At 59.4% G+C, this 53,315-nt stretch carries 62 protein-coding genes and 2 tRNA genes (2 of these 64 only partly in view); 31 read left to right on the top strand and 33 right to left on the bottom strand.

The window, feature by feature from the left end; translation table 11 throughout:
* The 4 genes from ACOZK9_RS15880 to ACOZK9_RS15865 all read left to right on the top strand — a co-directional run.
* A protein-coding gene (locus tag ACOZK9_RS15880) for a LysR family transcriptional regulator (RefSeq protein ID WP_421556171.1) crosses the window boundary here: on the top strand, nt 1–595 show its 3' portion. Its footprint begins 323 nt before the window's first position; only the last 595 of its 918 coding nucleotides appear in the window; the start codon falls outside the window, past its left edge; the stop codon is at nt 593–595.
* 12 nt (nt 596–607) lie between these two features.
* Entirely contained in the window at nt 608–1,018 is a 411-nt protein-coding gene (gene fos, locus ACOZK9_RS15875) for a fosfomycin resistance glutathione transferase (RefSeq protein ID WP_058413318.1), read from the top strand.
* 54 nt (nt 1,019–1,072) lie between these two features.
* Nucleotides 1,073–1,714, top strand: coding sequence for a LysE family translocator (locus ACOZK9_RS15870; RefSeq protein WP_058413317.1), 642 nt, complete (start codon nt 1,073–1,075; stop codon nt 1,712–1,714).
* A gap of 121 nt (nt 1,715–1,835) precedes the next feature.
* Nucleotides 1,836–2,363: a DUF4142 domain-containing protein gene (locus tag ACOZK9_RS15865; RefSeq protein ID WP_099240104.1), complete on the top strand. Its 528-nt coding sequence runs from the start codon at nt 1,836–1,838 to the stop codon at nt 2,361–2,363.
* A gap of 56 nt (nt 2,364–2,419) precedes the next feature.
* Here ACOZK9_RS15865 and ACOZK9_RS15860 read toward each other — a convergent pair whose 3' ends face one another.
* The 11 genes from ACOZK9_RS15860 to ACOZK9_RS15810 form a co-directional block, all read right to left on the bottom strand.
* Nucleotides 2,420–2,845, bottom strand: coding sequence for a low affinity iron permease family protein (locus tag ACOZK9_RS15860; RefSeq protein WP_058413315.1), 426 nt, complete (start codon nt 2,843–2,845; stop codon nt 2,420–2,422).
* Nucleotides 2,846–2,957: 112 nt separating this feature from the next.
* Nucleotides 2,958–3,458, bottom strand: a complete 501-nt coding sequence (locus ACOZK9_RS15855; protein WP_122249459.1) for a methylated-DNA--[protein]-cysteine S-methyltransferase — start codon at nt 3,456–3,458, stop codon at nt 2,958–2,960.
* Between the two features lie 88 nt (nt 3,459–3,546).
* Nucleotides 3,547–3,957 carry a type II toxin-antitoxin system HicB family antitoxin gene (locus tag ACOZK9_RS15850; RefSeq protein ID WP_058413313.1) on the bottom strand — a complete coding sequence of 137 codons (411 nt, stop codon included), beginning with the start codon at nt 3,955–3,957 and terminating at the stop codon, nt 3,547–3,549.
* A 21-nt stretch (nt 3,958–3,978) separates the two neighbouring features.
* Nucleotides 3,979–4,161, bottom strand: a complete 183-nt coding sequence (locus ACOZK9_RS15845) for a type II toxin-antitoxin system HicA family toxin (protein ID WP_058413312.1) — start codon at nt 4,159–4,161, stop codon at nt 3,979–3,981.
* A 214-nt stretch (nt 4,162–4,375) separates the two neighbouring features.
* A complete protein-coding gene (locus ACOZK9_RS15840; protein WP_058413311.1) occupies nt 4,376–4,681 on the bottom strand; it encodes a DUF6482 family protein in 306 nt (101 codons plus the stop codon).
* A gap of 23 nt (nt 4,682–4,704) precedes the next feature.
* Entirely contained in the window at nt 4,705–5,229 is a 525-nt protein-coding gene (locus ACOZK9_RS15835) for a DUF3833 domain-containing protein (protein ID WP_421556170.1), read from the bottom strand.
* Nucleotides 5,230–5,424: 195 nt separating this feature from the next.
* Nucleotides 5,425–5,498: transfer RNA gene (locus ACOZK9_RS15830), tRNA-Gly, on the bottom strand.
* Between the two features lie 95 nt (nt 5,499–5,593).
* Nucleotides 5,594–6,478: an alpha/beta fold hydrolase gene (locus ACOZK9_RS15825; RefSeq protein WP_122249457.1), complete on the bottom strand. Its 885-nt coding sequence runs from the start codon at nt 6,476–6,478 to the stop codon at nt 5,594–5,596.
* A 312-nt stretch (nt 6,479–6,790) separates the two neighbouring features.
* Complete coding sequence (locus tag ACOZK9_RS15820) at nt 6,791–7,474, bottom strand: 16S rRNA pseudouridine(516) synthase (protein WP_058413308.1); 684 nt, start codon at nt 7,472–7,474, stop codon at nt 6,791–6,793.
* Nucleotides 7,474–7,686 (bottom strand): cysteine-rich CWC family protein, encoded by a 213-nt coding sequence (locus tag ACOZK9_RS15815; protein WP_058413307.1) that lies wholly within the window; start codon nt 7,684–7,686, stop codon nt 7,474–7,476. The genes ACOZK9_RS15820 and ACOZK9_RS15815 overlap by 1 nt, the downstream gene beginning before the upstream one ends.
* A 151-nt stretch (nt 7,687–7,837) precedes the next feature.
* Nucleotides 7,838–9,460: a methyl-accepting chemotaxis protein gene (locus ACOZK9_RS15810; protein WP_058413306.1), complete on the bottom strand. Its 1,623-nt coding sequence runs from the start codon at nt 9,458–9,460 to the stop codon at nt 7,838–7,840.
* Nucleotides 9,461–9,778: 318 nt separating this feature from the next.
* Here ACOZK9_RS15810 and ACOZK9_RS15805 point away from each other — a divergent pair, with 318 nt between their 5' ends.
* Together ACOZK9_RS15805 and ACOZK9_RS15800 are read left to right on the top strand one after the other, a co-directional pair.
* Nucleotides 9,779–10,135, top strand: a complete 357-nt coding sequence (locus ACOZK9_RS15805; protein ID WP_058413305.1) for a hypothetical protein — start codon at nt 9,779–9,781, stop codon at nt 10,133–10,135.
* Nucleotides 10,136–10,299: 164 nt separating this feature from the next.
* The gene (locus ACOZK9_RS15800; protein ID WP_421556169.1) at nt 10,300–10,731 is read left to right on the top strand and encodes a DUF3757 domain-containing protein; all 432 of its coding nucleotides are present in this window, start codon (nt 10,300–10,302) and stop codon (nt 10,729–10,731) included.
* 6 nt (nt 10,732–10,737) lie between these two features.
* Here the strand turns inward: ACOZK9_RS15800 and ACOZK9_RS15795 are convergent, their stop codons facing one another.
* Nucleotides 10,738–11,850: an enoyl-CoA hydratase/isomerase family protein gene (locus ACOZK9_RS15795; RefSeq protein ID WP_421556168.1), complete on the bottom strand. Its 1,113-nt coding sequence runs from the start codon at nt 11,848–11,850 to the stop codon at nt 10,738–10,740.
* Nucleotides 11,851–11,985: 135 nt separating this feature from the next.
* Here ACOZK9_RS15795 and ung point away from each other — a divergent pair, with 135 nt between their 5' ends.
* The gene (gene ung / locus ACOZK9_RS15790) at nt 11,986–12,678 is read left to right on the top strand and encodes a uracil-DNA glycosylase (protein WP_058413302.1); all 693 of its coding nucleotides are present in this window, start codon (nt 11,986–11,988) and stop codon (nt 12,676–12,678) included.
* Nucleotides 12,679–12,733: 55 nt separating this feature from the next.
* Here the strand turns inward: ung and ACOZK9_RS15785 are convergent, their stop codons facing one another.
* The 5 genes from ACOZK9_RS15785 to ACOZK9_RS15765 all read right to left on the bottom strand — a co-directional run bounded on the left by ACOZK9_RS15785 (nt 12,734) and on the right by ACOZK9_RS15765 (nt 18,146).
* A complete protein-coding gene (locus ACOZK9_RS15785) occupies nt 12,734–13,771 on the bottom strand; it encodes an AbrB family transcriptional regulator (protein ID WP_421556167.1) in 1,038 nt (345 codons plus the stop codon).
* Complete coding sequence (locus tag ACOZK9_RS15780) at nt 13,764–15,278, bottom strand: tripartite tricarboxylate transporter permease (RefSeq protein WP_058413301.1); 1,515 nt, start codon at nt 15,276–15,278, stop codon at nt 13,764–13,766. The genes ACOZK9_RS15785 and ACOZK9_RS15780 overlap by 8 nt, the downstream gene beginning before the upstream one ends.
* A gap of 1 nt (nt 15,279) precedes the next feature.
* Nucleotides 15,280–15,738, bottom strand: a complete 459-nt coding sequence (locus ACOZK9_RS15775; RefSeq protein ID WP_421556166.1) for a tripartite tricarboxylate transporter TctB family protein — start codon at nt 15,736–15,738, stop codon at nt 15,280–15,282.
* Nucleotides 15,739–15,798: 60 nt separating this feature from the next.
* Nucleotides 15,799–16,782, bottom strand: a complete 984-nt coding sequence (locus ACOZK9_RS15770; RefSeq protein ID WP_058413299.1) for a Bug family tripartite tricarboxylate transporter substrate binding protein — start codon at nt 16,780–16,782, stop codon at nt 15,799–15,801.
* Between the two features lie 71 nt (nt 16,783–16,853).
* On the bottom strand, nt 16,854–18,146 hold the full coding sequence (locus tag ACOZK9_RS15765; RefSeq protein ID WP_421556165.1) for an OprD family porin: 1,293 nt from the start codon (nt 18,144–18,146) through the stop codon (nt 16,854–16,856).
* Nucleotides 18,147–18,395: 249 nt separating this feature from the next.
* On the opposite strand from ACOZK9_RS15765, the gene ACOZK9_RS15760 reads away from it, so the two are divergent.
* Together ACOZK9_RS15760 and ACOZK9_RS15755 are read left to right on the top strand one after the other, a co-directional pair.
* Nucleotides 18,396–19,067, top strand: coding sequence for a response regulator (locus ACOZK9_RS15760; RefSeq protein WP_058413297.1), 672 nt, complete (start codon nt 18,396–18,398; stop codon nt 19,065–19,067).
* Nucleotides 19,060–20,445, top strand: coding sequence for a sensor histidine kinase (locus ACOZK9_RS15755; protein WP_058413296.1), 1,386 nt, complete (start codon nt 19,060–19,062; stop codon nt 20,443–20,445). Before ACOZK9_RS15760 ends, ACOZK9_RS15755 begins: the two co-directional genes overlap by 8 nt.
* Here the strand turns inward: ACOZK9_RS15755 and ACOZK9_RS15750 are convergent, their stop codons facing one another.
* Together ACOZK9_RS15750 and ygfZ are read right to left on the bottom strand one after the other, a co-directional pair.
* On the bottom strand, nt 20,446–21,267 hold the full coding sequence (locus tag ACOZK9_RS15750) for an HDOD domain-containing protein (RefSeq protein WP_058413295.1): 822 nt from the start codon (nt 21,265–21,267) through the stop codon (nt 20,446–20,448). It abuts the gene before it with no gap.
* Nucleotides 21,268–21,304: 37 nt separating this feature from the next.
* Nucleotides 21,305–22,246 (bottom strand): CAF17-like 4Fe-4S cluster assembly/insertion protein YgfZ, encoded by a 942-nt coding sequence (gene ygfZ, locus ACOZK9_RS15745; RefSeq protein WP_421556164.1) that lies wholly within the window; start codon nt 22,244–22,246, stop codon nt 21,305–21,307.
* A 140-nt stretch (nt 22,247–22,386) separates the two neighbouring features.
* Here ygfZ and ACOZK9_RS15740 point away from each other — a divergent pair, with 140 nt between their 5' ends.
* Together ACOZK9_RS15740 and ACOZK9_RS15735 are read left to right on the top strand one after the other, a co-directional pair.
* Nucleotides 22,387–22,641: an FAD assembly factor SdhE gene (locus tag ACOZK9_RS15740; protein ID WP_122249450.1), complete on the top strand. Its 255-nt coding sequence runs from the start codon at nt 22,387–22,389 to the stop codon at nt 22,639–22,641.
* The gene (locus ACOZK9_RS15735; RefSeq protein ID WP_058413292.1) at nt 22,625–23,071 is read left to right on the top strand and encodes a protein YgfX; all 447 of its coding nucleotides are present in this window, start codon (nt 22,625–22,627) and stop codon (nt 23,069–23,071) included. Before ACOZK9_RS15740 ends, ACOZK9_RS15735 begins: the two co-directional genes overlap by 17 nt.
* On the opposite strand, the gene nadB is transcribed toward ACOZK9_RS15735, so the two are convergent.
* Nucleotides 23,040–24,656, bottom strand: a complete 1,617-nt coding sequence (gene nadB, locus ACOZK9_RS15730) for an L-aspartate oxidase (RefSeq protein WP_122249448.1) — start codon at nt 24,654–24,656, stop codon at nt 23,040–23,042. The two genes, ACOZK9_RS15735 and nadB, sit on opposite strands and share 32 nt — an antisense overlap.
* A 462-nt stretch (nt 24,657–25,118) precedes the next feature.
* Here nadB and rpoE point away from each other — a divergent pair, with 462 nt between their 5' ends.
* The 4 genes from rpoE to ACOZK9_RS15710 all read left to right on the top strand — a co-directional run bounded on the left by rpoE (nt 25,119) and on the right by ACOZK9_RS15710 (nt 28,973).
* Nucleotides 25,119–25,700, top strand: coding sequence for an RNA polymerase sigma factor RpoE/AlgU (gene rpoE, locus ACOZK9_RS15725; protein WP_003172477.1), 582 nt, complete (start codon nt 25,119–25,121; stop codon nt 25,698–25,700).
* Nucleotides 25,701–25,732: 32 nt separating this feature from the next.
* Nucleotides 25,733–26,320, top strand: a complete 588-nt coding sequence (locus tag ACOZK9_RS15720; RefSeq protein ID WP_058413290.1) for a sigma-E factor negative regulatory protein — start codon at nt 25,733–25,735, stop codon at nt 26,318–26,320.
* Nucleotides 26,321–26,336: 16 nt separating this feature from the next.
* Nucleotides 26,337–27,296, top strand: a complete 960-nt coding sequence (locus ACOZK9_RS15715; protein WP_122249447.1) for a MucB/RseB C-terminal domain-containing protein — start codon at nt 26,337–26,339, stop codon at nt 27,294–27,296.
* Between the two features lie 234 nt (nt 27,297–27,530).
* Nucleotides 27,531–28,973, top strand: coding sequence for a DegQ family serine endoprotease (locus ACOZK9_RS15710; RefSeq protein ID WP_058413288.1), 1,443 nt, complete (start codon nt 27,531–27,533; stop codon nt 28,971–28,973).
* A gap of 80 nt (nt 28,974–29,053) precedes the next feature.
* Here the strand turns inward: ACOZK9_RS15710 and ACOZK9_RS15705 are convergent, their stop codons facing one another.
* Complete coding sequence (locus ACOZK9_RS15705) at nt 29,054–30,487, bottom strand: M48 family metalloprotease (protein ID WP_122249445.1); 1,434 nt, start codon at nt 30,485–30,487, stop codon at nt 29,054–29,056.
* Nucleotides 30,488–30,582: 95 nt separating this feature from the next.
* Here ACOZK9_RS15705 and ACOZK9_RS15700 point away from each other — a divergent pair, with 95 nt between their 5' ends.
* Both ACOZK9_RS15700 and ACOZK9_RS15695 read left to right on the top strand, forming a co-directional pair.
* On the top strand, nt 30,583–30,822 hold the full coding sequence (locus ACOZK9_RS15700; protein ID WP_058413286.1) for a sulfurtransferase TusA family protein: 240 nt from the start codon (nt 30,583–30,585) through the stop codon (nt 30,820–30,822).
* A 30-nt stretch (nt 30,823–30,852) separates the two neighbouring features.
* Nucleotides 30,853–31,923 carry an AI-2E family transporter gene (locus ACOZK9_RS15695; RefSeq protein ID WP_058413285.1) on the top strand — a complete coding sequence of 357 codons (1,071 nt, stop codon included), beginning with the start codon at nt 30,853–30,855 and terminating at the stop codon, nt 31,921–31,923.
* 66 nt (nt 31,924–31,989) lie between these two features.
* Here the strand turns inward: ACOZK9_RS15695 and ACOZK9_RS15690 are convergent, their stop codons facing one another.
* On the bottom strand, nt 31,990–32,463 hold the full coding sequence (locus ACOZK9_RS15690; RefSeq protein WP_058413284.1) for a peroxiredoxin: 474 nt from the start codon (nt 32,461–32,463) through the stop codon (nt 31,990–31,992).
* A gap of 10 nt (nt 32,464–32,473) precedes the next feature.
* A complete protein-coding gene (locus ACOZK9_RS15685) occupies nt 32,474–33,034 on the bottom strand; it encodes a glycine cleavage system transcriptional repressor (protein ID WP_003172487.1) in 561 nt (186 codons plus the stop codon).
* 272 nt (nt 33,035–33,306) lie between these two features.
* On the opposite strand from ACOZK9_RS15685, the gene dapA reads away from it, so the two are divergent.
* The 7 genes from dapA (at nt 33,307) to ACOZK9_RS15650 (ending at nt 38,549) form a co-directional block, all read left to right on the top strand.
* Nucleotides 33,307–34,185: a 4-hydroxy-tetrahydrodipicolinate synthase gene (dapA, locus tag ACOZK9_RS15680; RefSeq protein ID WP_099240152.1), complete on the top strand. Its 879-nt coding sequence runs from the start codon at nt 33,307–33,309 to the stop codon at nt 34,183–34,185.
* Between the two features lie 17 nt (nt 34,186–34,202).
* On the top strand, nt 34,203–35,318 hold the full coding sequence (gene bamC, locus ACOZK9_RS15675; protein ID WP_058413282.1) for an outer membrane protein assembly factor BamC: 1,116 nt from the start codon (nt 34,203–34,205) through the stop codon (nt 35,316–35,318).
* A 4-nt stretch (nt 35,319–35,322) separates the two neighbouring features.
* On the top strand, nt 35,323–36,081 hold the full coding sequence (locus ACOZK9_RS15670) for an MBL fold metallo-hydrolase (protein WP_058413281.1): 759 nt from the start codon (nt 35,323–35,325) through the stop codon (nt 36,079–36,081).
* Nucleotides 36,082–36,108: 27 nt separating this feature from the next.
* Nucleotides 36,109–36,822 (top strand): phosphoribosylaminoimidazolesuccinocarboxamide synthase, encoded by a 714-nt coding sequence (gene purC, locus ACOZK9_RS15665; protein WP_058413280.1) that lies wholly within the window; start codon nt 36,109–36,111, stop codon nt 36,820–36,822.
* Between the two features lie 83 nt (nt 36,823–36,905).
* Nucleotides 36,906–36,995, top strand: a tRNA-Ser gene (locus ACOZK9_RS15660).
* 316 nt (nt 36,996–37,311) lie between these two features.
* Nucleotides 37,312–37,761 (top strand): hypothetical protein, encoded by a 450-nt coding sequence (locus tag ACOZK9_RS15655; protein WP_421556163.1) that lies wholly within the window; start codon nt 37,312–37,314, stop codon nt 37,759–37,761.
* A 521-nt stretch (nt 37,762–38,282) separates the two neighbouring features.
* On the top strand, nt 38,283–38,549 hold the full coding sequence (locus tag ACOZK9_RS15650; RefSeq protein ID WP_421556162.1) for a DUF6124 family protein: 267 nt from the start codon (nt 38,283–38,285) through the stop codon (nt 38,547–38,549).
* Nucleotides 38,550–38,620: 71 nt separating this feature from the next.
* On the opposite strand, the gene ACOZK9_RS15645 is transcribed toward ACOZK9_RS15650, so the two are convergent.
* Nucleotides 38,621–39,847, bottom strand: coding sequence for an MFS transporter (locus ACOZK9_RS15645; protein WP_058411087.1), 1,227 nt, complete (start codon nt 39,845–39,847; stop codon nt 38,621–38,623).
* A 287-nt stretch (nt 39,848–40,134) separates the two neighbouring features.
* On the opposite strand from ACOZK9_RS15645, the gene ACOZK9_RS15640 reads away from it, so the two are divergent.
* Together ACOZK9_RS15640 and ACOZK9_RS15635 are read left to right on the top strand one after the other, a co-directional pair.
* Nucleotides 40,135–40,389 carry a hypothetical protein gene (locus tag ACOZK9_RS15640; protein WP_421556161.1) on the top strand — a complete coding sequence of 85 codons (255 nt, stop codon included), beginning with the start codon at nt 40,135–40,137 and terminating at the stop codon, nt 40,387–40,389.
* Between the two features lie 362 nt (nt 40,390–40,751).
* A complete protein-coding gene (locus tag ACOZK9_RS15635) occupies nt 40,752–42,377 on the top strand; it encodes a methyl-accepting chemotaxis protein (RefSeq protein WP_421556160.1) in 1,626 nt (541 codons plus the stop codon).
* 4 nt (nt 42,378–42,381) lie between these two features.
* On the opposite strand, the gene ACOZK9_RS15630 is transcribed toward ACOZK9_RS15635, so the two are convergent.
* The 3 genes from ACOZK9_RS15630 to ACOZK9_RS15620 form a co-directional block, all read right to left on the bottom strand.
* Entirely contained in the window at nt 42,382–43,200 is an 819-nt protein-coding gene (locus ACOZK9_RS15630; protein ID WP_152749437.1) for an SMP-30/gluconolactonase/LRE family protein, read from the bottom strand.
* A 62-nt stretch (nt 43,201–43,262) separates the two neighbouring features.
* Complete coding sequence (locus ACOZK9_RS15625) at nt 43,263–43,598, bottom strand: type II toxin-antitoxin system RelE/ParE family toxin (RefSeq protein WP_421556159.1); 336 nt, start codon at nt 43,596–43,598, stop codon at nt 43,263–43,265.
* Nucleotides 43,595–43,876 carry a ribbon-helix-helix domain-containing protein gene (locus ACOZK9_RS15620; RefSeq protein WP_058411083.1) on the bottom strand — a complete coding sequence of 94 codons (282 nt, stop codon included), beginning with the start codon at nt 43,874–43,876 and terminating at the stop codon, nt 43,595–43,597. The genes ACOZK9_RS15625 and ACOZK9_RS15620 overlap by 4 nt, the downstream gene beginning before the upstream one ends.
* A gap of 343 nt (nt 43,877–44,219) precedes the next feature.
* Here ACOZK9_RS15620 and ACOZK9_RS15615 point away from each other — a divergent pair, with 343 nt between their 5' ends.
* On the top strand, nt 44,220–45,122 hold the full coding sequence (locus ACOZK9_RS15615; protein ID WP_058411276.1) for a LysR family transcriptional regulator: 903 nt from the start codon (nt 44,220–44,222) through the stop codon (nt 45,120–45,122).
* Here ACOZK9_RS15615 and ACOZK9_RS15610 read toward each other — a convergent pair.
* Together ACOZK9_RS15610 and tcuC are read right to left on the bottom strand one after the other, a co-directional pair.
* Complete coding sequence (locus tag ACOZK9_RS15610) at nt 45,114–45,872, bottom strand: substrate-binding domain-containing protein (protein WP_421556158.1); 759 nt, start codon at nt 45,870–45,872, stop codon at nt 45,114–45,116. The two genes, ACOZK9_RS15615 and ACOZK9_RS15610, sit on opposite strands and share 9 nt — an antisense overlap.
* Nucleotides 45,872–47,176, bottom strand: coding sequence for an MFS transporter (gene tcuC, locus ACOZK9_RS15605; protein WP_058411081.1), 1,305 nt, complete (start codon nt 47,174–47,176; stop codon nt 45,872–45,874). Before tcuC ends, ACOZK9_RS15610 begins: the two co-directional genes overlap by 1 nt.
* A gap of 198 nt (nt 47,177–47,374) precedes the next feature.
* On the opposite strand from tcuC, the gene ACOZK9_RS15600 reads away from it, so the two are divergent.
* From ACOZK9_RS15600 to ACOZK9_RS15590, 3 genes are all read left to right on the top strand, one after another.
* On the top strand, nt 47,375–47,518 hold the full coding sequence (locus ACOZK9_RS15600) for a hypothetical protein (protein WP_172979468.1): 144 nt from the start codon (nt 47,375–47,377) through the stop codon (nt 47,516–47,518).
* 230 nt (nt 47,519–47,748) lie between these two features.
* The gene (locus ACOZK9_RS15595) at nt 47,749–48,675 is read left to right on the top strand and encodes a LysR substrate-binding domain-containing protein (RefSeq protein ID WP_058411080.1); all 927 of its coding nucleotides are present in this window, start codon (nt 47,749–47,751) and stop codon (nt 48,673–48,675) included.
* A gap of 113 nt (nt 48,676–48,788) precedes the next feature.
* Nucleotides 48,789–49,151, top strand: a complete 363-nt coding sequence (locus ACOZK9_RS15590; RefSeq protein ID WP_058411079.1) for a 5-carboxymethyl-2-hydroxymuconate Delta-isomerase — start codon at nt 48,789–48,791, stop codon at nt 49,149–49,151.
* 26 nt (nt 49,152–49,177) lie between these two features.
* Here the strand turns inward: ACOZK9_RS15590 and ACOZK9_RS15585 are convergent, their stop codons facing one another.
* The 4 genes from ACOZK9_RS15585 to ACOZK9_RS15570 all read right to left on the bottom strand — a co-directional run bounded on the left by ACOZK9_RS15585 (nt 49,178) and on the right by ACOZK9_RS15570 (nt 53,124).
* Nucleotides 49,178–50,113: a LysR family transcriptional regulator gene (locus ACOZK9_RS15585; RefSeq protein WP_122249432.1), complete on the bottom strand. Its 936-nt coding sequence runs from the start codon at nt 50,111–50,113 to the stop codon at nt 49,178–49,180.
* Nucleotides 50,114–50,250: 137 nt separating this feature from the next.
* Nucleotides 50,251–51,438, bottom strand: a complete 1,188-nt coding sequence (locus ACOZK9_RS15580; RefSeq protein WP_152749282.1) for a cyanate transporter — start codon at nt 51,436–51,438, stop codon at nt 50,251–50,253.
* A gap of 170 nt (nt 51,439–51,608) precedes the next feature.
* Nucleotides 51,609–52,223, bottom strand: a complete 615-nt coding sequence (locus ACOZK9_RS15575; RefSeq protein ID WP_152749281.1) for an NAD(P)-dependent oxidoreductase — start codon at nt 52,221–52,223, stop codon at nt 51,609–51,611.
* 34 nt (nt 52,224–52,257) lie between these two features.
* On the bottom strand, nt 52,258–53,124 hold the full coding sequence (locus ACOZK9_RS15570; protein ID WP_152749283.1) for an MBL fold metallo-hydrolase: 867 nt from the start codon (nt 53,122–53,124) through the stop codon (nt 52,258–52,260).
* Nucleotides 53,125–53,240: 116 nt separating this feature from the next.
* Between ACOZK9_RS15570 and ACOZK9_RS15565 the strand changes: the two genes are divergently transcribed.
* Nucleotides 53,241–53,315 carry the 5' portion of a LysR family transcriptional regulator gene (locus tag ACOZK9_RS15565; RefSeq protein WP_421556157.1) on the top strand. 831 nt of this gene lie beyond the right edge of the window, so 75 of the gene's 906 nt are visible here — the first part of the coding sequence; it begins with the start codon at nt 53,241–53,243; its stop codon lies beyond the right edge, outside the window.

The following is a 53,315-nucleotide window of genomic DNA, read 5'->3' as shown; positions in this document are numbered from 1 at the left end:
CTACAGCGCGGCGATTTTTCTGCCAAGCCTGGTTCGCGTGCTACGCGATAAAGCGCCTGGTATCGACCTGCAAATCATCCAGGCCAGCCGTGAAGGCATGATTGACGGCGTGCTTAACGGCGACATTGACCTGGCTGCGGGTGTATTCCCCGATAGGCCTGCCGAACTGCGCACCTCGCTGTTGTTCGAGGAGCATTACACCTGCCTGGTAGACCGCAACAGCTTGGCGCCCAGTGGCGCGCTCGACCTGCCGACTTACCTGTCGCGCCCGCATGTGTTGCTGGAGATGCGCGGTAGTGGCACCCCGGAAATCGAGCGGGCGCTGACCGCCATTCGCCAGCGCCGACGGGTGGCAATCAGCTTGCCGCATTGGGGCGTAGCGCCGCAGTTGATCCAGGGCACCGACCTGATCCTCACGGTGTCGTCGCGCGGCTTGCTCAGTATCGATCAGCAGCATCTGCTGGCCGTAGCGCCGCCGTTTCATATTCCCACGTTTGCGTTTGAGCTGGCGTGGCATGCGCGGCGTGGCGGCGATTGCGGGTTGCAGTGGTTGATCGAACAGGTGCAGGGTGTGGTGTCCGAAGGCAGCCCATAACAGGAAAAAACCATGCTCTGCGGCCTCAACCACCTGACCCTTGCCGTGACCGATTTGAAGCGCAGCGTCAGCTTCTACCATGAGCTGTTGCAGCTTCGGCTCGATGCCACCTGGGATAACGGCGCGTACCTCTCGTTGCCGGGATTATGGCTGTGTTTGTCACTCGACCCGTCGCGCTCCTCAGCGCCCCTGGCTGAATACACGCACTATGCGTTCACCGCGCATGTGGATGATTTCAGCGCACTGGTGGCGCGCTTGCGAGCCGGCGGTGTTCGGGAATGGCGCGACAACCGCAGCGAAGGCGCGTCGTTTTATTTTCTCGACCCCGACGGGCATAAGCTTGAAGCGCATGTCGGCGATTTGGCCTCGCGTTTGCAGGCCTGTCGCACCCAGCCTTATGCAGGAATGAAGTTTTACCCGTAGCCACAGAACGGGCAGAATCCATCCACCTCTCAACCGTCTGTCAGAGTCTTAGCCATGACGCCATCCTTGTTGCTCGCTGTACTCGCTTCGGGTTTTATCTACGGGATTACGCCTGGCCCTGGCGTGCTGGCAGTGTTCGGTATTGGCGCGGCTCGCGGGCGTCGCGCCGGCGCGGGTTTCCTGTGTGGGCATTTGCTCGGGGACGTGGTGTGGTGCAGTACGGCGTTGATCGCCATCGTTGGCGCCCGCGAAATCGGCAGCGGTGCGTTTGATGTACTCGGTGTGCTCAGCGGCGTGTATTTGTTCTGGCTTGGCTGGCGCGCCATTCGCACCCAGCGGCGCAGCGGCGATACCGCTCAAGGTGCAGCGCGGCATCCATTCTGGCACGGTATTTTGTTCGGTTTGACCAACCCCAAGGCCTACCCGGTGGCAGTGGCGACGTTCACCGCGCTGCTGTCGAGCCGCGCTGAATTGTTGACGTGGTCGATGCTGCCTTGGTTGATCTTCTTGAGCTTCGTCGGCGGCGTGCTGGCCTACGCGATTTTGATCGGCGTAGTCGGCGCCCAGCGAGTGCGCACGGTGTATCAGCGTCATGAAATTCTGATCACCAGGCTCTGCGGGGTGATGTTTATCGGCTTCGCGATCAATGCGCTGGCGCACGCATTGCCGGGGCTTTTCGCGAGCAAGCCAGCCTGATACGACGAAGACCGTTCGTCGCACTGGCAAGTTTTTTCTAAACCTTTGTCGCCCATGAAATTCGAATTCAGGGCAGGGCAGTATTGCGCCTGCACTTATTTTTGCCCTGGAGGAACCCATCATGAGCCGCATGGCTATCCGGTTACGCACCGCCAGTTTCGCGATGCTGCTGGGCCTCGGCGCCAGCAATGCTTTCGCCCAGACGCCTGCTGAATTCATCGAGCAGGCTTCGGCCAAAGGTATGGCCGATATCGAAACCAGTCGCATGGCCCACGCCAAAACCTCGTCCCAAGAGATCAAGGATTACACCATTGAGGTGATCAACGAGCGCACCCTGGCCAACCAACACTTGGCAGCCATCGCCAAGAAGCTCGACCTGCCGGTAGCGCCGCGCGAGAAGATCGTCGACAAGGCCGAAACGCTGATGCCCGAACTCAAGGACGGCGACTCGTTTGACGCCGCTTACACCGCGCAACAGGTCAAGGAAAACGAAGACGCCATCGCCCTGTTCAAAAAGGAAGGCGCGGCGTCGAATGTGCCTGAAATAAAGGCGCTGGTGGATGAGACACTACCGAAGCTCGAAGAGCGCCTGCAAAAAGCCCGCGCCCTGGCGTCGACCTACGGTAAAAGTCATCAAGGCGACGGTTGAACCCGAGACTTGAAATGAAAAAAACGGCGGCTGGTTCATGTCCAGCCGCCGTTTTTTTATGCCTGGTTCAAATTGGTTTTATTCGGTGCCGCATCGTCGACGGCTTCACCGCAACTGCTGTTGAGGTTGATGCTGCCGGTGGCGCCGATGCTGCGATAATCGTTGCGCAGTTTTTCGAGCTCTTTGCGGTCCAGGCCGTCGAGGCTCAGCACAGCGCTCTGCGCATCCTTGGAGACGCGCAGCAGCTCATCGATCTTGATATGCAGGATGTCGTTGTCGCGGTTTTGCGTGTTCTGGATCAGGAACACCATCAGGAAGGTAATGATGGTGGTCGAGGTGTTGATGATCAGTTGCCAGGTGTCGTTGTAGTGGAAATAGGGGCCGCTCAAGCTCCACAGAAAGATCAGCGCGACGGCGGCATAGAACGTCCGAGCGCTGCCTGCCCAGCGGGACAGGGATTGCGAGACTGCGGAGAATTTCATGACCGTTTTCCTTAATGGGGTGGGTGATGAACGTATGGACCGCAGCACTCTTCTGAAATTTCTTTTTACAATTAACCAGGTGGCAAAGTTGTACGTTTTTGTCGCCGAGCCGCTAGAACGCCAGTTCCGCCTGGCCTGTGCCTTCCAGTGCAAGCAAATACTGCTTGGCCGCCAGCCCACCGGCGAAGCCCGTTAGCGCGCCTGAAGCGCCAATCACGCGGTGGCAGGGCGCAACAATCGAGATTGGGTTGCGCCCATTGGCGGCGCCCACCGCGCGCACGGCGCTCGGGTTACCTATCTGCCGGGCGATCTGGCTGTAGCTGCGGGTTTCGCCAAACGGTATCGTCAGTAGCGCCTGCCAGACTTGCTGCTGAAAAAGCGTGCCGGTGAAGTCCAGTTCCAGTGCGAATTGGGTGCGCGTGCCGGCAAAATATTCGTGTAACTGGCGCTCTGTTTCCAACAGCACCGGGCTGTCGTGGGTGTGGTGCAGCTCGCCCAGGCGCACGCGGTTGGCGCGCTCGTGTTGCCACAGGATCGCGTTGAGCTTGCCATCACGCGCCACCAGCGTGAGCTGGCCGACGGGCGAGGGCATTAGCATGTATTGGTAAAGCATGAGCGGGCTCCTTGGCGCAGGTGTGGTGTGAATCTAGAGCACCTTGCCCGGCAGAGAACTACATTTCTTGCGGTTGAATTCGATTCGATCACCGGCCCTGTTGCAGTACCTTGAGCGCCGCCGACGCCAGAAACCCCGAACGGCTTTTTTCTTCAGGGTGATTCAGCACGTATTCATCGATGCGGTTCAGCAGATAACCCGGCAGGGTAATGTTCAGCTTCTGCGCTTTACCCAGGTACCGGGTGACATCAATGTCTACCACTGCCCATGTGCAGCCGGCGTATTGCGGGTTGGCCGCATGCAAGGTAACCTTTTGCGCGGCGGGAATCGGCGAGCCCTCTTCGGCGAGGATTTCGAAGTGCCCTTCGATGGCTTCGCGCGCCATGGCCATGGCGTCGTCCAGGTCATCGCCGGCCGAGTAGCAGCCAGGAATATCCGGAACCTCCACGCCCCAGGCGTGCGCTTCGTCACCGGTTGAAATTGCGATCGGGTAAAGCATGTCTGTTGCCCTCCGGGGCGGTTAACTCAACAAGGCCTGTTTCAAAATGCTCTTGGCGGTCTTGTCCAGCAGGTCTTTCCTGGGATGAGGAATCGTGACTAACCCAGGTTTCGTCGGGTGTTTAAAGTGGTGATGACTGCCCCGGGTGCGCACCAGATACCAGCCGTCCGCCACAATGTGACCTATCAAATATCGGCTATCCACAGCACCTCCTTGTGGTGTGTGTTGGTGGAGACTATAACCACTAAAAATAAATTATCAACACGCTACCTACCGACGGTCGATGACCGGCGCTTCGGTTAGCGTTGAATGCAGTGTATGAGCCCCTGGAAACGGCGCCGGAGAGAGGTGTTGCGAGGTCTTTCGCAGGCGTTACCGAGTGTGTAATACCTGCGCGAGAAAGGCGAAAAACGCCTGATTAAAGAGAAGAAGCCAGCGTAAATGGAATACGCAACGCGCCAATCGGGCCTTCTCGTACACCGCACATTTCGTCGTGTACGCAGTGCTGCACCAGCACGCATGGAAACGGCGGAACCCGCTGCAACAGGTCGCGCAGGTGCGTGGTGGAGCCGATGCGCAGCGGCTTGCCGTCATGGTCGAGCAGCGTCATCTCGGCGTGATCAAGCTTGATACGCGCGATATAGAAGCCACCTTCCAGCGACAGCAACTCCAGTTCACGTACCTCGCCTTTGACGGCCAGTTCGGTCAGCATTTGTATATTCATGATTCACGCTCGCTTCGGATCGTTTATTGGCGACGAAAGAACAAGGTGACCTGGCCCCATTCGACGCCGAATTTGGACATGCTGGAACGGTTGATCAGCGTGTCCTCGTCCATCAGGTACATCCAGTCGTCAAAGCTGACTTCGTACACCGAGCCATCCACTGGAAGGTTGAGGCGGTAGCGCCAGCGCAGCGCGTTGCCCGCCACTTCGCCGATAGCCTCGCCGACCACATCCCCGGCCCGCCCACGCCAGCGCCCCGGACCGTCCGGCGTAAGCGTCCACACCCGCTGCTGGCGCGTGCCATCGCTGTAGAGGAAGCGTTCGTCGAGAATTAAAGCGTTGCCCTCACGCCGGCTGGCGATAGTTACCTCAAAGCGCTTGGCCACTTCGCCCGAACGCTTTTGGAATATGCCCCACGCCTTTACCGGTTTGCTAAAGAAGCGCACCAGATCCAGTTGCGGTTGCTGGTCTGCGTAGCGGTCGACCCCTACGTTGCCGCAACTGCTTACACTCAATACCAACAACAATGAAACCAGTAGACGCGTCATTGTCCGGCTCCGTGATCATGCGTGGCGCAGCGCCAACGCTCGGTATTGATACTTGTACAAAATAATTGATTTGTACAGGTTTTAGCGTCGCTGATCTCTGTTATCTCAAATCGCGAGCATAAAAAAACCGGCCTTCAAAGGCCGGTTTTTTGCGCTTGCTTCGTCACAAACAGGCTGACGCGAGCAAAATCTGAGTGGAGCGGGTAGAGGGAATCGAACCCTCAACTAAAGCTTGGGAAGCTTTCGTTTTGCCACTAAACTATACCCGCTCAGAGCGGCTGACTTTGTACCAGATGTTTGCCGCAATTTGAAGTTTTTCTTCGAAAAATGTGTGGGTTGCGCGCACTCGCCGAACGGCCCGGTTTCATATCGCCCACGCATGCTGCGTGTGATCACGGTGATAGCGCAACTGGCCCACCTGCCGTTGCGGTTTTAAAAAGCCCACCACCGCCTCCCGGCTATCCCGACACGCCGCCTTGTGCTCCATGTCCAGAAAGTGCCCGGTCGCCTGAATGGTGCTGAAGCTGCTGTCAGGCACATGCTGGGCGAACAGCCTGGCATCCTCGGCGCTGGTGTATTCGTCCCATTCGCCATTCAAAAACAGCACCGGAATATCGATCTGCTTGCACGCCTTGAGGTAGCACAGGCGATCACTGTTGAGTACGTGGCTGATGTGGAAGTGCATCTGCCCGTACTCGTGCTCGGCGAGGCTGCTGACGTGTTTGTGGTTGAAGCGTTTGAACAGCGACGGCAGGTGTTTGCCGAGGGTGCTGTTGACGAGGTGGCCGACGCGGTCGCGGTCGAGGTTACCGAGGTAGTCGACGCCGCGCTCGAGGTAATCGCGCATCGGGGCGTTGATCACCGGCGAGAACGAGCTGATCACGGCCTTTTCTACGCGGCGGGGCCGTTGGGCGAGGGCGATCAGGGTGGCGGCGCCGCCCCATGAAAACGACAGCACGTGTTCGGCGGCGAAGTGGTCGATGAGTTCCAGGAGGATCTGGCCTTCAACTTCCTTGGTCAGCATTTGCTCATGGCGGTTATGGATTTTGGAGCGACCGGCGTAGGGCTGGTCGTACAAAACCACATTGAATTGCGGGTACAGGCTTTTTACGGTTTGGGCGAAGGACGCCGTGGTCGCCATGGAGCCGTTGACCAGGATGATGGTCTTTTCAGTAGCGTCCGCGCGATAGAACTCCGTGTAAACCCGATACTGACCCTGTATATCCAACACAGCGATTTCTGGCCTCATGTCGTAAGACTCCTGGCAAGCGGGTAGGGCGCACAGATCACTCTGCACAAGCTTTGTGACAGGTAGGCATACGCCTGAAAAGTCAGCGCCCAGGTCGGTCCAATGACGCTGGCCGACGGCTGTTGTTGTAGCGGGCTGTTTGCCTGGGAGGCCCGTGAATCAAGCGCGGGCGGGGCAGGGTGTTTCTTGGAGGTTAGGGTGACTCGTCAGCCATAAGCTGGCGGGTACCCAGGATTCAAGCAGCAGGTTGGCCCACCCGCAAGGCGCTGAAGTGGTTTTTTGCCATCACCGGCTGAACGGTCGCCGCAGCGGTCAGATTTCGTCGTCGCCAAGTGCGCGGTACTCGCCCGGCGCCAGTGCTGCATCCAGCACCCATTTGCCCATTCGCTCTCGATGCAGGGCGATTACTTTATTATTGAAATGCCCGAACATGCGCTTCACCTGGTGATAGCGCCCTTCGATGATGCTCAAGCGCGCCGTTCTCGGGCCGAGCAGTTCCAGCTCGGCGGGTTGGGTGGTGAGGTCTTCAAACGCAAAATACACACCCGCCGCAAACGTCACCGCGTACTCAGGCCCGATGTCTTGCTCGGTTTGAACCCGATAGACCTTGGGCAGTTTGGTTTGCGGTTGGGTCAGGCGTCGTGACCATTGGCCGTCGTTGGTGATCAGCATCAGCCCCGTCGTGTTGAAGTCCAGGCGACCGGCAATATGCAGTTCGCCTTTGTCCGGCACATCCAGCAGGTCGAGCACTGTGCGGTGGTGCGGGTCCGAGGTGGCACTGACGCAGCCTTGGGGTTTATGCAGCATGAAATAGCGCGCCGGTTTGCCCGCCTGCAATACCTCATTGTCGACGCACACGCGGCTGAATTCGCGCACTTCATGGTGTGGGTCGGTGACAGCGATGCCATCGACCGTCACCCGCCGTTCAACCAACAGCAAGCGCACTTGCTGACGATTGAAGCGCGGCAGGTTGCTGAGGAAACGGTCAACGCGCATTACGCAGGCTCAGCCCCACGCAACTGCACATCCACCTGAGCGCAACGCGGGCACAGGCAGGCGGTGTTGCGCAGTGCATCGGGCAGAGCTTGGAGCACCGCAGGGTCAATAGTGACGCTGTAGCACCAGCAAGCTTGGTCAGCGGTGCGCGGGTCGGCCAAGGTGCAGTCGTTACGGGCACCGCAAGCCGGGCAAAGAGTGGGTGTGGTCATCGTTCAGTTCAGGCAGGCGTCGGGCAAGGCCGCAGTTGCCTGCACGATACAGCGCCGCGCCGCTATTGCAAGCTGCGCCGGTAGCGGCGCCAGCCGTCTTAAGGCCGACGCCTGTTCGCCAAGCTGGCGCGCAGGCGTCGGTAATGCAGGGTTAGAGCTGGAACTTGCTGACCAACGTATTGAACGAGGTGGCCAGGCGCGACAGGTCTTGGCTGGAGGCGTTGGTCTGGTGGGCGCCGGCGGCGGTCTGGGTCGACAGGTCCTGGATGTTAAGCAGGTTGCGGTCCACTTCGCGCGCCACTTGGGCTTGCTCTTCGGAGGCGGAGGCGATCACCAGATTTCGTTCGTTGATTTTCGACACGCTGGCAGTGATTCGCTGCAGCGCTTCGCCGGCGTTTTCCGCCAGGCTTTGGGTGTTGTTCGCCCACGTCAGGCTCTTGTTCATCGCGGCCACCGCTTCGTCGGCGCCAACCTGTACCTCGCCAATCATTTTTTCAATGTCGACCGTGGAGGTTTGGGTGCGATGCGCCAACGCGCGCACCTCATCGGCCACCACCGCAAACCCTCGGCCTTGCTCGCCGGCACGTGCGGCTTCGATGGCAGCATTGAGCGCCAGCAGGTTGGTCTGGTCGGCGATGCCACGGATCACGTCAATCACCTTGCCGATCTCGCGCACCTGGTTGGCGAGGTCCACGACCGATTGCGTCGAGTCGTTGATCTCGACCACCATCGAACCCATGCCCGACACGGCCTGCTCCACTTGCTTGCGCCCATCCTCGGCTTCGGTGGTGGCCTGGCGGGACGCTTCCGACGTCGACACAGCATTGCCCGCCACTTCGTCTACCGCCGCCGTCATTTGGTTCACGGCCGTGGCTGCTTGTTGAATTTCGTCATTCTGGCGCGTCAGGCCACGCGTGCTTTCATCGGTGACGGCGCTCAGTTCTTCGGCTGCCGACGCGAGCTGGTCGGCCGCATTGGCGATTTCCAGCAACGTACTTTTCAAGCCGCCCTGCATGTCGGACAGCGCCATCAACAGCAGCCCGGCTTCGTCGTTGCGTTCGGTGAGGATGGGTTGGGTGAGATCACCTTTGGCAATGCGTTGCGCGCTCTCTACGGCTTGTGCGATAGGGCGGGTGATCAGGCGGGTGATCAGCAAACCAACCGTGATTGCGATGATGAACGCCAGCACAATGCCGCTGATCATCCAGGTCAACGCGCTGCCGCGTAGCTCGTCGGCGGACTCGGCGCCTTCTTTGATCTGGCGGTTATTGGAGTCGATCATCACGCGGATCAGCTCGCGCGCCTGCCTGAAGAGGTCATTGTTGGAGGAATTGAGTTGCGCGCGGGCCTGTTCAGTCTTGCCGGTATCCATCAGCGTGATAATTTGCTCGGAGTTGCTGACGTAGGTGGGCCAGAGCAGATCCAGCTTGTCGCCGGCAGCCCGCTCATCATCTTCAAGCGGCGTGGCGCGGTAAGTGTCATAGGCCGCTTTGGCGCGGTTGAGTTGGTCGGCGATGTCCTGGCGGACGCGGTCGCGGTCTTGCGCGGCGACGTCGCCATGGCTGGCGTCAAGCAAGCGGTACAGGCCGCGGTTGTGGGCGACAAAACCATTCAGGGTGGCCGCCGTATTACTGACCGATACGAGGTTGTTGGAGAAGGTTAAATCCAGAGCATTGGCGAGCCGAACGACCCCTTTGATACCCAGCAAACCCACCCCCAGGGTGACGAAAGCGCACAGTACAAACGAAAGCAACAGCTTGGTTGAGATTTTCATGGGTCGAATCCAGCGGTAGTAATAAAAGGGACTTCGCGCTGGCGCTCCGTGTCCAAAGGCGATGTCACAGTGACATCACTGCAAATGCAGAAGTTTCAGCCCAAATAAAATTACTGAATCGATACACTCGTGTGATAGGCGGGTTCTCTACCCACTGCGTGAAAAACCGAGCGATCGGGTGTCGACTCAGATGTTTCAAACCATTACCAAAACGCACCAGATTCGGTTTTTGATGTCAGATATTTCGTCATTCGGTGAAAGCTGAATGCCGCTTTCCAGCGTCGCTGGATGAGCTCTTCCGCGGTCCAGGAGGCCGCCATGTATCGACGACTGCTTCTTAGCGCTGTACTCGGTCTGACCCTTTCTGCGTGTGTGCCCTATTACGATGGCGGTGCCACTTACTACCGCTCCGAGGTCTACACCGCCCCTGCGCCGGCCTATTACTACGGCGGCCCCTCTTACCAATACGGGCGCAGCTACTACGCGCCACCGCCGCGTTACTATCCGGCGCCGCGTTACTACCAGCCGGCGCCCCGTTATTACCAGGCGGCACCGCGTTATTACCCGAGGCCCGGTTACCGGCCGTATCCAAATCAGGCTTGGGGTGATCGCGGCGGCAATGGCGGGCACGGCCGTGGACCCGATCATGGCGGTGGTCGCGGCGGCCATCGTTGACAGCGGTTGACTTAAAGCGGCGCACCAAGCGCCGCTTTTTTTGCCTGCCGTTTATCGATACTGTCAGTTCTAACAGGTATCTAATGTGATTTAGATGTATTTAACTGCGTGAGCGCCGCTGTAAGTGTCCTGGAAACCAGCGGGTTAAAAGGAGCAAGCGCCCAATGATCAAGCGACTAGCGTGTTTGTTTTCTCTGTTGATGGCAGGGATTGCACAGGTACAGGCGGAGCAAGGGTGCCCCTATCCCTCTTCGGTCAAGTTTACGGATGGCTATTTCCAGGCCCTTGAGGGAAAGGCGCTGTGGCAAAGCTCAAAAGTGAAGTCTGATGATTTTGCCGATCGATTCATCGGCGCGCTGTTTACCCCGGGCAAAGGCCAGGAGCGCGAGAACGGCCACCTGGACAAGTGCATATACCGCATGGGCAGCGGTCAAGTGGTGGCGTTGCGATATGAACTGCCAGGCACACTCAACACGGTGTCACTGACCGCGACCCAGCATTGGCAACTCGCCAGAGATCCATTGGAGCAGTATGTTTACATCTGCCAGGACAGCCAGCCGGACAACTGTGCATTCAAGGTCGGCATGCTCAATTGATTGCTGTCAGTAGTCCGACAAATCTGCCAGAGGGTTCCTGCCTTCCCAAGCCTTGTGAAAGTGCGCTTGCACCACAGCGTCCGGCACCGTGTTTATATCCGGCCAATGCCAATGCGGCTGTTGATCCTTGTCGATCAAGCGCGCCCGAACCCCTTCGCTGAATTCCGGATGACGGCAGCAATTGAGGCTCACGGTGTATTCCATCTGGAACACTTGGGCCAACGATAGATGTCGCGCCCGCTGGATTTGCTCCCACACCAGATGCGCGGTCAGCGGGCACCCTTCGCCGAGCGTTTTGCCGGCGCGGCAGAACAGCGGGTCGGCGTGGTCGCGTAGCAAGCTCAATGCACGCCAGGCACAACGCACATCGCCCACGTCCAGCCACTCGTCGATCTGCGCGCGGCGTGGCAGCCATTGCGCTTCGGGTTGCTGGCTGACGGCTTCCTGCGCGAGCGCCTTGAGCAGGCTGTTGAGCTGCATCGCGGTTTGTTCCTGCCAGTTCAGTTGCAGCAGGCCATCGATCAGTTCTTCTTGCTGGTCATCGCGCAAAAATCGGTCGGCCAGGCCCAGGTCCAAGGCATCGCGACCATTGATATGCGCACCGGTGAGGCCAAAGAACAGGCCGAGCTTGCCCGGCAGGCGCGACAGGAACCCACTGGCCCCGACATCCGGGTACAAGCCGATGCTGATCTCGGGCATCGCCAAACGGCTGCTGGGCGTCACGATTCGCACCGCCGCACTTTGTAACAAGCCCATGCCACCGCCCAGCACGTAACCGTGGCCCCAGCACATCAGCGGCTTGGGGTAGGTGTGCAGGCGATAGTCGAGGCGGTATTCCGCCGCAAAAAATTGCGCGGCCAGAGGCGGTACAACGCCCGGCTCTTCACGGCAGGCCTGCGCCAGGCTGCGCACTTCGCCGCCGGCGCAAAAAGCTTTTGGCCCATTGCCGCGCAGCAGTACGCAGGCGATATTCGGGTCTTTGGCCCAGGCATCCAGGCGTTCGCCCAAGGCCTGAATCATCGGTAATGAGAGGGCATTCAGGGAATTTTCAGCATCCAGGCTGGCAATGCCGAGGTGGGCACCGTTGCTGCAGGCCAGTTCTTCGAAGTGCAGGTTCATCGCGACCTCAATCCAGAAAGTGAAGGTTCAGTATGATCGCTTCAAAGGAAAGTGCCGGTTGTGTGTCAGATCAATTGACAAGCGGGGTGGGCTTTCCTAGGGTTCGCCCATTCTTTTTTAGACGATGATTCGATCATGACCGAAGGCGACCGTATCAAACTCGAACCGAGCTGGAAACACGCGCTGCGTGATGAGTTCGAGCAGCCCTACATGGCCCAGTTGCGCGAGTTTTTGCGCCAGGAACACGCGGCCGGCAAAGAGATTTACCCGCCTGGCCCGTTGATTTTCAATGCGCTTAATTCAACGCCTTTGGACAAGGTCAAGGTGGTGATCCTCGGGCAAGACCCGTACCACGGGCCTGGTCAGGCGCATGGGTTGTGCTTTTCGGTGCAGCCTGGCGTGCCTGCGCCGCCGTCCCTGGTCAATATTTACAAAGAGCTTAAGCGCGATTTGAACATCGACATTCCTAACCATGGTTGCCTGCAGAGTTGGGCGGACCAGGGTGTGTTGATGCTCAATACCACCATGACTGTTGAGCGCGCCAACGCGAACGCGCACGCGGGCAAGGGCTGGCAGTTTTTTACTGACCGGATTATTGAGGTGGTCAGCGAGCATCAACCGCACTTGGTGTTTTTGTTGTGGGGGGCTCATGCACAGGGCAAGCAAAAGCTGGTGGACGCGACCAAGCACTTGGTGTTGACGTCGGTGCATCCGTCGCCGTTGTCGGCCTATCGAGGGTTTTTGGGGTGCGGGCACTTTAGCCGTACCAACAAATTTCTTGAGCAGAATGGCGAGACGCCGATTGAGTGGCGGTTACCGCCCCTTTGAGGCTTAAGGTAATGGGATGTGGGAGCCAGCTCCCACATTTTGATGACACCAGGCTTCAAACTTTTTCAGGCTGACGGTTCCAGTGCCGGAACAGGGGCTCCGCCAGAAACAGCACAAACAACAAACGCATGACCTGCATCGCCGTGACCAAGGGCACCGACAGTTGCAACGTCTCGGCCGTCAGGCTCATTTCAGCAATGCCGCCTGGCATCATGCCCAGGGTGAGTGAGCGCAAATCCAACTGCGTCAGTGCGCTCAAGCCAACGGCCGCCAACGTAGCCAGCACCATGGTCAAGGCTGTGCCGATCAGCGTACGCAGCATAAACGACGGCGCCCGACGAAAGAACTGACGGTTGAAATGGCAGCCCAGGCCGCTGCCGATCAGCCATTGGCCGATCTGGCTGCCGCCGTTCGGCAGGCCTATGTGCAAGTTCCAGACAACGCTGGCGGTAGCGCTTACCAACAGCGGCCCGAACAGCCAAGGGTTGGGCTGACGCAAACGCTGCCAGCCCCACGCTACCAGCGCGCCAATCGGAAACAACACCGCCAGCCACGCCCAGCTTACCGGCGCCGGGTGAAACTGCGGTGCGCCGCCTTCCAGCAAATACTTGAAGATCGCCGGCACACACAGCACTACCACTAGCACGCGCAAGCTCTGGCCCGCCGCGACACGGCTGAGCACCGCGCCATTACGCGCGCCCAGGTTGACCATCTCACCGGAACCGCCCGGCATGCTCGAAAAAAACGCGGTGGCGCGGTCTTCGCCACTGCGGCGCATCAACCACACGCCAACGACGCTCGACAGGCTGGTGACCAATGCACCGAAAAAAATCAGGCCGAAGTGGCTCATCACCTGCTCGATCACCAGCGGCGTGAAGTGCAGGCCTATGCCAATGCCCACCACCCATTGACCGCATTTGCGCCCGCCGGGAATTTCCGCCAATTGCCACGGGGTGAGGCAGCGCACCAGGATAATCGCCAGCAACGAGCCGACCATGTACGGCAAAGGCCAGCCGACCAGGCTGGCGAGGTAACCGCCGGCCATGCCGACCAGCGGCGTTCCCCACCAGTGTTTAAAGGTGACCTCAGACATCGGCCGCTGCACGCCGCGCCAGCGCACGTTTGCGGTAGATGCGCACCAACGGGAAGGCCAGCATCAGCGCAGTCAGCACCCATACACCAAAGGTGATCGGGCTCGACCAGAGGATGTCCAGCGCACCGTTGGAGATCGACAGCGCGCGGCGCAGGTTCTGCTCCATCAGGCCACCGAGGATAAAGCCCAGCAGCACCGGCGACAGCGGGAAGTCCAGCTTGCGCAGGATATAGCCGAAGATGCCGATACCGACCATCAGGAACAGGTCGAAGGTGGTGGCGTGCACCGCGTACACACCAATCGCGGTGATGATGGCGATCACCGGCACCAGCGCCCAGTTCGGCACGGCGAGGATGCGGGTGAAGATGCGGATCATCGGAATGTTGAGAATCACCAGCATGATGTTGGCGATAAACAACGACGCGATCAGGCCCCAGACGATGTCCGGTTGCTGTTGGAACAGCAGCGGGCCGGGCGTGATGTTGTACAGCGACAGCGCACCGATCATCACGGCCGTGGTGCCTGAACCGGGTACGCCAAGGGTCAGCATTGGCACCAGCGCGCCGCAGGCCGAAGCGCCAATCGCGGTTTCTGGCGCGGCCAGGCCGCGCATGTCGCCCTGGCCGAATTTGCCGCTGGCACCGGCGATACGTTTTTCGGTCATGTAGGCAACGGCTGACGCGAGTGTGGCACCGGCACCGGGCAATACGCCCATGATGAAGCCCAAGAGGCCGCAACGGATATTAACCACGAAAACAGAGGACGCCTCCTTGAGGTTGAACATCATCCGCCCTGTGGCTTTTACCGCTTCCTGGCCACGGTGGGTTTTTTCCAGCAGCAACAGAATCTCGCTGATCGAGAACAAGCCCAACACCAGGACCACAAACTGGATGCCATCGGTGAGGTGGATATTGTCGCCGGTAAAGCGGTACACGCCGCTGTTAGCGTCAATGCCCACCGCCGAAAGGAACAGGCCGATCAGCGCCGCCACAAACGTCTTCAGCGGCTTGTCACCGGCCATGCCGCCGAGGCAGACGATCGCGAATACCATCAGTACGAAATATTCCGCCGGGCCGAAGGCAATCGCCCACTTTGCCAGCAGCGGCGCAAACAGCACCATGCCGCAGGTGGCGATAAACGCGCCGATGAACGAACTCCACGCCGACAAGGACAGCGCCACACCGGCCAGGCCTTTGCGGGCCATCGGGTAGCCGTCGAGGGTGGTCATCACGGTAGAGGCTTCGCCCGGAATGTTCAACAGGATCGAACTGATACGGCCGCCGTACTCGCAGCCCAGGTACACGGCTGCCAACAGGATTAATGCCGACTCCGGCGGGAGGCCCAAGGCAAATGCGATGGGGATCAACAGCGCCACGCCGTTGATCGGGCCGAGCCCCGGCAGCAGGCCGACCACCGTGCCGATCAAGGTGCCGCACAGGGCGGTAATCAGGTTGTAAGGCGTCAGCGCAACGCCGAAGCCCTGGCCCAAATAGCTGAACGTATCCATATCAGTTCTCCAGAACTTCAAGCAGGCCGAGGGGCAGCGGTACATCCATGGCTTTATCAAAGAGCAAATAAAGGCCCACGGCCATCAGGCTGACTATCACCACGCTGGGCAACCAGCGGCCACCATACAGGCGTGCCATCGGGATGCCGATCAGCATGCTGCTGAGGATGAAACCCAGCGGTTCGAAGGTGCCGGCAAACACCAGCAACAGCGCCACGCAAGCGCCGATCTTGACCAGCGTGTCGCGGTCCAGCGCCGGTTCTTCTTCGGTATGTTTGGTCGGCTGCGGGCGAAACAGCATGTAGACAAGGCCCAGGCTCATCAGCCCGAGCATCAACAGTGGGTAAGCCCGAGGCCCGACCGGTTCGTAGGAAAACGCCGCTTGATACGGCCAGGCCATCAGCGCGAGAACCGCGCAGACCAGCAGCATCACGCCGGCAAAAATGCGTTGTAAGAGCATGTTGAACTCCTGGGCCGCGCGCCTCATCAGGCAGGGCGCGGCCGAGTGAAAGACCGGTGATTACTGGATCAGGCCGAACTCTTTGGCCAGCACTTTGTAGTCAGCCACCTGTTTTTTCACGTAGGTGTCCAGCTCTGGGCCGGTCATGGCAAACGGGAACAGCTCGCGCTGGTCACGCAGCGTGTCGAACTCTTCGGAGGCCAGCAGCTTGTCGAACGCGTCTTTCCACCAGGCGTAGTCGGCGTCGCTGACTTTTGGCCCGAGGTAGAAGCCGCGTACCACTGGCCATACGATGTCGTAGCCTTGCTCTTTGGCCGTAGGAATGTTCTTCATTTCCGGCTCGTCCAGGCGCTCTTCGGCGAACACGGCGAGCAGGCGCATGTCACCGCTGAGAATGTGCGGCATGGAGTCGGAGATGTCGGTGCTGCCGACCTGGATATGGCCACCGAGCAGGGCCGTGGCGATTTCACCGCCGCCTTCAAGGGCCACGTAACGCAGCTCGCGCGGGTTGATCCCGGCGGCCTTGGCAATCAGCGCGGTTTGCATCCAGTCCTGGCTGCCGACGGTGCCGCCGGAACCAATCACGACGCTGCCTGGATCGGCCTTCAAGGCCTTAACCAGATCATCGAGGGTCTTGTAGGGCGAATCGCTTTTTACCGCGATGGCACCGTAGCTGGTGCCGACCGCTGCCAACCAACGCACGGCGCTTTCATCGAAGCGGCCAAATTTGCCTTGGGCCAGGTTCAACAACGAACCGCTGGACCATGCCACCAGCGTGCCGCCGTCTGCGGGGCGCTGTGCCACCACCGCGTTATACGCCACCGCGCCCACGCCGCCTGGCATGTAGGTGACGCGCATCGGCTTGCTCAGCAATTTCTGGTTGACCAGCGCGCTTTGCGCCAGTTTGCAGGTCAGGTCAAAACCACCGCCAGGGGAGGCCGGGGCGATGCATTCCGGGCGCTTGGGTTCATCGGCGGCGAGCAGTTGGCCGGCGAACAGCAGGCAGCCTGCGGCGAGGGAAAGTTTACGCAGTGAAAAGCTCATTTTTTTTCTCCGTCTTTATTGTTATTAGTTGTTACTAGTTGCTACTAAAGGCATGACTTCTAAGGCACGACTTACCAGAGCGCTACGCTGTAGCTCACCAGCACCCGCACTTCATCCGCATCACGCGCTGAATAGTTGGAGCGGTACGTAGCGTTACGCAGGCGCACGGCAACATCCTTGAGCGCGCCGCTTTGCACCACGTACTTGACCTCGCTGTTGCGTTCCCACTCCTTGCCGGTGTCGCCGTTTTTGAGCTTGATGGTGTCACCCGAAAGGTAACGGCTCATGAAACTCAGGCCGGGAATGCCCAGCTTGGCGAAGTCATAATCGTAACGGGCCTGCCAAGAGCGCTCTTCGGCGCCAGCAAAGTCGTTGATTTGCACGAAGTTGACAAGGTAAGGATCGCTCCCATCCACGTAGGGAAAAGCGCTTTCACCGAACATGCGCTGGTAGCCGGCGCTGAGCTTATGGCCGTTGAGGGCATAGCTGAACAGGCTGCTGAACGAAGTGTTGTCGATTTTGCCGCCACGCGCGCCGCCAGTGTCATCGCTGATCGCCAGGCGCAGGTCGCTGGCGAAGGCGCCGGGACCCATCGGGCGTGCGGCCACCAGGCCGAGGAAGTGCTGGCGGTAAACATCGTCGAGCTGGGCAAAATGGTAGCTGCCGGTGATCTTGTCGGCGAACTTGTAATCTGCGCCGCCAAAATTGAAGTGCTTGCCGCTGGCACCGCTGACAAAACGGCTGTTGCGGTTGTTCAGAGTGATGTCTTGGTAATGCGTGGCGTCGCGGTCCTTGGCTTTATCCAGGCGGCCGCCGGTGAACACCAGGTTCTTGAATTCCCTGGAAGTCAGCAGGCCACCGTTGAAGGTCTGCGGCAGGATACGTCCGTCGTTGGGCTTGAGGGTCGGCAGTTCGGGGATCAGCGCGCCGATCTTAAGCTCGGTGGCTGCGACCTTCACCTTGCCGGTCAGGCCCAGCTTGCTGTACTCATTGGCGGCGCGGCCATCATCGTGGGTCGGCAACAGGCCGGTGCCGGTGCGATCGGGGCTGGAGTCGAGCCTGACCCCGAGCATGCCCAGCGCGTCCACGCCAAAACCAACAGTGCCGTCGGTGTAGCCCGATTGCAGGTTGAGCATGAAACCCTGCGCCCATTCATCGCGCTTGGATTGCTGGGCGCTGGTGCCGTCGCGAAAGTCGCGGTTGAAGTACATGTTGCGGGTTTCCAGGCTGGCGCTACTGTCTTCGAAGAAGTCAGCCTGGCTGAGCGGCGAAAAGCCGGCAAGGGCGGCGGCACTGGCAAAGGCGGTGTGGGAGAGGCAAGAAAAGCGAGCAGGCGCGAGTGCCTGGGGCTGTGTCGACAGCATGGTTGTGTACTCCGTTATTGTTCTTATTTTTTGGCTAAAACGCTTCGAGGCGTTTTTTCAGCGCTACGGACCAGGTAACTCGGCAGGTACGCATGCAGGCACGACCCACCGTGGCTGGATGCTAAAGGGCGAAGCTTTCACTAACCTTTCAGGTGCCTTTCAATGTTTTCGGGCTTCACAGGGTAGGCGGCGCCTGTAAACTGCCCCGCAAAGCGTGGCGTTGACCATGCCCGAACGAGGTAAAAATCCATGCGTGTACTCTTGGTTGAAGACCATTTGCAGCTCGCCGAAAGTGTCGCCCAGGCGCTCAAGAGCACGGGTTTGACTGTCGACGTGCTGCACGACGGGGTCGCCGCGGACCTGGCCTTGACCAGCGAGGAATACGCGGTGGTAGTGCTCGATGTGGGGCTGCCGCGCATGGACGGTTTTGAGGTGCTGGCACGTCTGCGAGCGCGTGGGAAAAATCTGCCTGTGTTGATGCTGACCGCGCGCAGCGACGTGAAGGACCGCGTACACGGCCTCAACCTCGGCGCCGACGACTACCTTGCCAAGCCGTTTGAACTGACGGAACTGGAAGCGCGGGTCAAGGCGCTGTTACGGCGCAGCGTGTTGGGCGGTGAGCGTCAGCAGGCGTGCGGCGTGCTGGTCTATGACCTGGATACGCGGCGTTTCACTGCGGGCGGCGAACTGTTGACGTTGACCTCGCGTGAGCAAGCGGTGCTTGAAGCGCTGATCGCTCGCCCCGGCCGCGTGATGAGCAAAGAGCAACTGGCTTCCCAAGTGTTCGGCCTGGATGAAGAAGCCAGCCCCGACGCAATCGAAATTTATGTGCACCGGCTGCGTAAAAAACTCGACGGCCAGCCCATCGCCATCGTGACCTTCCGCGGCCTTGGCTACCTGTTGGAAGCCCGCGATGCATAAGCCCAGCAGCCTGCGCTGGCGGCTGCTGTGGAATTTGGCGCTGTTGCTGGTGGTGTTGATGCTTGCCAGCGGCATGAGTGCCTACTGGAACGGTCGCGAGGCGGCCGACACCGCCTATGACCGCACGCTTTTGGCTTCGGCGCGCACCATCGCCGCCGGGTTGACGCAGGTGGACGGCACCTTGAGTGCCAATGTGCCTTATGTAGCGCTGGACACCTTTGCTTACGACAGCGCCGGGCGTATTTATTATCAGGTCAATGACATTGACAAGAAGCTGATCTCTGGTTACGAAAACCTTCCAGGCCCGCCGCCCGGCACACCGCGCACCGACGATTACCCCGCGTTGGCGCGGTTTTACAACGCCACCTATCAAGGCCAAGCGGTGCGTGTGGTCAGCCTGCTCAAGGCGGTCTCCGAGCCGAACATGAATGGCATGGCGGAAATTCGCGTGGCCGAAACCGACGAGGCGCGCGAGAGCATGGCCCGTAGCCTGCTGGCCGACACGTTGTTGCGCCTAGGGATGTTGGCGATCGGCGCGTTGCTGTTGGTGTGGTTTGCCGTGAGTGCGGCGCTGCGCCCGCTGGAGCGCCTGCGCACGGCAGTGGAAGAGCGCCAGCCCGACGACCTGCGGCCGTTGCCGCTGGTAGAAGTGCAGCTTGAGTTTGGCCCGCTGGTGCGTTCGCTCAACCACTTTACCGAGCGCCTGCGCGGCCAGTTCGAGCGCCAGGCGCAGTTTATCGCCGACGCCGCCCACGAACTGCGCACTCCGCTGGCAGCGCTCAAGGCGCGGCTGGAACTGGGCCTGCGCAGCGACGCGCCGGCCACCTGGCACAGCACCTTGGAAACCGCCGCACAAGGCACCGACCGCCTGACTCACCTGGCGAATCAACTGCTGTCGCTGGCACGTATCGAAAACGGCGCGCGGGCGATTGCTGAAGGCGGTGCGCAACTGCTTGACCTCAGCCAGTTGGCACGCGAGTTGGGGATGGCCATGGCGCCGCTGGCCCACGCGCGCGGCGTTGCCTTGGCGTTGGAGGCGGACGAGCCTGTGTGGTTGCGCGGTGAGCCTATCTTGTTGAACGAGCTGCTGAGCAATTTGGTCGATAACGCCTTGGCCCACACGCCACCGGGCGGCAATGTCATCTTGCGGGTCTCGGCGCCCGCGATTCTGGAAGTAGAAGATGATGGCCCGGGCATCCCGCTGGACGAGCGGGACCGGGTATTCGAGCGGTTTTACCGGCGCAACCAGCAGAGCATGGGCTCGGGCTTGGGGCTGGCGATTGTCGGGGAAATCTGCCGCGCGCATTTGGCGCAAATCAGCCTGCACGATGGTGAGCTGGCCGGCTTGAAAGTGCGCGTGAGTTTTATCGCAGGCTGATCAGTAAAACATCGACCGTGCTTCATCCAGCTCGGCGCGCAGGGTCTCGCTGTAGGGGTCGATGCGCAGTTTTTTCATCGCAGGCAAGGTGGAGACGTGCACACTCGCCAAGGGATGGTCGGTGCCTGCGTGGCAATACAGCACGGCAATTTGTACCAGGTCGATGTAGTCGAGGCGCGCCGAGTCGCGCTCCAGGTCCAGATATTGCCCAGGCAGTTTTGCCAGCATCTCCGGGAAATCCCAGCCGCCCAACAGCTTGTCGCCCAGCAACGGGTGAATACTGTCGATCACGTGGTTGAGGCTGACCGGGTCGGCCAGCAGTTCGTAATGGTCTTCGGCGTAGGTGAGGATCGGCAATACGCCAATTTGATGCACCAAACCGCCGAGCGCAGCCTGGTCTGGCTTGAGCTGGCTGTAGTTGCGGCACAAGGTATAGCTCACGCCTGCCACTTCCAGGCTGCGGCGCCACACATCATGCATTTTTTGTTCAACGACTTCAGAGCGGGCGTGGAAAATCTGCTCCATCACCAGGCCTATCGCCAGGTTGCTGCTGTAGTTGGTGCCCAGCCGAGTGATGGCGGTGTGCAAGTCAGTGACTTCCTGAGTGGCACGCAGCAATGGGCTGTTAACCACTTTTATGAGGCGTGCGGACAGCGCGGTATCGCGACCGATCACTTTGCTCAAGTGGCTGATGCTGATCTCCGGGTCTTCAGCGGCCTGACGAATTTTCAGGGCCACTTCCGGCAATGTCGGCAGAACCAGGTCATCGTTGTCGATGGCCGTCACCAAAGCCTGTTGGACTTTTTCCGCCAGCGTGCTCATTGATGCTCTCTAGGGTATTGCAAAAAGGGGGCGACGGTTAACGCTGGATCTCTCGATCGCGGTCCAGTGAGTAAGGCAGGTCAAGCAACTGCACACCAGGACCTTCCAGGGAGCCTACGTAGACCTCGCCACTGTCGGCAGCTTCGGCTTGCAACACGGCCAGAAGTTCAATCGATTGGTCAGCTTTCGCTGCGATGACGACTTCACCGATCGAACTGTTATGGCTGGGCGAAAACAGTGCGGTGCCTGGCTGCGGCAATTCGGCCGCATTCACGCTCAGGCGATACAGACGACGTTTGAGCTTGCCCAGATACTGCATGCGCGCGACGATTTCCTGGCCGGTGTAACAGCCTTTTTTGAAACTCACGCCGCCGACGGCCTGCAGGTTAAGCATCTGCGGGATAAACAGCTCGCGGGTCTGAGGCATGACCTGGCCGATGCCGGCGCGGATTTGGCCGAGCAGCCAATCATTCAAGTCAGTGTGTTGCAACTGTGTGGCCAATGAGTTGCGTACGGCTTCGGCTTGCTCGATGGGCACCCAGAGTTCCGCCCGGCCTGGGGAAACGCGAAGCGCGATGAAGGTTTCGGTGCGCACTACGCTGTCCGTGTCGGCGGGCAAGTCAAGGCCGAGGCTGGCCAGGGCGTGATCCGCCTGTGAGAGGCCGAAACGTGCCCAGGCCGCGCTTTCGTCGGTGAGCTTGGACTTGGAGAATACCGCGTATTTTTTTAAATCTGCCAACTGCGGTTCGAGCAGCTCGGTGGCCATGGCCAGCAGTACGCCGTCACCTTGCAGCAGGATACGAAAGCTCGACTGCATGCGTCCTTTTTGCGTGCAGCGCGCGCCAAGGCTGGCCTGCGTATCGCTCAGGTAATTGAGGTTGCAGGTCAGCTGCCCTTGCAGGAACTTGGCGGCATCAGCACCGCGAACAGCCAGAACGCCTTCGTGGGACAGGGCGCAGAAAAAAGCAGAGTCAGCCATGGGTCATCGCAGGTCGAAAAGTCATAGGTGCATCATAGAGGGGCGCCCGCCAAATGGATAGTTTCCGTATCAGGCTACTAAAGCCGACTGTTGCGCAGCGGTCGTGCCTGTATACTTGCGCACTATTTGAGGAGCGCTCCATGGTCGAAGACGTAGAAATCAATCGCATCTACTGGCACAGCCGTCGCGGCATGCTGGAGTTGGATGTGTTGTTGGTGCCTTTCACCAAGGAGGTTTACGCGACGCTTGATAAGGTGGATCGCGACCTCTACGTCAGGCTGCTGACGTGTGAAGATCAGGACATGTTTGGCTGGTTCATGGAGCGCGCTGAATCTGAAGATCCTGAGCTGCAGCGCATGGTTCGGATAATTCTGGACCGTGTTCAGCCCAAATAACCGTTTTGAATGCCGCTGGCGCGCCTCACGGCTGTTGCTGGCGGCGTATCTTGTTGCCCAGTTGTTCGCGCTGGGCGCCTTGCTCGTTGTCGATCTGCCGTATTCAAGTGTTGGCGCAGTGCTGTGCCTGATTCATGCTGCCTGGGTTTTACCGCGGCATGTGCTGCTCACTCACCGTTCGTCGATTCGTGGCCTGCGCCGTGACGAAGACGGCTGGCAGTTGTGGAGCACCGCGCGAGGCTGGCACAGCGTGCAACTGCGCCCCGACAGCCTGGCCCTGCCGCTGATCGTGGTGCTGCGCTACCGGGTGCAAGGCGAGTGGCGCGTGCGTTCGATCTGTGTGCCAATGGATGCGCAGGCCGCCGATGTGCACCGGCGCCTGCGCGTACGTCTTAAGTTCAGCCGCCGTAGGTGGCTGGCACCAGAATAGTGTCGCGTGCCTCGGGCAGCATCTGCGGGTAGTCGAGGGTGTAATGCAGGCCACGGCTTTCTTTGCGCTCCATGGCTGAGCGGATCATCAACTCTGCAACTTGCGCCAGATTGCGCAACTCGATCAGGTCGCGGCTGACTTTGTAGTTACTGTAAAACTCGTCGATCTCGTCCAGCAGCAAGCGCACGCGGTGCTGCGCACGTTGCAAGCGCTTATTGGTGCGCACAATCCCCACGTAGTCCCACATGAAGCGGCGCAACTCGTCCCAGTTGTGGGCGATGATCACGTCTTCGTCCGAGTCGGTGACTTGGCTGGCGTCCCAGCGGGGCAGGGCAGCCGGCACGGCGATGCGTGGCAGTTGTTCGAGAATGTCGGCGGCCGCTGAGCGAGCGTAGACGAAACATTCGAGCAGCGAGTTGCTGGCCATGCGGTTGGCGCCGTGCAGGCCGGTGAAGCTGGTTTCGCCAATCGCATACAGGCCGGGTACGTCGGTGCGACCGTGTTGGTCGACCATCACACCGCCGCAGGTGTAGTGCGCGGCCGGCACCACCGGGATCGGGCCTTGGGTGATGTCGATGTTAAACGCCAGGCAGCGCTCGTAAACGGTGGGGAAGTGGGTCTTGATGAAGGCTTCGGACTTGTGGCTGATGTCCAGGTAAACGCAGTCGATGCCCAAGCGCTTCATCTCGTGATCGATAGCGCGGGCCACGATGTCGCGCGGCGCCAGTTCTGCGCGCGGGTCGAAGCGCTGCATGAAGCGTTCGCCATTGGGCAGTTTCAAGTGCGCGCCTTCGCCGCGAAGGGCTTCGGTGATCAGAAAGCTTTTGGCCTGCGGGTGATACAGGCAGGTGGGGTGGAACTGGTTGAATTCCAGGTTGGCCACCCGGCAGCCCGAGCGCCACGCCATGGCGATGCCGTCACCGCAGGCGCCGTCGGGGTTGCTGGTATACAGGTAAACCTTGGCCGCGCCGCCTGAGGCGAGAATGGTGAAGCGCGCGCCGTAGGTGTCGACTTCGCCGCTGGCGCGGTTGAGCACGTAGGCGCCAAGGCAGCGATCGCCTTCCAGCCCGAGGCGTTTTTCGGTGATCAGGTCGACGGCTACGCGCTGCTCCAGCAGCTCGATGTTGGGGCGTTGGCGGGCTTGATCGAGCAACGTCTTGAAGATCGCGGCGCCGGTTGCATCGGCAGCATGGATGATGCGGCGATGGCTATGGCCGCCTTCACGGGTCAGGTGGAACTCGAATCCGCCGTCGTCGCTGCCTGCGTGTTCGTCACGCGTGAACGGCACGCCCTGATCAATCAGCCACTGGATAGCCTCGCGGCTATGCTCGACGGTAAAACGCACGGCGTTTTCGTCGCACAGCCCGCCGCCTGCGTTGAGTGTGTCTTCAACGTGCGATTGCACGGTATCGGTGTCGTCCAGCACGGCGGCAACACCGCCCTGAGCCCAAAATGTCGAGCCGTTGGCCAGGTCGCCTTTGCTCAGGACGGCAATGCGCAGGTGGCCGGGAAGGGTCAGTGCCAGGCTCAGGCCGGCCGCGCCACTACCGATAACCAGAACATCGTGTTGAAACTGTTGGCTCATTTCAGGGATTCCGCAAATAGCGATCCAAGGGCTGGCGCGTACACGACGCCCGGATCGGCGAATCAAAGGGGCACACGGGCCACTAGTATATAGAGGGGGGGAGCGGCACAATAGCAAGGCATTCGTGGCAATGTGAGATTACGAAGCACAGCTAGGGTAAAATCGAACGGTTATTGAATCGGGAACTTTTTGCATAAGCCCCGACTCAATAGCAGGTTGCCCGGAAGCTGGGAAAGCGTTGATTTTATTGGCCCGTCGGGAGCATTGGACGCGTCATAAAACCGGCGACAAGATTATTCGCGCAGTCGGCATTGCCCGTACTGCGTTTTTCGTGTGTGCCAAATCAGTGCGCGCCGGAAACTTGCTTGGAGGGGGAGAACTTTTGCGAAAAGTCCGAGTCTATGTTTGCAAGCCTGATCGTTTAGTTATGCAAGCCTCCTCCCAGTACAACGAGGAGTGTTCATGCTAACCCAGGAAGAGGATCAGCAGCTCGTCGAGCGCGTTCAACGCGGCGACAAGCGGGCATTTGATCTGCTAGTGCTGAAATACCAGCACAAAATTCTCGGGTTGATCGTGCGGTTTGTGCACGACACCCATGAAGCGCAGGACGTTGCACAGGAAGCCTTTATCAAGGCGTACCGTGCACTGGGCAATTTTCGCGGTGATAGTGCGTTTTATACGTGGCTTTACCGCATCGCCATTAACACGGCGAAGAACTATCTGGTGTCTCGCGGTCGTCGCCCACCCGATAGTGATGTTAGTTCAGAAGATGCTGAATTTTATGATGGGGACCACGGCCTCAAAGATCTCGAGTCGCCGGAGCGTGCATTGCTGCGCGACGAGATCGAAGGAACCGTTCATCGCACAATTCAGCAACTGCCAGAAGATTTGCGTACGGCGTTAACTTTACGCGAATTCGATGGTCTGAGTTATGAAGACATTGCGAGCGTCATGCAATGTCCGGTGGGGACTGTAAGGTCACGGATTTTCCGGGCCCGGGAAGCCATCGATAAAGCCTTGCAACCGTTGTTGCAGGAAAACTAAAGACAGCGGCGACAGCCAAGAGAGGAACCGCCATGAGTCGTGATGCCCTGCAGGAATCGCTGTCCGCAGTGATGGATAACGAAGCGGATGAACTGGAACTTCGTCGAGTGCTCAATGCATTTGATGATGCCGATACCCGTGATACCTGGTCTCGTTACCAAGTCGCTCGGGCGGTGATGCACAAGGATCTTCTAATCCCTCGTCTGGATATTGCTGCGGCCGTTTCTGCCGCGCTGGCTGATGAAGCCGTTCCGGCAAAAGCTGCTCGTGGTCCTTGGCGTAGCCTGGGTCGCTTGGCAGTGGCTGCTTCGGTAACTGTTGCTGTGCTGGCCGGTGTTCGTCTGTACAACCAAGACGAAATCGCGGGTGCCGAATTGGCCCAACAGACTCAGCAGCCGGTCATGGCCGGTCCGCAAGTCAAAGGCCCAGCGGTACTGGCCGGCTACAAGGAAAGCTCGGACACCACCGGCCCTATGGCCACTGGTGTACTGCAAGGGCAATCCGGCTGGCAAGATCAGCGTCTTCCAGGCTATCTGCGTCAACATGCGCAGGAATCAGCCTTGAAAGGCACTGAAAGCGCTCTGCCATACGCTCGTGCTGCAAGCCTGGAAAACCGCTAGACCGCTAAGGAGCCCTATGCGCGCCATACCGCTCCTTACGTTTTTGCTCAGTGGTTGTTTTGCACTCCCCGCCCATGCCGATGAAGCCCAAAACTGGCTGACTCGACTTGGGCGTGCCGAGCAGCAGCAAAGTTTTAAAGGCACCTTTGTCTACGAACGCAACGGCAGTTTTTCTACCCATGACATCTGGCACCGCGTCCAGAATGGTCAGGTCCGTGAGCGGCTTTTGCAACTCGACGGTTCTGCCCAGGAAGTCGTGCGTGTAGATGGCCGGACGCAATGCGTCAGTGGCACCTTGGTTGCCGGCCTGGGTAATTCGCCTGAAGCGCCTTCGCGCGCACTTGATCCAAAAAAACTAACTCAATTTTATGAACTTGCCGTCATTGGTAAATCTCGCGTGGCCGGCCGGAAAGCGGTAATCGTATCGATCACTCCGCGCGATCCCTACCGCTATGGTTTTGAGTTGCACTTGGATCGTGAAACAGCGCTGCCGCTTAAGTCCCTGTTGCTCAATGATCAGGGGCAATTGTTGGAGCGCTTCCAGTTCACGCGACTGAACACTTCGCCACCGCCCTCTGATGCAGATTTACAGCCTACGGGCGATTGCGCACCGGTAGCGCTCTCGACCAGCAAAGCGCTTGAAGTGCCCGCTACCCAAGTGTGGCATCTGGATTGGCTGCCTCCTGGTTTCCAGCTTACCAACAGCATTGCGCGCAAAGATCCCCACACAAAGTCGACTGTCGACAGCTTGATGTTCGAAGATGGGCTTGCGCGTTTTTCGGTGTTTGTTGAATCAACTGACGGCGCCACTGTGAATGAAACACGCACGCAGTTGGGCCCGACGGTTGCGGTGTCTCGCCGCCTGAACACCGTCGATGGCGAAGTAATGGTGACGGTTGTGGGGGAAATCCCGATCGGCACCGCCGAGCGCATTGCACTGTCGGTGCGTGGCGAAAAGGCAGTCACCCAGCAGTGAATTGTTAATCCTGTGTTCATCCTGACCTTTCAATCTGAGCGTGTGCTTGGTCGAGTGCTGAGAGCATGAAATTTCTGGATCAGTATTTTCACTTGCAAAAATCCCCCATGTTTTTTATAGGTCAGGGCTTAACGGCGCTGGCCTTGTTTTGTTCGCGGAACAAAGATGCCGGTCGCAGTTTTCGGCGTTTCTTGAACCCTGTCGCTCAACCCTGCTCGTCGTAACGGGAGCTGTATGTCGATACCACGTTTGAAGTCTTACCTATCCATAGTCGCCACGGTGTTGGTGCTGGGTCAGGCCGTGCCCGCGCAAGCGGTCGAACTGCCTGACTTCACCCAATTGGTGGAGCAAGCATCGCCTGCGGTGGTAAACATCAGTACCACGCAAAAACTGCCGGATCGCAAAGTCTCGAACCAGCAGATGCCGGACCTTGAGGGCTTGCCGCCGATGCTGCGCGAGTTCTTCGAGCGTGGCATGCCGCAGCCGCGTTCCCCGCGTGGCGGTGGCGGTGGTGGCCAGCGTGAGGCGCAGTCCTTGGGCTCGGGCTTCATCATTTCGCCCGATGGCTACATTCTCACCAACAACCATGTGATCGCCGACGCTGACGAGATTCTCGTGCGCCTGGCTGATCGCAGTGAGCTCAAAGCCAAGCTGGTGGGCACTGACCCGCGTTCCGATGTGGCTTTGCTGAAAATCGAAGGCAAAGATTTGCCGGTATTGAAACTCGGTAAATCCCAAGACCTGAAGGCGGGGCAATGGGTAGTGGCGATCGGTTCGCCGTTTGGTTTTGACCATACCGTGACCCAGGGCATCGTCAGCGCCATCGGTCGCAGCCTGCCAAACGAAAACTACGTGCCTTTCATCCAGACCGACGTGCCGATCAACCCGGGTAACTCGGGTGGGCCGCTGTTCAACCTGGCGGGTGAAGTGGTCGGGATCAACTCGCAGATCTACACCCGTTCCGGTGGTTTCATGGGCGTTTCTTTCGCCATCCCGATTGACGTGGCCATGGACGTTTCCAATCAACTGAAAAGCGGTGGCAAGGTTAGCCGTGGTTGGTTGGGCGTAGTGATTCAGGAAGTGAACAAAGACCTGGCTGAGTCCTTCGGCCTCGATAAGCCGGCCGGTGCACTGGTCGCGCAGATTCAGGATGACGGCCCGGCTGCTAAAGGTGGCCTGCAAGTGGGTGACGTGATTCTGAGCATGAATGGCCAACCGATCATCATGTCGGCAGACTTGCCGCACTTGGTAGGCGCGCTCAAGGCGGGCAGTAAAGCCAAGCTGGAAGTGATTCGTGAAGGTAAACGCCAAAACGTAGAGCTGACGGTCGGTGCCATCCCGGAAGAGGGTGCTGCCCTGGATGCTTTGGGCAATGCGAAGCCTGGCGCCGAGCGCAGCAGTAACCGCCTGGGCATCGCCGTGGCTGAGCTGACGGATGAACAGAAGAAGAGCTTCGACCTTAAAAGTGGCGTAGTCATCAAAGAAGTGCAGGACGGCCCTGCCTCTCTGATTGGCTTGCAGCCGGGTGACGTGATCACGCACCTGAACAACCAGGCCATCGACAGCACCAAACAGTTCACCGACATCGCCAAGGCGCTGCCGAAGAACCGTTCGGTGTCGATGCGGGTTCTGCGTCAGGGCCGGGCAAGCTTCATCACCTTCAAGCTGGCCGAGTAATCCGCTAGCCGGTAACCCGGTAACAACAAAAAGCCCCGCCTTCGGTTAACGAAGGCGGGGCTTTTTTGTGCGTGACCGTTTTAGCTCATCATCCCTTTGACCAAGCGTTCCTGTTCGATCAGCTCGCGTTGACGTGCGTCAATGCGCGAGGACAAGGGGAAGTTGTTGCCTGCCCGGCGCTTGGCAAAGTCCAGTTGTTGAATGGCTTGCTGGAAATCGCCCACCAGCGCGAAGTACTCGGCGCGGGCTTGATGCAAACCGATGATATTGCCGGACAAGCCCCGCGTTTCGGCGACCTGATACCACACGTCCGGGTCATCAGGGCGCGATTTGAGCAGGGCATCCAGCGCCTTTTCGGCATCGGCGGTGCGGTTCTGCTTGAGCAGCAAGTCCACTCGCACCTGGTTCAGCGGATAGTTGCCAGGGTACTGGGTGAGCATCTGATCGGTGCGTTGCTGCGCATCGGGCAAGCGGTTGTTGGCGATGTCCAACTCGATCTGCGCCAGGTTGTAGGTGATGTCGTTGGGTGCCTTGGCCAACAGCGGCTGCAAGCTTTCGCGCGCCTCTTTGTACTGCGTGCCTTTGATCTGGGCGATGGCCAAGCCATAACGCGCCACATCGTTTTTCGGGTTCTCGTCCAATTGCGCCCGGAAGCGCTTGGCGGCGAGGCCTGAGGTGTCTTCGTACTGCAGTTGCACGCGTGCGCGAATCAGTTGATAGCGCAAGCTGTCTTCCTTGCCGCCGGCTTTGGCCTGCTCTGCGCGGTTGCGGGTGTCGGCGATACGCGATTCGGTCACCGGGTGAGTCAGCAGGAACTCCGGCGGCTTGGCGTCGAAACGGTATTGGCGCATCAGGCGTTCGAACATGGTTGGCATGGAGCGCGGGTCGTAACCGGCCTTTTCCAGATTGACGATGCCGATACGGTCAGCCTCCTGCTCGTTCTGGCGCGAGAACCGGCGTTGCTCCTGAATGGCCGCCGCCTGGCTGCCGGCAATCGCGGCAATACCGGCATCACCGGCGCCCGCTGCGGCAGCGATGATGCCGCCGAGCAGCGCGGCCATCATCGGGAGCTGCATGCGCGACTGCGCTTCCACGCCACGGGCAAAGTGGCGCTGGGACAAGTGGGCCAATTCGTGGGCGAGTACCGAGGCATATTCACCCTCGGTTTGTGCATTCAGAAACAAACCGCCGTTAACCCCCACAATGCCGCCGGGTGCGGCAAACGCGTTGAGCTGCGGGCTGTTGATCAGGATGAACTCCAGGCGCCGGTCATTCACCTGGCTGGTCTCTACCAGCTTGTACACGCTGGTTTCGACGTAATCCTTGAGCTGTGGGTCATTGAGCTGCGAGACCTGGCCCCGCAAGTAGGCCAGCCATGCGCGGCCCAACTGATATTCCTGTTGTGGCGAGACAATGGCAGAACTGGCGTCGCCAAGTGACGGCAGGTCGTCAGCGAAGCCTGGAGAGGCCAGCAGGCAGGCCAGCGTCAGCAGGGTGGGGCGCAAAAAAGTCATGCACAGGGCCTTTCGACAAAGAGCTTACTGTAGCCGGACACTGAGCGTGGGACCAGATATTCTAAGCACCCCAAACGCCTGCCCGGAGTAAAACCATGACTGACGCTGTAGCCTTTGATGCCGAACTCGATGCCAGTGGCCTCAATTGCCCGTTGCCGTTGCTCAAGGCCAAGCTGGAGCTGAACCGGTTGGCCAGTGGTGCGGTGCTTAAAGTGACCGCCACGGACGCGGGCTCCCAGCGCGATTTCCGCACGTTCGCCAAGTTGGCCGGGCATACCCTGTTGCACGAAGACGACCTCGCCGGTGTGTACCGTTATTGGTTGCGCAAGGCCTGAGCCGTTTGCCCCACCACCCGAGGTTAATTGATGTTCAAAGTGTTACGAGACTGGATTCAGCGCTACTTCTCGGATGAAGAAGCCGTGGTGCTGGCCGTTTTGCTGTTCCTGGCCTTTAGCGCCGTACTCACGTTAGGTGGCATGTTGGCGCCGGTGTTGGCGGGGATGGTGCTGGCGTACCTGATGCAAGGCTTGGTCACCACCCTGGAGCGTTTGCGTTTGCCGGGCGGGGTGGCGGTGGGGCTGGTATTTGCAGTGTTCATGGGTGTGCTGGTGGTGTTTATCGTGGTGGTGTTGCCCCTGCTGTGGCATCAATTGATCACCTTGTTCAACGAGCTGCCGGGCATGCTCGCCAAGTGGCAATCGCTGTTGCTGCTGTTGCCGGAGCGCTATCCGCACCTGGTGTCAGACGAGCAGGTATTGCAGGCCATCGAGCTGGCACGCGGCGAAATCGGCAAGTTCGGGCAATGGGCGCTGACCTTTTCCCTGTCGAGCCTGCCGCTGCTGGTCAACATCATGATCTACCTGGTGCTGGTGCCGATTCTGGTGTTTTTCTTCCTCAAGGACCGCGCAATGATCGGCCGTTGGGTCAGCGGTTACCTGCCGCGTGAACGTGCGCTGATTACCCGGGTGGCCGAGGAGATGAACCGGCAGATCGCCAATTACATCCGCGGCAAGGTCATTGAAATTGTTATCTGCGGGGGCGTCACTTACATCGCCTTTATAGCCTTGGACCTGAACTACGCGGCGCTGTTGGCACTGCTGGTGGGCGTGTCTGTGGTGGTGCCGTATGTCGGCGCGGTGGTGGTGACGGTGCCAGTGACGTTGATCGCGTTGTTCCAGTGGGGCTGGAGTGACCAGTTTATCTACCTGATGGCGGTCTACGGGATCATCCAGACCCTGGACGGCAATGTGCTGGTGCCACTGCTGTTCTCGGAGGCGGTTAACCTGCACCCGGTGGCGATCATCTGCGCGGTGTTGTTGTTTGGCGGGTTGTGGGGTTTTTGGGGAGTATTTTTTGCGATCCCCCTGGCGACGCTGTTCAAGGCCGTACTGGATGCGTGGCCACGGCGAGAACCGGTTGTGGCGCCATTGTTGTAACAGCAGCGACCTGACTGTGGCAGGGGGCATGTTGTGGCGAGCAAGCCCGCTCGCCACAGAGGGAATTCAAGCCTTGTTCAAAGCCTGCGCCGCTGCCAGCACGGCATCCACATGCCCGGGCACTTTCACGCCGCGCCATTCCTGACGCAGCACGCCATCCTGGTCGATCAGAAAAGTGCTGCGATCCACGCCCAGGTATTCCTTGCCGTACAGTTTTTTCAGCTTGATCACATCAAACAGCTGGCAAACCGCTTCGTCTTTATCGCTGATCAGCTCGAACGGAAACTCCTGCTTGCCCTTGAAGTTTTCGTGGGACTTCACGCTGTCGCGCGACACGCCGAACACTTCTGTATTGGCGGCCTTGAACGCTGCGTACTGGTCACGAAAACCCTGGCCTTCAGTGGTACAGCCCGGGGTGCTGTCTTTCGGGTAGAAGTAGATCACCACTTGCTTGCCCTTGAGGGCGGCGAGGCTGAAGGTCTGGCCACTGGTGGCCTGGGCTTCGAAGTCGGCCACGGGTGTGTCGATCGCTACCGGCATGAGTACTTCCTTACATTGGGTTTTGTGGGCGCCAAGGCTCGATCAGTGCGTCGAGGTTCAAGGCATCGGCGAAATCCAGGAACTGGTCACGCAGCCAACTGATCTGCACGCCTGCCGGCAAGGTCACGGTGAACGTGGCATTGAGCATGGTGCCGCCGGTTTGCGGGGCCTGATAAGTGTCGCAGGTCAGGTTTTCGAGTTCGACGTTGTGGTCGATAAAAAACTGGCACAGCTCGTTGACGATGTCCGAGCGGTAAGCCGAGCTGACATACGCGACATAAGGCAGGGCCTGTGGACGATTTTCCAGCGCGGCGCTGCGTACCACGTTAACCGTAAAGTCATGCTTCTTGGCCAAGCCCGGCAAGCCGGTCTCCAGGCGCGCCAGGGCGTCCCAGGTGCCGGAAATCTGCAGCACCAGCGCACTGCACTCGCCATGGCGAGTCAGGCGCGAGGTTACAACGGCGCAGCGATTTTCATGGCTGGCGCGGCACAGGACGTTGGTCAGCTCCATGGGGTTGGCGCCGAGGGCACTGATAACAAGGAATTGTTCGCGAACTGTGGGGGTGGACATGCAGCCTTCCTAAACGATGAGCGGTCGATACTGTGCGGGCTGTATCGATCAAAGCATGAAGGGTAGCGAAAAGCGTCGCCAAGGGATAGGAGGTGGCGTTTTCATTGCGTGATCGGTCTGATTTCAACGTGCTTCAGAGCAGGCTTTGGCCCAATGATGGCATTGCCCGTCGTTTAGTTGATCGAGAACGCGTCCTCAGGTGGTACTTCGCTTGTACAAGCATCTTGGCGCCAGTACCATTACGGCTCTCTTTTTCCGGCAGGAGCGGTTGCATGATTGCGGGCAGTATGGTGGCACTGGTCACACCCATGGATGCACAAGGTCATCTCGACTGGGATAGCCTGGGCAAACTGGTGGACTTCCACCTGCAAGAAGGCACCAACGCCATCGTGGCGGTCGGCACCACAGGTGAATCGGCCACGCTGGATGTGGAAGAACACATCAAGGTGATCGAATTCGTGGTCAAGCGTGTCGCGGGCCGCATCGCCGTGATCGCCGGTACGGGCGCCAACTCGACGCGTGAAGCGATCGAGCTGACCAAAAACGCCAGGAAAGCCGGCGCCGATGCCTGCCTTCTGGTGACGCCGTACTACAACAAGCCGACCCAGGAAGGCCTGTATCAGCACTTTCGCACCATTGCCGAAGCGGTTGATATTCCGCAGATCCTCTACAACGTACCCGGCCGCACTGCTTGCGACATGCAGGCGGCGACCGTGATCCGTCTGTCCAGCGTGCCGAACATCATCGGTATCAAGGAAGCTACCGGCGACCTGCAACGTGCCAAAGACATCCTGGCCGGCGTGAGCAGCGACTTCCTGGTGTATTCCGGTGACGACGCCACGGCTGTCGAGCTGATCCTGCTGGGTGGCAAAGGCAATATCTCGGTGACCGCCAACGTCGCTCCGCGTGCCATGAGCGAGATGTGCGCAGCCGCCATCGCCGGTGACGCCGTAACCGCGCGTGCCATCCACGAGAAGCTGATGCCGCTCAACAAAACACTGTTTATCGAATCCAACCCTATTCCCGTGAAATGGGCGCTGTTTGAAATGGGCTTGATGCCGGACGGTATCCGTCTGCCGCTCACCCGGCTCAGCGAAGCCTGTCACGAACCGCTGCGACAGGCCCTGCGCCAGTCCGGCGTCCTGGTTTAATTGAGGAAGCACTACGCATGAAGCGATTGGCCGGACTTTCCGCACTTGCCTTGATTATCTCCAGCACCAGTGGCTGCGGTTGGATTTGGGGCCCGGATGGTTACTTCCGTGACCGCGGCAGCGATTACCTGGAAGCACAAGCAACCAAACCGATGCAACTGCCGCCGGACGTCAATGTCGCCAAGCGCCTTGACCCGTTGCTGCCTATTCCGCGCAACGTCGCCGACGACACCGCCAAGGGTGAGTACGTGGTGCCACGCCCACAGCCGATCACGGCCGTGGCGGACGCCAGCGACTACAGCCTGCAAAAGAGCGGCGACAACCGCTGGATCATCGCGCAACGCCCGCCTGCCGAAGTCTGGCCGGTGGCCGTGCAGTTCTTCCAGGACAACGGTTTTCGCATTGACCAGCAACGCCCGCAGACCGGTGAGTTCACCACTGCATGGCAGCGCAGCAGCGAACTGTCCGCCAACATGGCCCAGCGCCTGCAGGCGAGCGGTGTAGCCGCCGACAGCGAAGCCCGTGTGCGTGTACGCATCGAGCCCGGCGTGCAGCGCAACACCAGTGAAGTCTACGTGGTCAGCGCCGAGCGCCCAGCCGGCAGCACCGCCAACGTCGACTTCACCCCGCGCTCGGTCAACCTGGGCGTTGACGCCGCGTTGGTCGACGAAATGCTGGCCAGCATGAGCCGTATCTCCGAGAAGGGCGGCTCCGTTTCCCTGCTCGCCGCACGCGATTACGACACGCCTAACCGCGTCAGCCTCACCGAAGACGGCAGCGGCAACGTGGTGCTCAACCTGGGTGAAGACCTCGACCGTGCCTGGGCCAGTGTAGGCCGCGCGCTGGAGAAGGGCCCTTGGCGCGTTGAAGACATCAACCGCAGCCTTGGCCTGTACTACATCAACGTGGCTGAAAAGGCTGTGAAGAAAGACGAAGAGCCAGGTTTCTTCGGCAAATTGTTCGGCACCACGCCGACCAAGGAAGAAGTTGAAACTCGCGCCGAGCGTTACCAGGTTCGTTTGAGCAAGGTTGGCGAAAGCGTACAAGTCACCGTCGAGAAAAACATCAACACTGTCGCGCCAGCTGAAACAGCGCGCAAAGTGTTGGGCGTGATTCAGGACAACCTGGGCTGATCCGATGCGTTTTGCCGTTCTCGGCAGCGGTAGCCAAGGGAACGGCACGCTGGTCGCACATGACGACACGTATGTGCTGGTGGATTGTGGTTTCTCGTTAAAAGAAACCGAGCGGCGCCTGTTGCGTTTGGGGGTTCACCCCTCGCAACTGAGCGCGATTCTGGTAACCCACGAACATGCCGATCACGTGCATGGCGTGGGTTTGCTGTCTCGGCGCTACAATCTTCCGGTGTACCTGAGTCGCGGCACCTTGCGCGGGATGCGCAAACCCATAGAACCCGCAGGTTTCCTGGCCGGTGGCGAGCAGCTGCAAATTGGCGCGTTGAGCATCAATGTGATTGCTGTGGCGCACGACGCACAGGAGCCGACACAGTACGTATTCAGTGACGGTGAGCGACGTTTCGGCGTGCTCACCGACCTGGGCTCCTACTGCGCCAAGGTGCTGGACGGTTACCGCGACCTCGATGCATTGATGATCGAGTCCAACCACTGCCGAGACCTGCTGGCGCGTGGGCACTACCCGTACTTTCTCAAGCAACGGGTGGGCGGCGAGCTGGGGCATTTGAACAACCACCAGGCCGCGTACCTGGTGTATGAGTTGGGCTGGCAAGACCTGCAGCACCTGGTCCTGGCCCACCTGAGCAGCAAGAACAACCTGCCGACGCTTGCCCGGCAATGTTTTGTCGACACCCTTGGGTGCGACCCGGACTGGCTGCAATTGGCCGATCAAGATTCAGGGCTCGACTGGCGACACATCGCCTAGCCCACCTCACTCAAAGCGGAGCCCATCATGGAAAAACGTGAAGAACTCTACCGCGGCAAAGCCAAGTCGGTGTACAAAACCGACGACGCCAACCGCCTGATCCTGCTGTTTCGCAACGACACCTCGGCGTTCGACGGCAAGCGCATCGAACAGCTTGATCGCAAAGGCATGGTGAACAACAAGTTCAACGCCTTCATCATGCAGAAACTCGAAGCGGCCGGCATCCCGACCCAATTCGACAAACTGCTGGGCGACACCGAATGCCTGGTGAAAAAGCTCGACATGATCCCGGTCGAATGCGTCGTGCGTAACTACGCCGCCGGCAGCCTGGTCAAACGCCTCGGCGTTGAAGAGGGCCTCAAGCTCAACCCTTACACGTTTGAGCTGTTCCTGAAGGACGACGCCAAGGGCGACCCGTTCATCAACGAATCCCACGTTGTGGCCTTCGGCTGGGGCACCGCCGAGCAACTGGCGCGCATGAAAGAGTTGTCCCTCAAGGTCAACGAAGTGCTGAGCAAGCTGTTCGACGACGCAGGCCTGCTGCTGGTCGACTTCAAACTGGAGTTCGGCGTGTTCCACGACGGCTCCATCGTCCTGGGCGACGAATTCAGCCCCGACGGCTGCCGCCTGTGGGACAAAGACACCAAGAAGAAGATGGACAAAGACCGCTTCCGCCAAGGCCTCGGTGACGTCATCGAAGCCTACGAAGAAGTCGCCAACCGCCTCGGCGTACCGCTTTAATCGACGCAAGCATCTGATAGAACGGAAAAAAATCGCTTTTGGGGTTTGCTTCCGCGAAACACACTGTTATGATGCGCGCCGTTGGAGAGATGCCAGAGTGGCCGAATGGGACGGATTCGAAATCCGTTGTACCTTCACCGGTACCTAGGGTTCGAATCCCTATCTCTCCGCCATTACATAGAAAAAGCCCCGTAGCTGAACAAGCTACGGGGCTTTTTCGTTTACGGTTGTACGATTCAATCCAAAAAAGCCTGCGGGCTTTCTTCAAGCTTAGCGCTGGACAAGCCTTTTGCTTGCCTCAGGCTGTCGAATTTTGACCTGTGCCCGCAACGCTTCCAGACTCCATACTTCGGTCATATTCACTGCCTTTTGCGTGCTAGTGATTCAGTTTGGCGCGCGTCCTGCCCGGTAAGCGTCTTATGGCACCGTGATGGTGGCGATCTGCAATGCTTGTAGATAACCTGAACCCATCACACAGGGACGCTCACCATGAAGGCAATCGCTGCAACCATTCTGATCATCACGCTGGCGGGCTGTGCCAATCACCCACTGGACTGTGCGACTGGGCTTGTAGCTTGGGATGATTGCCTGCCCGGTACCAAGGGTTATGCGATCAGGCAAGAGAGTATGGCGAACCTTGCTGCTACAAAAGCGCAGCAGGCAAGCAGCGACGATGCACAGTGCCAGTCCTACGGAGCAAAGCCAGGCTCGGACGCTTATGTGAATTGTCGAGTTCAACTCAACAGAACCACGACCGAACAGCAATCCCAGCAGAGTGCGCAGCGTCAGCAGGCCATTCAGACAATGCTGCTCAATCAGCAAAACCAGCAGCAGAAACCGTATGTACTGCAGCAACCGCCTCAAATAATCCCTGCTCGAGTGCAGACCAACTGCACCACACATACGAGTGGGCAAATCGTATATACCAATTGCCAATAAACAAAAGATCTTCAAATAGGTAGGCGATGGATAGCGGTGTTGCGTTGGTTGGATTAAGAACTGGGGGAACGCATCGCACTTGCTGACACCGGGAGCAATGGCCGAAAACTGCCGGGCACTATCCAAAAGACACGCCTGCCAGCGGCTAGAATTTCAATGTCAGGTGTGTGCACGGTTTTGTGAATGAGGTTACGAATAACTTGGTATTACCTCGCACAGCCAGCCCATTTGCTACGCAAATTGTTGCAGTTTTCATGCAGGGTTGCGCTAGGTAACACAGGACGCTAACCTTCCGCCGTCGCCCTCATGGCGACCGGTTTTGACAGACCGATGTACAGGTGTACGACCTCCATACGATTACAGGCTTTTTCTGCTGTGACGTCGTTTTATGGCGGCTGTGCGTGGGGCATCTTCGGGTGCGCCGGGTCCTGTATACCGGTCTGTCAACCCGCGCATAGCTGCCACCTGTTCCTGTTTGACAGCAGGATGTGACAGCTCCCATTGCATACAGGAGCTACACAATGAACATGACCAACCTCGATTCAGATTCCGAGTTTTCCCCCCGCAAGATCTTCAACGTAGGCGCAGACATCGGCACCGAAGAAGCCCTGGCAAACGCCTCCGAAATCCTTTCATCCGCACTGCAAACCGCCTATCAATGCGCCGAAGATCCGCGCAGCACGCAGTCACCCGTAATCATGGGCTTGGCACAATTGATCGAGAATGCCCAGGCGCTGGTGCATTCTGTGCTTGAGCGTGATTTCCCTGCGGACAAACCAGGCAAATAATGACCAGCATCTGAAACAAAAAAAGCCTGCTGAACTCGATGCTCAGCAGGCTTTTTAGTGGGTATGCCTGATTAAGCGGGTTGCGCCACCACGTTATTACTAACGCTACGCCCCAGCACAAGCACGGTTACAAAACCGCAGCCGACCAGCACCGTGGCCAAACTCAGCAGCACCGAGCTGCCCATTTGATCAACAATGCGCCCGCCGAAGAATGAGCCCAAGGCAATAATCACTTGGAACAAGGCGACGAACAGCGGCATGCCGCGTTCGACGTCCTTGGGTGCTACAACGAACATCCAGATGCTGGCGCAGGCCGGGAAGGCGCCGAAGGCGAAGCCCCAGAGGGCGATCAGCATGGCTGCGCCGGTCATGCCGGTGGCGAAGTAGGGGAACAGGGCGGTGCTGGTGCCGATCATCAGCGCGACCAGCAGCAGGGTGTAACGTACGCTGCGGTTGGCGGCGAACCCGGCAAAGATGTTGCCCGCTACGCCAGCCACGCCGAACAGCAATAGCAGTGAGCCGATGGTCGGGCCGTCGAAGCCGGCGCTGTTTTTGAAGAAGGGTGCGACGTAGGTGTACGCGGCAAAGTGCGCGAGGCCGATCAGCAGTACGGCGATCAAGCCGACTCGGGCTTGCGGGTTGATAAACAAGGCCGGCAGGTCGCGGATCTGAATGGCTTTTTCCGGGGTGAGGCGGGGCAGCAAAAATATCTGCGCCAACAGCACGGGTATGCCCACCAGCGCGGTGACCAGGAAGGTCATGCGCCAGCCCATCAGGCCGCTGAGCCAGGTGCCGACGGGCACGCCCAGAACGGTGGCCAGGGTCACACCGACCATGATGATCGAGGTGGCTTGTGCAACGCCCACGCCCTTGGGCGCCAGGCGGCTGCTGAGGGCGATGGCGGTCGCCCAAAAACCGCCGATGCTGATGCCCAACAATACACGGCCGAACAGCAGCAGGCTGAAGTCGCTCGCGTAGGCCACGACCGTGTTGGCGACGATCATGATCAGCGTCAGGCTGATGAGCAGATAACGGCGGTCCATCGCGCCAATGAACACCGACAGCAACGGTGCGGCGAGGGCGGCCATGATGCCGGGCAGCGTGACCATCAGGCCGGCGTGGCCGGCACTGATGCCGAGGTCGCTGGCAACGTCGTTGAGTACGCCCACCGGCAGAAATTCGCTGGTGACTAAGGCGAAGGCGCCCACGGCAACCGAGAGAATCGCCAGCCACTGCTGTACGACGCTTTGTTGGCTATGTTCGGGGCGGCCGCTTGGGGCGGGGCTTGCACTTGGCATTGTGTTGGGTTCCGGGGGGAGGGCGCCTGACTGCAGGCGTGGGGACAGGAAAATAGGCGGCGATTATATAAATGGGTTTCGGCAATCAACTAGGCCGTCGTTTTGATAGTCACCATCAGTGCAATCAATTCGACCCCTCTGAGGGGGGTGGCCGCGCTATTACGCCTGTCTTACATGCTTCTCCAACATTGCCTACAGCGCACGCGTTGCGAGCCTCTGCGTAACTGATTACCTTGGGCTCAACGGTTTTTCAGGTAGAAATTCCCACACTGCAAAGGAAATGCATCATGAGCAAAAATACGAAAAAGACCTCCGGCAAAATGGCGACGTTGGCAGCAGAGGTGCTGAGTAATCCAAACGCCTCAGCCATCGCCAAAAGCCTTGCCGCTTCAGCGTTGGCCCAGAGTGGTACCGACAAGCAGACGAGTGCGCACATGGAAGAAAAAGCCGGGAAGGCGCTTCAGAGCGATAAATACAGTGCGGGTACGAAATCCCTGGCTGCCTCGGTGCTCGCCCAAGCCAACAAAGAACGGGGCAACTGAATACACGTAGTTATCGTGCACCGTTACACAGCAAAGCCCCGTAGGCGTTAAGCCTTGGGGCTTTTTCATAGTCGGGCGTTGCTATGTTGATGATAGGTCTCATGCTAATTACTTGGCGTGTATCAGGTGGCAATTGCCCAAGGGCTGACCGTGCCTTCACGCTTCATCTGCTACACCTTTTCGACGCGCTGCGGCGCATGAAATGACCACCAATACACATCAATGTATAGCGACGTGATCACCCATCGTTGAGCGCTTGATTCGAAGGCGCTTCGCCCACTCAATACACCGCTAAAGTCCTTGCTACGCTGGCCGAAACACTCTCATACGATGTCGTATGCCTAATAAAAGAGAGCGCCAAAATGTCACTTCGCAGCCTGTCCATCGCCCGTCGTGCGGGTCTGGGTTTTGCCTTGATTGCTTTGCTCGTGGCCATGCTTGGGTTCTTCGCACTTTCCAACATGGCGAGCATTCGCGAAAGCGCGGTGCAGGTTGAAAGCGGTTTGGTGCCGAAGATGCGGTTAGTGTCTGACATTCGCGAAATAATGCTGCGCATTCGTACGATCTCTTTGCGCATGGCACTCGACCCCAACCCTGCGAGCATGCCGCAATACCGCAGCCAGATGGACACGCGCAGCCAGGACCTGACGAAAAGGCTGGCTGATCTCAATGCCGTGATCGACACGCCGGAAGTGCGTACGCTCTACGACCAGTTCCAGGTTTCTTTGCGCCAGTACCAGCAGGGGCTCGCGCAGTCCTTTGTGCTCGCCGACAAGCAACAGGGCGTCGAGCTCAACAAGTTGTTGCTGGTGGACATGAAAACCGTGGTCGATGGCTCGGGCAGCCAGTTGAATGCCTTGGCGGACTACTACAACGCGCAGATTAATCAGCAGGGCCAGGCGGCCGAGTCGCAGTACAGCCGCTCGCGCACCATGGTGTTCGGCTTTGTGATACTCGCGGGCTTGAGCACGGTGGCCCTGGCCTGGTTGCTGACGCGCAGCATTGTCGGTCCGTTGGGGCAAGCGATGCGCGCGGCGGAAAACGTGGCGCAGGGTGATTTGACCCAGACCGTGCAAGTCACCGGCAACGATGAAGTGACCCGTTTGCTCGTGGCGCTGCAAAGCATGCAGGGTAGCCTGCGCAGCACCTTGCAACTGATTCGGCAGTCGGCAGGGCAAATGGCTGCATCCGCCACCGACCTCAACGGTATTACCGACCAGAGCAGCCGCAGCCTGCAACAGCAGACCGCAGAAATTGAACAGGCCGCCACAGCGGTCAATGAGATGACCTCGGCCGCTGAAGAGGTGGCACGCAATGCGGTCTCAACCTCCGAGTCGACCCGGCTCTCCAATGAAACAGCGCGTGAAGGCCAGCACCGTGTCGGCGAGACAGTTACGGCGATTCAGGCACTGAGCAGCAATATCGGGGAAACCTCGATTCTGGTGCAAAACCTCGCTGAGCAATCGCGCGATATTGGCAAGGTGCTTGACGTGATTCGCTCCATCGCCGAGCAGACCAACCTGCTGGCGCTGAACGCCGCCATCGAGGCCGCACGTGCCGGTGAGTCTGGCCGTGGGTTTGCGGTGGTGGCTGATGAGGTGCGGGCGTTGGCTCACCGTACGCAGCAATCGACACTGGAAATCGACCAGATGGTGACTGCCATGCGTACCGGCTCTAACCAGGCGCTGACGTCCATGCAGTCGAGCACACAGCGTGCTACCGACACCTTGATTCTCGCCGAAGGGGCGGGCGGCGCGTTGAGTCAGATCACCGACTCCATCGACCAGATTTACCAGCGCAATCTGGTGATCGCGAGTGCCGCCGAGGAGCAGGCGCAGGTGGCCAAGGAGGTGGACCGCAACATCGTGAATATCCGTGATTTGTCGGCGCAGTCGTCTTCCGGTGCAGGGCAAATCAACGGTTCCAGCCATGAGCTGGCGCGTTTGGCGGTGGAGCTGAACCAGGCGGTGGCGCGGTTTCAGCTGTAGCCTGTCAAGGGGCGACCGCGCGGGTGTCGGGTACTAATTCCAACACCCGATTGCGGCCACCTTCGGCCAACAGGTAGGTGCCCCGACCGGTCGCGACGATGGACTGCGGCGCCTTTAAAAACGCAAGGATGGTGCGCTGTTTTCCCTCCGGGCTCACCAGCAGTAACCTTGCGCGGTGGGTCGAGTCTTCATTGATCCACAAGCCGCGTTGGTCGCACATCAAGAACGTCGGTTTGTTCAAGCCTGCCAGCACCACCGGGTCACTGCCGCTATCGGTCAGTTCGCGCACCACGCCCTTTGCCTTTTCTGTGTAGAGCATTCGTCCATCGGTGCAGCGCGTGATGGACTCGCCTTCGTGCAATTGATCGCGCAGCACGGTCAGCGATTGATCGCTCCAGCGATAGCGCAGGATTCGCCCGTCTTGCTTGCGGTCTTCGATGGCGTAGAGGTCATCGCCCTCGACCCACAAGCCTTGTACGTTTTCGCCGCGAAACAGCTCAGTGACCACGCCATCCTTCAGAAAGTTGACGGGTGCGTTACCGGTTTCCTGGCTGAACACCCAGCCACCGCGAGCAGCGAACATGCCGTCAGGTTTGGACAGGTTGGCCACCACCACTTCACGGTGCCCATCGGGGTGGATGCGCACGATGCTGCCTTGCGCATCGTCGAGTTCCTGGCTGACCATCAACGAGCCGTCCGGCAATGGCATCAGCGAGGCGGCTTTTGGTACATCGCGGTGCACCGTCTTGACACTCCAGCCGGCTGCCGCGCTGACGGGGTAAAAACTTTGCCAGGCGAAAAAGCCCAAGGCTGCAATGCCCATCAGGCCCAGCAGGCTCAAGCCCCACCGCAGAGGCCTATACAAAAAAACGGTGCCCTTCACATTTATCTTCCTTGTTTATTCATCGCGTCGTTATTTTGTAACCGCGTCGCGTAATCCTGCCCGCCGTAAAACACCCCGAGGATCGATACGGTTTTTATCTCGCAGCCCACTACAAAGGCGATAACAGTGGTGCGCCGATAGTGAGTGATACGCAACGTGGGGTGCAGGTCATCACGGGGGCTACCGCGTAGGGGAAACAACGAAAGGTTTTCGCAGTAGTTGATCAGGTTGTCGATAAAGCGCGCCGCTTCGTGGGGGGAACCGGCATCGCTGATGAAATTTTCATGGGCGTCCAGTTGCGCCAGTGCTTCAGGCGAAAAGACTACCGAATGACTCACGCTTTATCGGTGCCTTTGCGTTGACGTTTGGCCTCCATGTGTTCGCGAACCTGAGTGGCGGATAGCGCCCGGCCAGGGTCAGCCTTGAGCGCGGCGGCGGCGGGGATAACCTGATCACGCAGCCAGTCTTCCATGGCACGATCACGCGCCAGCAACGCCCTCAGGCCGTCGCGAATAACTTCACTTTCGGTCGCATATTCACCGGCCGCCACCTTGGCTTTGACCAATGCCGCCATTTCGAGTGGCAAGGTAATGCTCATTTGCTGGGTTGAGCGCATTTTAACGTCCGCAGGCGATGAGTAGGATTCAATCCTACTCGACCATTGGCGTGTTGCAAGAAGCAACTGACCGATGTGGCTACCCGGCGTGTCATCGTCTGCCCAAAACGAGAGTGGGTTCTGGCAAGTTTCCATGTGCGTGTGTCTCTCCGATTGCGTCATTCAAGCCGCAAGTATTGACGCTTTTTCGCAACTGTGTGGCGCCGGCCGGCAAATAACCTACTGATATGTATGACTTCATATTTGAAGTAGGGTTATTAGCCCCCGCGGCCCCAGCCACGCATGGCGCCCGGTGACCGTCCATACGATAATGCCCGCCACATCGACCACACTGGCCCTTTCCGTGATCATCAACTTTGACCTCAACGACCTCCAAGCCTTCCGCGCCGTGGTAGACAAGGGCAGTTTTCGCGGTGCCGCCGAGGCGATCCGTATTTCGCAGCCCGCGCTCAGCCGGCGTATCGAAAAGCTTGAGTCTGCGCTGGATGTAAAACTCTTCGAGCGCACCACGCGGCGCGTCAGCCTGACCATGGTTGGGCGGGCGTTCCTGCCGCAAGTCGAGCGCATGCTCGATGACCTCGACATTGCCTTGATGGGCATCAGCAACGTCGCGTCCACGCGTATGGGCAACGTCACCATTGCCTGTGTGCCGTCCACCGCCTACTACTTCATGCCCCATGTGATCTCTGCGTTTCACACGCTGTACCCGAAGATTCGCCTGCGCGTGCTGGATGCCAGCGCGGGCGAGGTGTGCAATGCGGTGGAGAGTGGTGAGGCGGATTTCGGCGTGAGTTTCAGCGGCAGCTTGTCCGATGAAGTGGAATTCGAGCTGCTGTTGCAGGAGCGCTACGTGCTGGCGTGTCGGCGTGATCATCCGCTGGCCGAACGTGAAAGCGTGGCCTGGGCCGAGGCCTATGAGCACGACTACATCACCGTGGATAAAACCTCGGGCAATCGCTTTTTGCTCGATCAGGCCTTGCGCGGTGTACGCGTGAAAAAGCCGAGTATCTGCGAGACGCACCACGTGACCACGATGATCGGGCTGGTGGAGGCGGGGTTGGGCGTGGCGATGGTGCCGTCGATTGCTATGCCGGCGGGCACGCACCCGATTCTGGTGAGTGTGCCGCTGGTGGAGCCGCAGGTGATGCGCAATGTGGGCTTGATCAAACGCCGCGGGCGGACCTTGCCGCCAGCGGCGCTGGAGTTGGAGCGGTTAGTGCGCGAGATGCCGTTTCGGTCAGCGTGATACCGAGTCCAGGCCGGTGGATTGCACCACCGGTTGCGCCTCGGGCGACGCCATAAATTGCAGTAGCGCCTTGGCCTGCGCCGGGTGTTCGGCGTTCACCGGAATGCCGGCGGCAAAGCGCGTCACCGATTGCACGTCTTCCGGGATCTTGCCGACGTACGTCACGCCCGGCACCGGCAACAATTCCGCGACCTGCTGCAAGCCCACCTCGTACTCACCCTTGGCCACCACTGAAGCCACCGGGATGCGTTCGATCATCTTGCCTTTGGCCGGCATGCCGAGTTTCTTGAACAGCTCCTGCTCGACATACACGCCGCTGGCGCTGTCCGAATACGCCACGGACTTGGCTTGGCTCAACACCGCCTTCAGTTCGGCATCGGTGCCGATCGCAGGTTTGGCTGCGCCTTGCTTCACCACCATGCCGATGCGCGAATCCGCCAGTTCCACGCGCGAGGCCTTGTCGACCTTGCCCTGTTTGATCAGGTCATCCAGTGCGTAGCCGACCATGATCACCACATCAGCGTGTTCGCCACGTGCCAGGCGGTTGGGAATCGCTTCCGGCGCCTTGCCCATCGACGGGCCGAGGAAGGTCTGGAGCGTATCGCCGCTTTGCTTGGCGTATTGCGGGCCGAGCAATTGATAGGCGGCAGTAAAACCGCCCGAGGTCATCACCTTGAGTTCTTCCGCCTGTGCCGTCAGCGCCAGGGCGCCGAGGGCCAGGGCCGTCAGTGTGTTGCGCAGCGCGGTCATCACGCTGCCCCCTGCATCACTTGCCCACGGGCGTTGGCGCGGCGATACAGCGCAAGGGTCGAGCACAGGGCGCACAGCGCGGCAAACATCATCCAGTAGGCCGGCGAGGCCTTGTCTTCGGTGATGTGAATGAACCAGGTCGAGATCGCCGGGGTGAACCCGCCAAAAATCGCGGTGGCCAGGCTATACGCCAGCGAGAAACCCGCCACGCGTACTTCCACCGGCATGATTTCGGTCAGTGCCGGGATCATCGCGCCGTTGTACATGCCGTACAGGAACGAGAACCACAGCAGGGTTTCGAGCATGTGCGCGAAGCTCGGCGCGTTCACCACATACGACAGCGCAGGGTAGGCGGTGAGGACGGTCAGCGCGGTCATGGCGACCAACACCGGCTTGCGGCCGAAGCGGTCGCTCAAGGTGCCGCCAATCGGCAGCCAGACAAAGTTCGACACCGCCACCAGCAGCGTCACCAGCAGGGCATCCGAGGTGCTCAGTTTCAATACGGTTTTGCCGAAAGTCGGCGCGTACACGGTGATCAGGTAAAACGCGGTGGTGGTCATGGCCACCATCAGCATGCCGCCAATCACCATCGTCCAGTTTTTCGCCAACGTGGCCAGTACTTCGCGCATGGTGGGGCGATGCGTGCGGTTGGCGAACTCTTCGGTTTCCTGCAGGTTGCGGCGCAGCACGAAGATGAACGGGATGATCACGCAACCGACGGCAAACGGAATGCGCCAGCCCCAATCGGCAACCACCGCAGGTTCCATCCACACGTTCAGGCCATAGCCGAGTGCAGCGGCGACCACGATGGAGATCTGTTGGCTGCCCGATTGCCAGCTGGTGTAGAAACCCTTGCGGCCTGGCGTGGCCATTTCGGAGAGGTAAACCGACACACCGCCCAGTTCCGCACCGGCCGAAAAGCCTTGCAGCAACCGACCCAGCAATACCAGCAGCGGTGCCCACAGGCCGATGGTTTGATAACCCGGCACCAGCACGATCAACAGCGTGCCGCTGGCCATGATCGACAAGGTTACGATCAATCCTTTGCGGCGACCGACATCATCGATGTAAGCACCCAAGATAATCGCGCCGAGTGGACGCATCAGGAAGCCGGCGCCGAACACGGCGAAGGTCATCATCAATGACGCGAACTCATTGGCGGCGGGGAAGAACGCTGCGGCGATGTAGGTGGCGTAGAAGCCGAACAGAAAGAAATCGAACTGTTCGAGGAAGTTACCGGAAGTTACGCGGAAAACCGCACCAACTTTCGAGCGGGCAGAATCGGGCCGGGAAGGGCTAGTCATGGTTTTGTGTCTCCAGCGTTCTTTTTAAAGTGCTTGTTTCGCTTAAGACCGCGGATAGTGGCTGACACATTTAGAAATGATAAGTGAGTAATTTGGATGGATTGATGCGTGCAGGCTATCAATCCAGCCACGCCTCCAAAATCCCGCGCCTGATCTATGCTTGAAATGCTGATCAATGCTTGATGAAGGGAGGTGCCAATGGCTGACGAACACAAACCGCATGATGAGCCCACGCGCGAGCAACCCCGGCAGCGCGAGGAAGAAAAGCCCCAGACCTGGAAGCACCCGGACGACGGCACGGAGCTTTCCGAGCAAGATCAGGAGCGCCCGCTCAAACCCTGATCGCCCCAACCCGCTCAATCGCTCCCATCTCACGAGCTGAACTCAGTCAAATGTGGGAGCGGGCTTGCTCGCGATGGCCTCAACTGGGTGTTCCTGATGGTCCGAGGTGCCGCCATCGCGAGCAAGCCCGCTCCCACAGTAGACCGTGGGTGTTTTCGCGCCGTCTAATAGACGCAGTCCCGCGGGCTTTCTACACTGCGGGCTGTCTTGGGGAATGGGGCGAGCGCCGAATGAATCGCAATGAATTACGCAAGGCCGACATCAATCTGATGGTGGTCTTTGAAACATTGATGCTCGAACGCAATGTAACCCGGGTGGCAGAGAAGCTGTTTCTCGGCCAGCCGACCATCAGTTCTGCCCTTAACCGGCTGCGCACGCTGTTCAATGACCCGCTGTTCATTCGCGTCGGCCATCGCATGGAGCCTACCGCCCGCGCAGAAGAGATCATCAAACACCTGTCGCCGGCCCTTGATTCATTGTCGTCGGCGCTAAGCCTGACCCACGATTTTGACCCATCCATCAGCACCATGACGTTTCGCATCGGCCTGTCCGATGACGTTGAATTCGGCCTGCTGCCGCCGTTGCTGCGGGCCTTGCGCCAGGAAGCGCCGTCGGTGGTGTTCGTGGTGCAGCACGTTGATTACTGGCGCATCCCGGACCTGCTGGCGTCCGGCGATATTACCGTTGGCATCACCCAGACACGTGGCCTGCCGGCGAATGCCAAACGCAAACTGTTGCGGCATATACGGCCGTGCCTGTTGCGTGCCGATGCTTCGGACACACCGCTGACCCTCGACGAATATTGCGCACGGCCGCATGTGCTGGTGTCCCACACCGCCAACGTGTCCGGGTTTGCCGATGAATGGCTGGCAGAAATTGGCCGCAAGCGTCACGTGGTACTGTCGGTGCCGCAATACAGCGCGCTGCCGGCGCTGCTTGCTGGCACCGACATGATCGCCAGCCTGCCGGACTACACCGCACACGCCATGGCCGCCGGCGGGCAGTTGTTTTGCGAGGCGTTTCCGTTCGAAACGCCGACCCTGGATTTGTCGATGGTCTGGCTCAGCCACGTCGACACCGACCCGGCGGAACGCTGGATGCGCTCGCGGCTGGAAGCGTTCATGAGCCAGCGCGAGACGCTGGCGGCAACCTCGTGAAATAGCCTCATCAGGCAGGCCCACCGACGCCGCCTTCACGCTGCACGCGCGCGGGGCCGGTTTGGCCTTGTGCTATACGTACCACTCTATTCCCACAACCATCAGGAGCTTTCATGCCGCACTTGCATCTGGAATACACCGCCAACCTGCCGGACCTTGCCGTCGAAAAAACCCTGTTGCGGCTCAACAACGTGCTGATGGCGTCCGGGCAGTTCGGTGCCGAGTTCGATATCAAAAGCCGCGCAATCAAGCTTGAGAGTTTCCAGGTCGGCACGTCCATCGCCCCGCGCGGTTTTATCGCGTTAAAACTGTCGTTGCTCAGCGGGCGCTCACCTCAGGTCAAAAAGCAACTGTCGGAAAGCCTGCTGGCGGTGTTGCAGGATATGGGCGACTGGCCAGCGGATATACAGGTTCAGCTGAGTGTGCTGCTGGTAGACATGGACCGCGACTCCTACAGCAAAGTCGCGATCGGCTGAGCGCAATTAAGCGGCGGCGAGGGCGCTTAAACTAACGCTGGGTCCGCGCAGACTTTTACCACTTGCTCTCTGAACCACGTATTGGCGCTGTCTTGCGCACTGGTCGGGTTCCAGTGCATGTCCAGGGTGAACCCGGGTAAACCCTCGGGGGCTTCGCAATGGCCGAACACCGTCGCCGGCGCCAATTGCTGTTGTACCCGGCGGGGCAGGGTGAGGATAAAGTCGGTGCCGGTGATCATCTTCAGCGCTGCGCTGTAGCTGTTGGCCCGGGCGATTACCTGACGTTTATGAGACTGGCGTGCGAGCCAGCCGTCGATCATGTTGGTGTCAGAGGTCCACGGCGTGGGGAACACGTGGCGCCGCTCGGCGAACGCCTCCAGGCTGAACGCCGGCGCCTGCGGTGCCCAACGTTTATCGAACACACACACCAAGTCGTCCTCCAGCAGCCTCTGCGTTTTGAACTCTTTGTGGGCGCGGTGAAAGTGCGGGCCGAAGCCGATCACCAGGTCCAGGCGGCCTTCGCGCAGGTCGTTGGCGGGGATCTCGGCTTCCAGCTTCTGCACATTGACGATCACCGGCAGGTCGGCGCGGTCGAAGTTTTTCAACAGGCGCGGCAAAATCAACTGTTCGAAGTATTCCGGCGCGCACACGTTGAAGGTCACGGCCGTGTGCGCCGGGTCGAAGCCCTTGCGACCGGCGTGGCACAGGTTGATGCTTTTGAGGATCTCCTGCACATGCCCGTACATGGTGGTGGCTTTGTCCGTAGGGCGCATGCCCGCACGCGTGTTGATAAACAGCTCATCCTCAAAACTGGTGCGCAGTTTTTTCAGGCTGTAGCTCACGGTTGACTGGCTGACGAACAGCGTTTCAGACACCTCGGTAACGCTGCTCTGGTCGTAGACGGCGATAAACACCATCAAGTCCTGCATATCGAGCTTTCTGAGCAAATTACTGTTTAGCATCCATTCCGTCCGGTAATCCTTGGCACTGAGGCAGCGCGCGACAAGGGCAAAAGCTTAACGGAACGGTCGTGCCAATAGAAAGCGCTGTAGGGGATTTCTATGTTTGGCGTGGGACAAATTATGTTGGCAACACGACGTCAGCGGATATGTTGCGCGTAATGCTTTGGGTTAAACCGCGTGACGATCACCAGCATCACCGCGATTACCGCCGTCAGCGACCACCAGGCCCATTCGAAGCTGCCCAATTGGTCGCGGATCATCCCGGCAATAAGTGGCGACAGGCCAGCAATCAGGTAACCAATGCCTTGCACAAACGCGGTCAAGCCACCGGCGCGGCGCGGGTTGTTCAAGTGATCGAGGGACAGAATCAGGCTCATCGGGAACAAACCGCCAATACCCAAGCCGAGCAGGCACGGCCACAGCAGGCTCATGTGTTGCGGGCTTAAAATCAGCCCGCAAAAGCCGAGGATGATCAGAACCAGCAGCACGGCAACCACGCCGCGTTTATCCTGGCGGCGGTTGGCGATAGCCGGCGTCACCAGCCCGGACACCACCTCCATCGCGGTCAAGAAACCCAACAGCAAACCGGCGTTCTGCTCGCTCCAGCCCAGCTCTACGTAGTACGGCGCCAGCCACGCGAGCACGCAGGTGTAGGACGCCGTACCGAGGCCGAAAAAGATCGCCAGCAACCATGCCCGGCGATTCCCGAAAAACGCTTCTTGCGGGCCGCAATCGGTTTGCGGTAATGCAGGCATTGCCGAACGCTGTGCCGACCAGAACAGCAGTGCCAGCAACGCGAGTGCCGCCCAGATTGCCAGGCCGATGCGCCAACTGCCGGTGTGTATTTGCACAAAAGGTGCGAACGCAGCCGCCAGCGCTGCACCACCCATGATGGCGGTGACGTAAACGCCCATGAACAGCGAAACGTTGTTGCGAAAGTGTGTCTTGATCAGCGCCGGCATCAAGGCCTGGATCAGCGCAATACCGACACCGGCCGCAATGGCGCTGGCGATCAGCGCCGAGGCCGAATCCACAAACAGCCGTGACAGGGTGGCCAGTCCAATCACCAGCAACGACAGCACTGTGCTGCGGTGCTCGCCAAAACGCTTGGCCAGGCCCATGCCGAAAAACATCGCCAAGCCCATGGCCATTACCGGCAGCATGGTCAGCAACGCCGCGCCGCTGAAGCTCAGCGGCACCTCGCCACGAATCGATGACAACAAAGGCCCGATGGCGGCCATTGATGGGCGCAGGTTAAGGGCGACCATTACAATGCTGAGCATCAGCCAAACGCTGTTGTTGGGTTTTGCGTGAACGGTTTCCATGGGCAGGCCTTGAATAGACAAGGGCGGATCAGGCCACGCATGGGGAAGAGGGGCAAACGAGAAAGTCGCAGGCGCTATCTAAAAATTGCAGACGGCAGGTTTTTGCAGTGAATGGGTGTGCACAGTGAGCGGGCTAACTCACAGCATCAGCCCGCTCAATGCGCTGTGGCTCAGTAACCCACGGTAAAGCGCTGGCGCGAGTGCTTTGGTGTTTCCACTTCATCAATCAACGCAATGGCGTAGTCGGCGAAACTGATCCAGCTTCGGCCTTCAGCGCTCACCAGCAGCTCATCCTGGCCGACACGGAATTTGCCGGTGCGCTCGGTCTCTACAAACTCCGCCGACGGCGACAAAAACGTCCACTCCAGGTGCTGTTCCTGACGCAGCGCGTCGAGGAATTCAGCCCCGGCGCTGGCTTCAGCTTTGTATTCGGCAGGGAAGCCAGGGCTGTCGATGACGCGGCTGCCATCCGGCAACAGCAAAGAACCCGCACCGCCCACCACCAGCAGGCGTTTCACACCGGCTTTGGTCACCGGGCCGATCACGGCACTGGCCGGCAGCGTGGCGAAGTGCGCCGCACTGATCACCACATCGCTGCCGCTGACGGCCTGTTGCAACGCCTCGGCATTCAAGGCGTCGACTTGCTTGACGGTCACGCCTGGGCGCGCAGTCAGCGTGTCGGTATTACGCGCTATGGCCGTAACGGTATGCCCACGGCGCAGCGCTTCTTCCAGCAGTTGGCTACCGGCACGGCCAGTAGCACCAATGATTGCGATCTTGCTCATGCAGTTCTCCAGTCAGTCAGGGTTTAAAAACCGTTTACCACTTCATTTCGCCCTTGGCGACTTTGGCGCTGAGTTCCAGCGAGCTTTCGTCGGCGAGGTTCGGGTAGCGTTTTTTCATGGCCGCGATCAAGTCGGCGGAGTCTTTGGCTTTGGCGGTTTCGAGGTCAAAGGCTTTGATGTAGTCGGCGGTAAAGGCCACCGATTTCAGCGACGGGCTGCCCAGGTAATGGCCCGGAATCACCGTGAGCGGTTTCAGTTGTTCGATGCGTTGCAGTGTCGCCAACCAGTCTTTGTGGGACTGCGCGCTCTGCGTGTCGGCCATCCACACGTGGATGTTTTCGGCGACCACTACGCCACCCACTACTGCCTTGATCGAGGGGATCCACACAAAGCTGCGATCCGGCTGCGCGCCGTCCAGGCCGATCACGTCCAATGGCTGGCCTTCGAGCATCAGGCTGTGGCCTTCAAGCACTTGCGGCACGATGGTTTTGGCCGGTTTGTCGGCGCCCATTTTCGGGCCCCAGAATGCCAGCTTGCCGGCGACCGTGGCCTTGATATGGTCGACCACCGGCTGCGGCGCCAGCACCTTGGCGTCGGGGAAGGCGGTGGTCAGGGTGTCGAGGCCGAAGTAGTAGTCCGGGTCGCCGTGGCTGATGTAGATGGTGGTCAGGTGTTTGCCGCTGGCGCGGATTTTTTGCACCAGTTGCTCGGCCTGGCTTTTGCCGAATTGCGCGTCCACCAGAATCGCGTCTTTGGCGCCGCTCACCAGTACCGAACTGACCGGGAAGATGGCTTCAGCGCCTGGGTTGTACACGTCGAGCGTAAGGGCTGCTGCCGACGCGTGGGCGGCGAAGGCCAGCGCGGCGGTCGCCAGGGTCAGGCGCTTGAAGGTGGTTAACATGCGTAACATTGGGGGCAGCTCCAGCAATCGCTAAGGGATGCACAGAGCTTAGTTGCACCAAACACAACAAAAAATGCGATGCTCGCATATAGTTTGTTTCTAAAAGCGTGCAAATCATGGATCGTCTTCAAGCAATGCGGGTGTTTGTGAGCGTGGTCGATTTGGGCAGCCAATCGGCCGCTGCCGACCAT

Source organism: Pseudomonas kitaguniensis (genome assembly GCF_049199985.1).
Taxonomy (GTDB): domain Bacteria; phylum Pseudomonadota; class Gammaproteobacteria; order Pseudomonadales; family Pseudomonadaceae; genus Aquipseudomonas; species Aquipseudomonas kitaguniensis.
The sequence above is the reverse complement of the archived record's forward strand: the minus strand, read 5'-3'. Positions and strand labels throughout refer to the sequence as shown.

Bases quoted from the DNA above. Each gene is read 5' to 3' on its own strand.
- ACOZK9_RS15720 (WP_058413290.1), top strand. From the start codon at position 25,733: ATGAGTCGTGATGCCCTGCAGGAATCGCTGTCCGCAGTGATGGATAAC.
- ACOZK9_RS15670 (WP_058413281.1), top strand. From the start codon at position 35,323: ATGCGTTTTGCCGTTCTCGGCAGCGGTAGCCAAGGGAACGGCACGCTG.
- ung (WP_058413302.1), top strand. From the start codon at position 11,986: ATGACCGAAGGCGACCGTATCAAACTCGAACCGAGCTGGAAACACGCG.
- ACOZK9_RS15715 (WP_122249447.1), top strand. From the start codon at position 26,337: ATGCGCGCCATACCGCTCCTTACGTTTTTGCTCAGTGGTTGTTTTGCA.
- ACOZK9_RS15775 (WP_421556166.1), bottom strand. From the start codon at position 15,738: ATGCTCTTACAACGCATTTTTGCCGGCGTGATGCTGCTGGTCTGCGCG.
- ACOZK9_RS15685 (WP_003172487.1), bottom strand. From the start codon at position 33,034: ATGTCCACCCCCACAGTTCGCGAACAATTCCTTGTTATCAGTGCCCTC.
- ACOZK9_RS15805 (WP_058413305.1), top strand. From the start codon at position 9,779: ATGTATCGACGACTGCTTCTTAGCGCTGTACTCGGTCTGACCCTTTCT.
- ACOZK9_RS15640 (WP_421556161.1), top strand. From the start codon at position 40,135: ATGAGCAAAAATACGAAAAAGACCTCCGGCAAAATGGCGACGTTGGCA.
- ACOZK9_RS15825 (WP_122249457.1), bottom strand. From the start codon at position 6,478: ATGAGGCCAGAAATCGCTGTGTTGGATATACAGGGTCAGTATCGGGTT.
- ACOZK9_RS15570 (WP_152749283.1), bottom strand. From the start codon at position 53,124: ATGTTAACCACCTTCAAGCGCCTGACCCTGGCGACCGCCGCGCTGGCC.
- ACOZK9_RS15795 (WP_421556168.1), bottom strand. From the start codon at position 11,850: ATGAACCTGCACTTCGAAGAACTGGCCTGCAGCAACGGTGCCCACCTC.
- ACOZK9_RS15765 (WP_421556165.1), bottom strand. From the start codon at position 18,146: ATGCTGTCGACACAGCCCCAGGCACTCGCGCCTGCTCGCTTTTCTTGC.
- rpoE (WP_003172477.1), top strand. From the start codon at position 25,119: ATGCTAACCCAGGAAGAGGATCAGCAGCTCGTCGAGCGCGTTCAACGC.
- fos (WP_058413318.1), top strand. From the start codon at position 608: ATGCTCTGCGGCCTCAACCACCTGACCCTTGCCGTGACCGATTTGAAG.
- ACOZK9_RS15855 (WP_122249459.1), bottom strand. From the start codon at position 3,458: ATGCTTTACCAATACATGCTAATGCCCTCGCCCGTCGGCCAGCTCACG.
- ACOZK9_RS15650 (WP_421556162.1), top strand. From the start codon at position 38,283: ATGAACATGACCAACCTCGATTCAGATTCCGAGTTTTCCCCCCGCAAG.
- ACOZK9_RS15870 (WP_058413317.1), top strand. From the start codon at position 1,073: ATGACGCCATCCTTGTTGCTCGCTGTACTCGCTTCGGGTTTTATCTAC.
- ACOZK9_RS15600 (WP_172979468.1), top strand. From the start codon at position 47,375: ATGGCTGACGAACACAAACCGCATGATGAGCCCACGCGCGAGCAACCC.
- ACOZK9_RS15740 (WP_122249450.1), top strand. From the start codon at position 22,387: ATGGTCGAAGACGTAGAAATCAATCGCATCTACTGGCACAGCCGTCGC.
- tcuC (WP_058411081.1), bottom strand. From the start codon at position 47,176: ATGACTAGCCCTTCCCGGCCCGATTCTGCCCGCTCGAAAGTTGGTGCG.
- ACOZK9_RS15700 (WP_058413286.1), top strand. From the start codon at position 30,583: ATGACTGACGCTGTAGCCTTTGATGCCGAACTCGATGCCAGTGGCCTC.
- ygfZ (WP_421556164.1), bottom strand. From the start codon at position 22,246: ATGGCTGACTCTGCTTTTTTCTGCGCCCTGTCCCACGAAGGCGTTCTG.
- ACOZK9_RS15575 (WP_152749281.1), bottom strand. From the start codon at position 52,223: ATGAGCAAGATCGCAATCATTGGTGCTACTGGCCGTGCCGGTAGCCAA.
- ACOZK9_RS15755 (WP_058413296.1), top strand. From the start codon at position 19,060: ATGCATAAGCCCAGCAGCCTGCGCTGGCGGCTGCTGTGGAATTTGGCG.
- ACOZK9_RS15655 (WP_421556163.1), top strand. From the start codon at position 37,312: ATGAAGGCAATCGCTGCAACCATTCTGATCATCACGCTGGCGGGCTGT.
- ACOZK9_RS15770 (WP_058413299.1), bottom strand. From the start codon at position 16,782: ATGAGCTTTTCACTGCGTAAACTTTCCCTCGCCGCAGGCTGCCTGCTG.
- purC (WP_058413280.1), top strand. From the start codon at position 36,109: ATGGAAAAACGTGAAGAACTCTACCGCGGCAAAGCCAAGTCGGTGTAC.
- ACOZK9_RS15590 (WP_058411079.1), top strand. From the start codon at position 48,789: ATGCCGCACTTGCATCTGGAATACACCGCCAACCTGCCGGACCTTGCC.
- ACOZK9_RS15710 (WP_058413288.1), top strand. From the start codon at position 27,531: ATGTCGATACCACGTTTGAAGTCTTACCTATCCATAGTCGCCACGGTG.
- ACOZK9_RS15595 (WP_058411080.1), top strand. From the start codon at position 47,749: ATGAATCGCAATGAATTACGCAAGGCCGACATCAATCTGATGGTGGTC.
- ACOZK9_RS15860 (WP_058413315.1), bottom strand. From the start codon at position 2,845: ATGAAATTCTCCGCAGTCTCGCAATCCCTGTCCCGCTGGGCAGGCAGC.
- ACOZK9_RS15620 (WP_058411083.1), bottom strand. From the start codon at position 43,876: ATGCGCTCAACCCAGCAAATGAGCATTACCTTGCCACTCGAAATGGCG.
- ACOZK9_RS15785 (WP_421556167.1), bottom strand. From the start codon at position 13,771: ATGTCTGAGGTCACCTTTAAACACTGGTGGGGAACGCCGCTGGTCGGC.
- dapA (WP_099240152.1), top strand. From the start codon at position 33,307: ATGATTGCGGGCAGTATGGTGGCACTGGTCACACCCATGGATGCACAA.
- ACOZK9_RS15815 (WP_058413307.1), bottom strand. From the start codon at position 7,686: ATGACCACACCCACTCTTTGCCCGGCTTGCGGTGCCCGTAACGACTGC.
- ACOZK9_RS15780 (WP_058413301.1), bottom strand. From the start codon at position 15,278: ATGGATACGTTCAGCTATTTGGGCCAGGGCTTCGGCGTTGCGCTGACG.
- ACOZK9_RS15580 (WP_152749282.1), bottom strand. From the start codon at position 51,438: ATGGAAACCGTTCACGCAAAACCCAACAACAGCGTTTGGCTGATGCTC.
- ACOZK9_RS15705 (WP_122249445.1), bottom strand. From the start codon at position 30,487: ATGACTTTTTTGCGCCCCACCCTGCTGACGCTGGCCTGCCTGCTGGCC.
- ACOZK9_RS15585 (WP_122249432.1), bottom strand. From the start codon at position 50,113: ATGCTAAACAGTAATTTGCTCAGAAAGCTCGATATGCAGGACTTGATG.
- ACOZK9_RS15635 (WP_421556160.1), top strand. From the start codon at position 40,752: ATGTCACTTCGCAGCCTGTCCATCGCCCGTCGTGCGGGTCTGGGTTTT.
- ACOZK9_RS15760 (WP_058413297.1), top strand. From the start codon at position 18,396: ATGCGTGTACTCTTGGTTGAAGACCATTTGCAGCTCGCCGAAAGTGTC.
- ACOZK9_RS15840 (WP_058413311.1), bottom strand. From the start codon at position 4,681: ATGAATATACAAATGCTGACCGAACTGGCCGTCAAAGGCGAGGTACGT.
- ACOZK9_RS15800 (WP_421556169.1), top strand. From the start codon at position 10,300: ATGATCAAGCGACTAGCGTGTTTGTTTTCTCTGTTGATGGCAGGGATT.
- ACOZK9_RS15820 (WP_058413308.1), bottom strand. From the start codon at position 7,474: ATGCGCGTTGACCGTTTCCTCAGCAACCTGCCGCGCTTCAATCGTCAG.
- ACOZK9_RS15750 (WP_058413295.1), bottom strand. From the start codon at position 21,267: ATGAGCACGCTGGCGGAAAAAGTCCAACAGGCTTTGGTGACGGCCATC.
- ACOZK9_RS15610 (WP_421556158.1), bottom strand. From the start codon at position 45,872: ATGACCGCGCTGCGCAACACACTGACGGCCCTGGCCCTCGGCGCCCTG.
- ACOZK9_RS15865 (WP_099240104.1), top strand. From the start codon at position 1,836: ATGAGCCGCATGGCTATCCGGTTACGCACCGCCAGTTTCGCGATGCTG.
- ACOZK9_RS15695 (WP_058413285.1), top strand. From the start codon at position 30,853: ATGTTCAAAGTGTTACGAGACTGGATTCAGCGCTACTTCTCGGATGAA.
- ACOZK9_RS15810 (WP_058413306.1), bottom strand. From the start codon at position 9,460: ATGAAAATCTCAACCAAGCTGTTGCTTTCGTTTGTACTGTGCGCTTTC.
- ACOZK9_RS15835 (WP_421556170.1), bottom strand. From the start codon at position 5,229: ATGACGCGTCTACTGGTTTCATTGTTGTTGGTATTGAGTGTAAGCAGT.
- ACOZK9_RS15690 (WP_058413284.1), bottom strand. From the start codon at position 32,463: ATGCCGGTAGCGATCGACACACCCGTGGCCGACTTCGAAGCCCAGGCC.
- ACOZK9_RS15645 (WP_058411087.1), bottom strand. From the start codon at position 39,847: ATGCCAAGTGCAAGCCCCGCCCCAAGCGGCCGCCCCGAACATAGCCAA.
- bamC (WP_058413282.1), top strand. From the start codon at position 34,203: ATGAAGCGATTGGCCGGACTTTCCGCACTTGCCTTGATTATCTCCAGC.
- ACOZK9_RS15850 (WP_058413313.1), bottom strand. From the start codon at position 3,957: ATGCTTTACCCGATCGCAATTTCAACCGGTGACGAAGCGCACGCCTGG.
- ACOZK9_RS15630 (WP_152749437.1), bottom strand. From the start codon at position 43,200: ATGGGCATTGCAGCCTTGGGCTTTTTCGCCTGGCAAAGTTTTTACCCC.
- nadB (WP_122249448.1), bottom strand. From the start codon at position 24,656: ATGAGCCAACAGTTTCAACACGATGTTCTGGTTATCGGTAGTGGCGCG.